Source organism: Burkholderia sp. APQ4-4ca, assembly GCF_057837105.1.
Genome location: NZ_JBYQCG010000227.1, coordinates 20,210 through 74,614 on the forward strand (window position 1 = coordinate 20,210; position 54,405 = coordinate 74,614).

Here is a 54,405-nt window from a genome sequence, read left to right on the forward strand (position 1 = left end):
GGCCGGCGCGACCGACTGCCGCCCGTGCGCGTCCTCGTACATCAGGCAGATCGGCTGCACCGCGCAGCCGGCCGATACCGCGGCCTGGAACAGGTTCGCATGGAACGGCAGCAGATCCTGGCCATCGGACGTCGTCCCTTCCGGAAACACGCACATCACGCCACCGTTGCGCAGGCGCTCGGCCATCTCGTGCATGATCCGCATCGCCTCGGTACGCTTCTCGCGCTGGAGGAACACCGTGTCGAGCTTCTCGGCGAGCCAGCCGACGACAGGCCACTGCCGCACCTCGGCCTTCGACACGAACGGCGTCGGCCGCCACGCATTGACCGCATAGATGTCGAGCCACGACACGTGGTTGCCCACGACGAGCGCGCTCGCGTCGAGCCGCGCGCCGTCGTTGTGGACGACGAGGCGCATCCCGCAGATCCGCAGCATCTTGACCGACCAGCGGCGTATCAGTTCGGCGCGGCGCGCGGGCGTGACGTGCGAAAAGCGCAGCGCGACGATCGCCATGCCGCGCAGCAGGTGAAAGACGAGACGCAGCTTGCGAAGAGCGGTCATGGCGAAGATCCGGCGTGGTTCAGTGGCGCTCGAACGCGACCTGCCCGGCCACGAGCGTCGCGCGCACGGTGGCCGGCAGTTCGTAGCCGAGGAACGGCGAGTTGTGGCCCTGGCTCTTCAGCGCACGCGGCTCGACGCGCCAGTGCGCGCGCGGATCGAACACGCACAGGTCGGCCGCGCCGCCTTCGGCGAGGCGCCCCGCCGGCAGTTGCAGCACGTCGGCCGGCGCGGACGTGATGCGGCGCAGCGCCTGCGCGAGCGGCGTACGCGTCTCGTCCGCCCACTTCAGCGTCAGCGACAGCAGCAGTTCGAGCCCCGTCGCGCCCGGCGTCGCTTCGCCGAACGGCAGCAGCTTCTCGTCGTCATCGACCGGCGTGTGGTCGGAGCAGATCGCATCGATCGTGCCGTCGGCGAGCGCCACGCGGATCGCTTCGCGGTCGCGCTCGCTGCGCAGCGGCGGGTCGAGCCGGAACTGCGAATCGAAGTAGCCGATGTCGACGTCGATCAGGTGGACGTGGTTCACGCCGACGTCGCAGGTCACGGGCAGCCCCTCGGCCTTCGCTTCACGCACGAGTGCCAGCCCGGCCGCCGACGACAGCCGCGCGAGGTGCACGCGCGCGCCCGTCACGCGCATCAGTTCGAAAATCGTGTGCAGTGCGATCGTCTCGGCCGCGACCGGCACGCCGGACAGCCCGAGCCGCGACGCGAGCGCGCCGCTCGCGGCCACGCCGCCGCGGCCGATGAACGCGTCGAGCGGACGCAGCCACGTCGTGTAGCCGTAGGTGCTCGCGTATTGCAGCGCGCGCAGCAACACCTGCGTGTCGCGCACCGGCACGTTCGCATGCGTGAAGCCGACGCAGCCGGATTCGGTCAGCGCGACCATCTCGGTGATCACCTCGCCCTTGAGGCCGACCGTCAGCGCGCCGAGCGGATGCACGTTCGCCTGGTGCAGGTTGCGCGCGCGGAACTTGAGCATCTCGACGAGGCCGGGCTCGTCGAGCACGGGATCGGTGTCGGGCGGGCACACGAGGGTCGTGACGCCGCCCGCGACGGCCGCGGCCATCTCGGACGCGAGCGTCGCCTTGTGTTCGTAGCCGGGCTCGCGCAGCCGCGCGCACAGGTCGACGAGGCCGGGCGCGACGATCAGGCCCGATGCGTCGATCGTCTTGTCCGCGTTGAAACCGGCGGGCGCGCTGCCCAGCGCGGCGATCTTGCCGTCCGCGACGAATACGTCGGCCTGCCGTTCGGTGCCGGCGACCGGGTCGATCAGCGTGCCGCCTTGGATATGAATCTTCATGCGCTGTCTGTGAATGCGTTGAATACGTTGAATGCCTGAACGAGGATGCGCGGAAGCGGGCTCAGTCGCTGTTGCCGGCGACGATGCCCATCACCGCCATCCGCACCGCGATGCCGAACGTGACCTGGTTGAGGATCACCGATTGCGGGCCGTCGGCAACCTGCGAATCGATCTCGACGCCGCGGTTCATCGGGCCCGGGTGCATCACGATCGCGTCGGGCGCGGCGAGCGCGAGGCGCTCGGGCGTCAGGCCCCACGTCTTGAAATACTCCTGCGCGGACGGCAGCAGCGCGCCGCTCATCCGTTCGTTCTGCAGGCGCAGCATGATGATCACGTCGACGCCCTTCAGCCCCTCGTCGAGGTTGTGGAACACCTTCACGCCCATCTGTTCGAGGCCGCCCGGCAGCAGCGTACGCGGGCCGATCGCGCGCACTTCCGGCACGCCGAGCGTGGTCAGCGCGTGGATGTCGGAGCGCGCGACGCGCGAATGCAGGATGTCGCCGACGATCGCCACGCGCAGCTTCGTGAAGTCGCGCTTGTAGTGACGGATCGTGTACATGTCGAGCAGGCCCTGCGTCGGGTGCGCGTGGCGGCCGTCGCCGGCGTTGATCACGTGCACGTGCGGCGCGCAGTGCTCGGCGATCAGGTACGGCGCGCCGCTCGACGCGTGGCGCACGACGAACAGGTCGGCATGCATCGCCGACAGGTTGTTGATCGTGTCGAGCAGCGATTCGCCCTTGCTCGTCGACGACGCATTGATGTTCAGGTTCAGCACGTCGGCCGACAGGCGCGTCGCGGCGATCTCGAAGGTCGTGCGCGTGCGCGTCGAGTTCTCGAAGAACAGGTTGAACACGGACTTGCCGCGCAACAGCGGCACCTTCTTCACTTCACGGTCCGTCACGCTGACGAACTGCTCGGCCGTATCGAGGATGTGATTGACGATCGAGCGCGGCAGGCCCTCGATCGACAGCAGGTGCTTCAGCTCGCCGTTTTTCGTGAGCTGCGGGTTGCCCTTCAGGAAACCGTAGCGAAACCGGTCGGGGCTCGCGGCCGCCGCGGGATTGCCGGTGCGGCCAGTGGTGTCGGTGGTCATGGTGTGCGTGATTCCAACTATGCAAACGGGCCGCGGTGCGAACCAGCGGCCCGGGATACGGTTCGCGTGTCGTTCAGGCGCCGTGCGACTCGCCGTGGGCCTCGATACGCAGCGTGAAGCGCGCATCGTCGCGCGCGAGCACGAGCGTCGCGTCGGCCGGCACGTCGAGCGTGCCGCCCGCGAAGCGCGCGGCGACCGGCAGCTCGCGGCCGCCGCGATCGGCGAGCACCGCGAGCTCGACCGCGGCCGGACGGCCGTAGTCGAACAGCTCGTTGAGCGCCGCGCGCACGGTGCGCCCGGTGTACAGCACGTCGTCGACGAGCACGATGCGCGCGCCGTCGATCTCGAACGGCAGCGAGGTCGGGCTGGCCTGGCTGTGCAGCCCCTTCTTCGCGTAGTCGTCGCGATGCAGCGCGACGTTGACGACGCCGAATGCCGTTGCGCCGAGATCGCGCGCGAGGCGCTCGGCGAGCCACGCGCCGCCGCTGTAAATGCCGGCGAGCCGCGGGCCGCCCGGTTCGGCGAACGCCGTGCCGTACGCGGCGCGGATCTGGTCGAGCAGGACGCGGTAAAGCGCCTCGGCGTCAATGGTGCTCATGGTCGGACAATTGATCGAGATACTGTTGAAGAATGACGCGCGCGGCTTCGGCATCGAGCATGTCGGTGCGGGCGCGGCCGCGCACGTTGCGCTCGCGCAGCCCGGCCTCGGCCTCGACCGACGAATAACGCTCGTCGACCCACGTGACGGGCAGCCCGAAGCGGCCGTTCAACTGGTTGCCGAAGCGCTTCGCCTGCTGCGTCATGTCGTGCGGCGTGCCGTCCGGATGCATCGGCAGGCCCACGACGAGCGCGTCCGGCCGCCATTCGGCCAGCAGGTCGCCGACCGCCTTGAAGCGGTGTTCGCGGTTCAGGTTTTGGATCACGAGGAGCGCACGGGCCGAGCGCGTCAGCGCATTGCCGATCGCGACGCCGATCCGTTTTTCGCCGTAGTCGAACGCCAGGAGCGTCGCATCGCGCGCGCTCGCGCCACTCATGCGTGCCCTGCTTCGCCGGACAGCATCGACGAACTGACGCCGAGCAGGCCGAGCGCGGCTTCGAAGCGCTCTTCGGCCGGCGTGTCGAACACGATGCGCGGATCGGCGGCGACCGTCAGCCAGCCGTTGCGGGAAATTTCTTCCTCGAGCTGGCCGGCGCCCCAGCCGGCATGGCCGAGCGTCAGCAGGAAGCGCTTCGGGCCGGTGCCCGTCGCGACCGCCTCGAGCACGTCCTTCGACGTCGTCATCTCGAGCCCGCCGTCGACGGACATCGACGAGTTGTAGCTCGCGCCCTCGACCGGCTCGTGCAGCACGAAGCCGCGCTCGGTCTGGACGGGGCCGCCGAAGTACACCGGAATGTGCAGCAGCGGCTCGATGTCGAGCTTCAGGTCGATGCGGTTGAACAGCGACTCGAGGTCGATGTCGGTAGGACGGTTGATGACGAGGCCGAGCGCACCGCGCTCGCTGTGATCGCAAAGATAGACCACCGTTCCCGAGAACGTCGGATCGGCCATGTTCGGCATGGCGATCAGGAACTGGTTGGTGAGATTGATGCGATCGGAAGGCTTTGACATGGTTTGAATTTTAGCAAAGACGCCGCGACCTGACCGGGCCGCGATCAACAAGCAACGCCGCGCCGCGCTGGCAACGGCGCGCGCGGATTACACGGCACTCTAACACGCGCGCGGGCGCTGTCGGCAGCGTGTTGCAGGCCCGCGCGACAAGGGCCGCCGTCGCGTGTCCGTCCCCTTGTCCGTCAGGTCCGGCCGAGGGCCGCGCCGAGTGCTTCGGAAGCCGCGGTGAGATCCGGCGGCGCGACGCCGGCCGCGATCTTCAGGAGCGCCGCACGCAGCATGTCGGACGCGTGGCGGTGCGCATCGAGGCCGCCGTCGGCGAGCGGCACGCCGTGCGCCGCACGACGCCATGCCAGGCCAAGCGTGTCGGCCAGTAGCGCCGCGTGGCCGAGCCCGAGCGCGCAGGCGGCCGTGCCGACCCGGTAGGCGGCGGCGGACGCGTGCCATGCGGCGCTGGCGTCGGCCGTGGCCGGGTTGGCGGCAAGGTCGGCCATCGATGCATCGGCGGTCTGCAGGAAATCCTCATAGGCATGCGCGTTGACGGTCACGACGCCGAGCGCACGAGTGGGCGCGGCAGCGACCGCGTCGTGCTCGGCCCGCGCGGCATCGGCCTCCCACAACGCTTCGGATGCGGGCGTGCCGGCGACGTGCCAGTCGACCGTCAACCCGTAGTCATGCAGCACGTCGACGAACGCGACGTCCTCGGCTGCGGCGCCGAACAGCGCGAAATCGCGCCACAGCAGCGCCACCGTCTCGCGCACCAGTTCGGGCGGCGCGCTGCGCCGGCCCTGCGCGTGTTCGCCGAGCAGCAGGTTGATCCGCGCGAGAAAGTGCTTCAGCTCGGGCGCGCCGCTTGCGCGCAGCGCGCGTACGCATGCGGCCGCGAGCCGCCAGAAATCGTAGGGCCCGTCGTCGGTGAGCGCGGCCAGCATCGCGTCGAGTTCGTCGAGCGCCGCGCCCGGCGCGCCGTGTCCGGCCCGCAGCACGCCGAGCAGCGCCTGCTCGTAGCGGGCGCGAATCCGGGCCGCGACTGCATCGGGCAGTGCGCGCAACGTGGCAGGCGGGACCGCACGGCCGGCCAGCGCGAGCGCATCGAGCGGCACGCTCGCGCGCAGGTCGGCGGCGCCTTGCGCGCGCAACGCACGGAAATGCTCGAAGAGAACGGGCGAACACGCGAGCTCGCGCAGGTTGTGGCGCCCGACGGCCGCACGAAAATCGCGCAGCGCCGCCCGCCAGCCCGCCGAAGTCGGCTCGGTGGCGAGGAGCGGCACGTCGGCCGCCAGTTGCCCGGCGAAACGCGCGGCCGGCAGCCAGCCGGCTTCGGCCAGCACGGCCGCGGCCGCCGCAAGCGGCGCCGCGGCGTCGTCGCGCCGCTCGAATGCGTCGGCGGCCGCCGCCAGCCACGCGTCGGCCGCGCGCACGGCCCCGCCGCGCGGGTTGGGCAATGCGTCAGGTTGGGGAACGTTCGCCGGATCGGACGTCATGGACACGCGCGCCTGTCATCGTCAAGTCGCTCGCGCGAACCGCGGTGCGCGAGCACCGGGCCGGGGCGAGGCCTGAGCAGAGTGTCCGTGGGCCAGCGGTCCGATCAGATCTGGACCATCTCGAAGTCTTCCTTGCGGGCGCCGCATTCGGGACACGTCCAGTTGATCGGGACGTCTTCCCAGCGCGTGCCCGGGGCAATGCCCTCTTCCGGCAGCCCGGCTTCTTCGTCGTAAATCCAGCCACAAATCAGGCACATCCAGCTCTTGTATTCCATCTTAAGCCGCGTCGGGGAAAAGTCGGTAAATTCGGGAGCCATGATGGTACCGTGTCGGGGCCGGACTGCCTAGCAATCGCGCTGGAGGACGGCAACTACGTTGCGCTGCGCTAAAAAATCCGTCGTCCCGGCCGGATTCCACCGCATAATGGTCGAAAAGTGCGGCCTGCCGGGCAACACGGGGCCGAACCAGCCCATTCGCCTCGCCGTCCGCATTTCCGTCGCTTGTCCGTTTTTCTCTTGCCCCATTTCTACATGTCCAGCAACGCCCCTCCGATCGTCCTTACCTTCGGCCTGTCCGATCCCACCGGCGGCTCCGGCCTCCAAGCCGATCTGATGACCCTGGCGAGCATGGGCTGTCACGGCGTGTCCGTCCTGACCGGCTATACCGTGCGCGACTCGGCCGCCTGCGAAGAAGTGACCGGCCTCGACCCCGACGTCGTCGCCGCACAGGCGCGCATGCTGCTCGAGGACATGCCGGTTGCCGCGTTCAAGATCGGCGCGGCGACGCGCGCGGAAGTCGTGAGCGCGATCGCCGAAGTCGTCGCCGACTACGACGGCGTGCCGCTCGTGCTCGCGCCGGACTTCACGCTCGACGACGAGCACGTGCTCGCCGCCGACGACCTGCGCGAATCGATCGCCGACCTGCTCGCGCCGCAAACCACGTTGCTGGTGGCCGACCACGCGACGCTGATCGCGCTCGCGCAGCCGGACGGCGACGCCGAGGCGCCGAATCTCGACGCGGCCGTGTCGCATCTGCTGTCGCAGGGCTGCGAATACATCCTGTCGTCGGAAACGGGCTCGCACCGGCTCGTCAATACGCTGTACGGCGAGGAAGGCCAGCTTCGCGAAGACATGTGGGATCGCTCGCCGCACCGGCTGATGGGCATCACCGATACGCTCGGCGCGGCCATCGCGGCGCTGCTCGCGAACGGCCAGGAGCCGCCCGAAGCCGTGCGCGAGGCGCAGGAATACCTGTACCAGGCCGTGCGCGACGCGTTCCGGCCCGGCATGGGCGCGTATCTGCCCGACCGGTTCTTCTGGGCGCGCAGCAACGACGAGTCGGACTCGCCGCCGGCCGTGAAGGCCGACCTGGTGTCGAGGACGTCCCACCGGCATTGAGTCGCGACGCGGCGGGCAGATTCCGCCGCCGTACGCCGCGCCGCCTTGGCGCGTGACGGATCCGGCCGCCCCGCGCACGCATCAAACCGCGCGCATAAAAAAAGACCCGCATCGCTGCGGGTCTTTTCTTTTGGCTGGAGCGCGCATCGCTGCGCGCTCCGGACACCGTCGACCGAAGTCGATTACATGTCCATGCCCATGCCGCCCATGCCGCCCGGCATGCCGCCCGGCATCGGTGCGTCTTCCTTCGGCAGTTCCGCGACGGCTGCGTCCGTCGTCAGCAGCAGGCCTGCGACCGAAGCTGCGTTCTGCAGCGCGGTGCGCGTGACCTTGGTCGGGTCGACGACGCCGGCTTCAACCATGTCGACGTACTCGCCCGTTGCTGCGTTGTAGCCGTAGTTGCCCTGGCCTGCAGCAACCGCCGCCACCACGACGCTGGCTTCTTCGCCGCCGTTCGTGACGATCTGGCGCAGCGGCTCTTCCATTGCGCGCAGCACGATCTTGATGCCGGCGTTCTGGTCGGCGTTCGCGCCGGTCAGGCCTGCGATCGCGGTGCGTGCGCGGATCAGCGCGACGCCGCCACCGGCCACGATGCCTTCTTCCACAGCTGCGCGCGTCGCGTGCAGTGCGTCTTCGACACGTGCCTTCTTTTCCTTCATTTCGACTTCGGTCGCGGCACCGACCTTGATCACTGCAACGCCGCCTGCCAGCTTGGCCACGCGCTCTTGCAGCTTTTCACGGTCGTAGTCCGACGTCGCTTCTTCGATTTGCGCGCGCACTTGCTTCACGCGTGCTTCGATGTTCACGGCTTCGCCTGCGCCGTCGATGATCGTCGTGTTTTCCTTGCCCACTTCGATGCGCTTCGCCTGGCCCAGTTCTGCCAGCGTTGCCTTTTCGAGCGTCAGGCCGGTTTCTTCCGCGACGACTTGACCGCCGGTCAGGATCGCGATGTCTTCCAGCATCGCCTTGCGACGATCGCCGAAGCCCGGCGCCTTGACCGCAACGGTCTTCAGGATGCCGCGGATGTTGTTGACGACCAGCGTGGCCAGTGCCTCGCCTTCGACGTCTTCAGCGATGATCAGCAGCGGACGGCCAGCCTTCGCGACTTGCTCGAGCACCGGCAGCAGATCACGGATGTTCGACACCTTCTTGTCGTGCAGCAGCACGAACGGGTTGTCGAGGACGGCGACTTGCTTGTCCGGGTTGTTGATGAAGTACGGCGACAGGTAGCCGCGGTCGAACTGCATGCCTTCGACGACGTCGAGCTCGTCGGCCAGCGACTTGCCGTCTTCGACGGTGATGACGCCTTCCTTGCCGACCTTGTCCATCGCTTCAGCGATGCGATCGCCGATCGACGAATCGCTGTTCGCCGAGATCGAGCCGACCTGTGCGATTTCCTTGTTGGTCGTGCACGGCTTGCTGATCTTCTTCAGCTCTTCGACAGCCGCTGCGACTGCCTTGTCGATGCCGCGCTTCAGGTCCATCGGGTTCATGCCCGATGCGACGTACTTCATGCCTTCGCGAACGATCGATTGCGCGAGGACGGTTGCCGTCGTCGTGCCGTCGCCTGCGTTGTCGCTGGTCTTGGAAGCGACTTCCTTGACCATTTGCGCGCCCATGTTCTGGAGCTTGTCCTTCAGCTCGATTTCCTTCGCGACCGACACACCGTCCTTGGTGACCGTCGGGCCGCCGAAGCTGCGCTCGAGCACGACGTTGCGGCCCTTCGGACCCAGCGTGACCTTGACTGCGTTGGCGAGAATGTTCACGCCTTCGACCATCTTCGAACGGGCGGAATCGCCGAATACGACGTCTTTAGCTGCCATCTTCTAACTCCTTGAATTCTTGGGAATATGTACCGTCGGAGGACGCTTACTTGGCGTTGACCACGGCCATGATGTCTTCTTCGCGCATGACCAGCAGTTCCTGGCCGTCGACCTTCACGGTCTGACCTGCGTACTTGCCGAACAGGACACGATCGCCGACCTTCACGTCGAGCGCGATCGGGGCGCCCTTGTCGTCGCGCTTGCCCGGGCCGATCGCCAGGACTTCGCCCTGATCCGGCTTTTCAGCAGCGGCGTCGGGGATCACGATGCCCGAGGCGGTCTTGGTTTCCTGATCCAGGCGCTTGACGATCACGCGATCGTGCAAAGGACGAAGGTTCATATTCACTCCTCTCTTGACTGAGATTGAAGAACGCTTAGGGAATCTGCCCGGCTGGGTGCCCGGCAGAGAATTGTTAGCACTCTCGTGCAGCGAGTGCTAATTATATGGACGGGTTTTGACAAATTCAAGAAGGAGAACCGGAGGAATTTTCGGGGAGGCGACGCGGCGGGAAAAACACGCAAAAACAACAAAAACTCCTTTTTAAACAAAGACATGTGGCATTCATCCAACCCGAACGGCGGCGCCGTGCGGCCCGCCGAACCCATCCAGCCCCGTTTGGACACCGGGTAAGCCCGGAGTTCCTGAGACCGGCGACCTCGCATCAAAAAAACCGTGCGGGCGCCGATTTCGTCCGCCACGACGTGCTCGCTCGCCGGCGTGGCCCGGCCGATTTCACGCGTCGGCGCAGTCCGCGCCGGACAGCGGCCGGAAGGTCCGGCCGTCCGTTTCGACGGTCGCGCCCAGCCGGCGCGCGAGCCCCTTCGCGCCTTCGCGCATCACGACGTCGTGATTCCATCGGAACAGCGGCCGCGCGAGCGGCTCCAGCCAGTTCATCCAGCCGTGCGTGCGGATGTGCCAGTCGTAGCGCACGACGGTGCGCGCGCCGTCGGCGGCGAACGACCAGCGGCCGTCGCCCTCGATCGCGCCGCTCGCATGGCCTTCGAGCGCGTGCGGCCGCTCGACGCGCCGCACGCGCATGTCGAAGGTCAGCCGGTACGGCAGCGCGCCCTTCCAGGTATACCGGTGCAATGCGCCGACGCCGCGCGCGTCGCCGGGCTCGAGCTCGACGGTGCGCACGGCGCCCTTCCACCAGTCGGGCCAGCGATCGGCCTGGTAGATCGCGTCCCAGACCGCCGCGAGCGGCGCATCCACCCGCCAGGTCGTCGAAAACCGGTACTCCGCCATGCAGCCTCCGGCATGCGCGTTCAGGAACACGGCGCGCCGTCAGGGCGCGAAGAAACGCTCGGGAAACGCGACGTCGATTTCCACGTCGTCGAGCGTCACGGTTTCGAGCGGCACGTCGTCGTCGCCGGCATAGCTGACGACTTTCAGCGGAAAACCGTCCGCGGCGTCGAGCCACAACCGGTAGCGATGCACGCCGTCGACCGCGTGCGCGGGCGCGCCCGTGACCAGCACGCGTTGCGCGGTCCGGCCGCCGACGGCCTCCTCGCCTTCGGTCACCGTCGCGCCGCCCTGCTGCAGCGCATGGACGTTGCGCAGCAGTTCGCCGACGTCGGAGCGGTCGACCCGGTGGCCGGCGCGGTCGCGCACGAGCGGATTGGACGGCGACAGCGTCAGCGCGGGCGGCGCATGCGTGCCGAACGGGCGCAGCGTGACCTTGCCGTCGCCGGGATCGTATGCGAGCACCGCGCCGCGATGCGGCGACACGAAATCCATCCGGACGAAGCCGGGTTTCAGGTACGCGTAGCGGATTTCGGTGTGCTCGCCGTCGCGCGCCGACGAGCGGATCGTCGCGCGGTACGAGCGGACGTGGTCGAAATGCGCCTGCGCGGCGGTCACGGGATCGGCTGTCATGCTCGCTCCTATCAGGCTCGCGGCCAGCAACGCGGCGATCACGGCGCCGCCTCGACTTCGAGCACGCCTTCCATCCCGCGCTCGCGATGGCTTCTGAAAAACAGCAGCCGGTGCGTGCAATAGTAGGCGAATCGCCCGGGCTGCACCGGCGTGAAACGGAACGTCTTCGGCGTCGTATCGAGTTCGGTGCGTACCGCGATGCCGGCCTGCGGCGCGTCGATTTCGAAACTGTGCGGCACCACGCCGGGCTCGGCCGATACCGTGAGCTCGACCGGCGCGTGCGCGCGGACGATCACATGATTCGGCCGGAAGAAATAGCTGCCGCCGACGATCGTCACGCGCTGCACGCCATCGGCATCAACCGGCACGCGCACGGGCGGGTCGCCGTCCGCGTGCGCAAGCATCGTGCCCGCGAGGCACGCCGTCAGCACGAGCCCCTTCATCATCGCCATCTTCATCGCCTGCTCCCCGCGGGCGCCGCGCGTCACCCCTTCCACGCATCGGTCGGCCCGCCCAGCGCACCGCATGCGTCGATCGCCAGCTCGCGCAGACGCCGTTCGTCGCCACGGCCGGACAGCGCATAACCCATGCCGCGATCCGACCAGAAATACGTGTAGCGGCCGTCGGCCGACAGCGCCTGCGGCGCGAGACGCCGCGCGTCGTATGCGGTCATGTACAGCGTCACGCGCGCGCCGTCCGCGCGCTGGTACATGAGCTGCGCGGCCGGCCCCGCGTCGCCGGGCAGCAACCGGCCGCCCAGCAGCGCGTAGCCGTATTCGTCGAGCGACGGTGCGCGCACCGGCCGACCGACGCGCGCGGACAACCACGCGGCGAGACGCCCGGGATCGGCCGCGCCGACTTCCACCGGATGTTCGCGGTCGGCCGCGTACACCGCGTACGCGACATCGGCGCGCGCGGCGAACGCCGGTTCGCGGCCGAACGCCGCCCAGCCCGCATGCAGCGCGACACCGATCAGCAGCCCGGCCGCCAGCCCCGCGAACGCATGCGCGACGGCGCGCCAGCGCGACGCGCGGCGCTGCACGAACAACGCGGGCGCCGCGCCCGGCAACGGGAACAGCGCCTTCAGCGCATCGCGCTGTGCGCGGTAATGCGCGAATCGTTCGGCTTCCTGCGGATCGGCCTGCAGGCGCGCGAGGACCTCGCGCCGCTCATGCCCGGACAGTTCGCCGTCCAGCAGCGCGGACAGCAGTTGCGCCGACGCATCGTCTTCCTGCTCGTTCGAAGGCTTGCGCGGATCGTCCATCATGGCTTCCCGATCACCCGTAACGTGGCCGCGCCGTGCGTCGACGGCGCGTCCGACAGCAGCGCGCGCATCTGGGCGCGCGCCCGCGCGAGCCGCGACATCACGGTGCCCACCGGCACGCCGAGCACCTGCGCGGCATCGCGATAGCTCAACTCCTCGAGCGCGACCAGCAGCAGCACCTCGCGCTGTTCGACCGGCAGCCGGTACAGCGCGCGCTGCACGTCGCGCAACTCCAGCCCGCCGACCTCGCCGGCCGGCGCGGCCATCGTCTGCCAGGGCGCCGTCGCATCGTCGACCGCGATCTCGTGCCGCGCGCGCAACTGGTCGATGAATCGGTGCCGCAACAGCGTCAGCAGCCATGCGCGCAGGTTGCCGCCGTCGCGCGGCGGCCGGTTCAGCGCACGCTCGAGCGTGTCCTGCACGAGATCGTCGGCCCACGCGCGCTCGCCCGTCAGCGCACGCGCATAACGCGTGAGATGCGGAAGCCACACCAGCAGGTCCGATTCATAGCTCATCGGGGCGCCTCGCGCGTCGCCGCGCAGTCACGGTCACGGCCGCGCGACGTGCCACATGCCGCCGATTCCGTCGCCGCCCGCGTCGCCGGCCTGGTGGTCCATCTTCCAGCGATACAGCGGACGGCCGCGGTATGCCCATTGCTTTTTGCCGTCGTCGCGGGCGACGAGGCTCAGCGCGCCCGACGCCTTGTCGTACGCGTCGGCGAGCGCGGGCGGCCAGTTGGCCGCGCACGTGCCGTCGCACATGCTCTTGCCCGGCGCATCGCGATCGAACACGTACAGCGTCATGTGGGCTTCGTCGACCAGTTTCCCGTCGCCGACCTGGGGCGGTTCCGCGGCCGCCGGCCGCACGATCGCCGCCGTCAACGCGGCAGCGAAGAGCATCCGTTTCATTCCCGTTCTCCTTGGCGTCGTGTCGCGACACGCTGCCGCCGGGCGGGACGATCGGCTTCGTCGCGATCATTATCCCGCCGGGCGGCCGTGCCGGAACTCGGTATGTAAACGGACGGCGGTGGTCGGTTATTCCATGCGGCGGCGCGACGAGCGGCGACGCATCATTCATACGACGCAAGCACGCGGGAAGCCGGAAATGACAAAGCGTCGTGCGGTTGCTGCCGGTTACCTCGGCAATGCGCCGGTCGGCGACCGGAGCAGCGTCGTCACCGGTGCGAGCGGGCTCCCTGCGCCGCCGACGTTGCCAAACGTGCCGGTGACCTGGTTCACGACGTCCTGCGCGTGCCGGCGGCCAAAACCGCATCTGCGCGCCCCAAGTTCAGCCGAAACGTACAGGCCGATACGGATGGGGATCGATATAAGTCGGCGCGCCCGTCATCATTTCGGCGAGCAGGCGGCCGGTGGCGGGCCCAAGCGTGAGCCCGTGATGGCAGTGGCCGAACGCGAACCACAAATGACGGTGGCGCGGCGCCGGCCCGATCACCGGACGCATGTCGGGCGTGCACGGCCGCATCCCGAGCCACGGTTCCGGATCGAGCCGCTCGCCGATGCCGAACGCGTCCCGCGCCAGCGGTTCGGCGCGCGCGAGCTGCACGCCGGTCGGCGGCGCGTCGCGCGGCGCGATCTCGACGCCCGTCGTGAGCCGCAGGCGGCCCCCCTCCATCGGCGCGACGACGAAGCCCGCCTCGGTATCGCACACGGGCACGTTCAGCGGCGCGCGTGTCGGCCGGTAATGCATGTGATAGCCGCGCTTCGCGCGCAGCGGAATCCGGTAGCCGAGCGGCGCGAACACCTGATCGGACCACGGCCCGAGCGCGACCACGGCCGAGCGCGCCGAGATCGGCCCGTGTTCGGACCGGACCTGCCAGCCGTCGTCCACCTGCACGAGCGTCGTCGCGTCGCCGTGCACGAACGTGCCGCCGTCGCGCTCGAACAGCCGCGCATAGGCCTGGGTCAGCCCGCCCGGGCTCGACACGGTCTTCGGATCCTGCCAGTGGAATGCGCCGCAGAATGCGTCGCCGATACCGGGCTCGCGCGCACGCAACGCATGCGCGTCGAGCACGGTCATCCGCAGCCCGTGCGCGGCGGCAACCTGCTGCTGCACGCGCGCTTGCGCGTCGAACAGCGCGGGCGAACGGAACGCCTCGATCCATCCGCCGTCGTGCACGAGCGGCTGCGCGTCGGTGCGCGCGAGCAGCGCATCGTGCTCGACGACGCTCGCCGCGACGAGCGGCAGCAGGTCGCGCGCGGCGGCCGCGAGCCGCTGGGGCGACGATTCGCGCCAGAAGCGCGCGAGCCAGCCCGCATACGCAGGCAGCGCGCGGTAATCCCAATAGAGATCGACCGAACGGTTGCGCGCGTAGCGCAGCAGCGTGCCGAGCCGGCGCGGAAACGCATACGGCACGACCGACGAGCGCTCGATCAGCCCCGCGTTGCCGTGGCTGGTTTCCTCGCCGGGCGCGCGCCGGTCGACGAGCGCGACGCGCAGCCCGCGATCCTGCAGATGCAGCGCCGACGACACGCCGACGATGCCGGCCCCCAGAACGATGACGTCGAAATCCATGGTCCCCCGCACTGCGTCGAGATGGGATGCGCGGTGCGCCGGCCCGCGGCCGGCACGCGGCGGCGCTTACTTCGCGATGATGTCGCGCTTGAAGTACTTCTGCGACAGCGCGCTCAGCGTGCCGTCCTTTTTCAGCGCGTCGAGCGCGCCGACGATCTTCGCCTGCAGCGCCTTGTCGTTCTTGCGCAGCCCGAAGCCGGTGCCTTCGCCGAGGGTCGCCGGATCCTTCAGCGGCTCGCCGACGATCTGGTAGCCGCGACCGGCCGGCTTGTCGAGGAACCCGTCCTGCGCGGTCTGCGCCTCCTGCACGGCCGCGTCGAGACGGCCCGCGACGAGATCGGCGTAGATCTGGTCCTGATCCGGATACGACACGACGGCCACGCCCGCATTCGCCCAGTGCGCCTTCAGGAAATCCTCCTGCGACGAGCCCTGCAGCACGCCGACGTGCTTGCCGCGCAGGCTCGCGACGTCGGGCTTCAGCGGCGAGCCGCGCTTCGCGACCATCACGATCGGCACCACGTAGATCGCCGGCGTGAAGTCGATGCTTTGCTTGCGCTTCGCGGTGATGTTCATCGCCGAATTGATCGCGTCGAACTTGCGCGCCTGCAGCGCCGGGATCAGCCCGTCGAACGCATTCTCGACCCACACGCACTTCATGTTCAGCTTCGCGCATACCGCGTTGCCGACATCGACGTCGAAACCCTGCAGTTGACCGGCCGGCGTCTTGCTCTCGAACGGCGGATAGGCGGCTTCGATCCCGAAGCGCAACGTGGTCTGTTCGGCATGGGCCGTGACGGCCGCGCACGCGAGCGCGAGCGCCGCGGCGGCGCAGAGGGAAAGTTTCCAGTTCATGACGGTCCTTCTGTTCCGGAGTGAGGCGATGAAGATCGGTCGCGCGCCGGGTCGGCATTCGACGCAGGCCGCCGCCGCACGGCGACGTGTCGGGTCCTGCACGCTAAATATAGACTAAAAGTCTACTGTAGACTATAGGGGATACGAGGAGATCACTACGTTGCTCGACGTCGAAATTTCGTTGCCCGCTCGTAAATGTCGTTGATTCCATGGTGTTTTTCATGAGTTCGGCACGGCCACGACGTCTCGAAAAGAAAAATCATCCCGATTTTGTTTGTCTATATTAGACTTTTTGGTCCATAAAATCCGCCGGACACCGTCTTTCGAGACTTTCTGTCCAGCCCGCACCGGAGATGTCCCGATGACGCAAACCGTCCCCACCCTGCCGCTGACCATCGACGAAGCCGCAGTGCGCGCGGCGCTGCCGTCGCTCGACGTGCTCGGCACGCTGCGCCGCATGTTCGCGTCGCTCGCCGCGGCGCGCGCGGTGCAGCCGCCGCAGACGCTCACGCTGTTTCCCGACCAGGCCGGCGACTTCATCACGTATCTCGGCGCGCTCGCCGACGAGCAGGTGTTCGGCGCGAAGCTGTCGCCGTATGTCGTGACGGGCGGTAAACCCGGCGGGAAACCGATCGTCACCGCATGGACCGCCCTGATGTCGATGCAAACCGGCCAGCCGCTGATGTGGTGCGACGCGGGGCTGCTGACCGTCGAACGCACGGCCGGCACGACGGCGCTCGCGGTCGACTGCCTCGCGCCGCGCGACGCGCGCCATCTGGCGATCGTCGGCGCGGGCGCGGTCGGCCTCGCGCACCTGCGGCACACGGCGGCGCTGCGCGACTGGGCCACGATCCGCGTGTACTCGCCCGCGCTGGCCGGCGATGCGGCGCTGCAGGCAAGCCTCGCCGCGCTCGACCCGCGCGCACGCGCGGGGGCGAGCGTCGAGGCGTGCGTGCGCGACGCGGACGTGGTGATGCTGTGCACGTCGTCGGGCACACCGGTGCTCGGCAACGGCATGCTCACGCGCCCCGCGCTCGTCACGTCGATCAGCACGAACGTCGCGCGTGCGCACGAAATCCCGCCCGCATGGCTGCCGGACATGGACGTCTACTGCGACTACCGGCACACGACGCCCGCAAGCGCCGGCGAGATGCGGATCGCGGCGGCCGAACACGGCTGGGATGCCGGCCGGATCGTCGGCGACCTGCCCGCGCTCGTCGCCGGCACCTGTGCGGCGCCGTCGCGCACGCGTCACGCACTGTTCCGCTCGATCGGCCTCGGGCTGGAGGACATCGCGATCGCGCACGCGCTATACATGCACCTGACGCGCGGATGAGCGCCCCGCGCGCGCGGGGCCGATACAATGGCGCAACCGCCGCGGCGGCCGCGCGCGGGCGCACGGGCATGCCGGCCGACGATGCGCCGGCCCGCCGGCCCGACACGCTGCCCGGCTCCCGCCCACCCGAGATCGCGACACCGATGCGCAAGAAGAAATCTCCCGTCAAAGACCTGCTGCTCACCCGCTATGCGCCGATCGCCGACGGTATCGCCGCGCTGTTCTTCCCGTACGCGGAAGTCGTGATCCACGACCTGCACGACCAGACCGTGCTGTATCTGGCGAACAATCTGTCCAAGCGCGAGGTCGGCGACGATTCCGCGCTCGAGGAAATCGATCATTCGGCGCGCGAGCGCGTGATCGGCCCGTACGAGAAGCTGAACTGGGACGGCCGGCGCATGCGCTGCGTGAGCAACGTGTTGTTCGACGACGAAGGCCGCCCGGCGGGGATGATGTGCATCAACTTCAACATCGCGGTGTTCGACGAGGTGCGCGCGACGCTGGACCTGTTCATCAAGGGCGCGGGCGTCGTCGCGCAGCCCGACGAGCTGTTCCGCGACGACTGGCAGGAGCGCATCAACACGTTCCTGCACGGCTGGCTGCGCGAACGGCAGGTCGGGTTGAACGGGCTCACGCGCGAGCACCGGCGCGAACTCGTCGAGGCGCTGTACGCGGAAGGCGCGTTTCGCGGCAAGAGCGCGGCGAACTACGTCGCGAACGTGCTCGGGATGGGGCGCGCAACGGTCTACAAGCATCTGAAGCACCTGAAGGAAACGCAGGGCGACGCCTGAGCGCGATGCGGCGGGCGTCATGACGGCCGGGCCCGGCCGTCGGTGCCGGGCGGTCGTTTCCGCGTCCAGGCTCGCGATACGCGGGCGCGGCTGCATGCCGCTCGGGCCTGCGGACGACGGAGCCTGGAAACCTAAAATGATATAGTCTCGGTTACATTTTTTTGCCGTCCCGAACCGCCCATGACGACCGCTCCCGCCCCGACCGACCGCCCCACCCTCACCGTCGAAATCTGGTCCGACCTGATCTGCCCGTGGTGCTGGATCGGCAAGCGCCGCTTCGACGAAGCGCTGGGCGCGTTCGCGCACGCCGAGCGCGTCGACGTCGCGCTGCGCGCGTACCGGCTGATGCCCGGCCGGCCCGTCGAGCCGGTCGAGGCGATGCTCGCGGGCAAATACCGGATGGCGCCCGCGCAGGTCGACCAGATGCTGCGGCAGGTGACCGAGGCGGCCGCGAGCGTCGGGCTGCGCTACGACCTGCCCGGCACGCTGGTCGGCGACACGCTCGACGGCCACCGGCTCGTGAAGCTCGCGCAAGCGTCGGGCCGCGCGCATGCGCTGACCGAGCGCCTGTATCGCGCGTATTTCTGCGAGCACGGCTCGCTGTTCGATCATGCCGCGCTGACCGCATTCGCGGTCGAAGCCGGGCTCGAGCGCTCGGCCGTCGAAGCGGTGCTGCGCAGCGACGCGTACCGCGACGAAGTCGACGCCGACATCGCGCGCGCCGCACAGATCGGCGGGCGCGGCGTGCCGCTGTTCGTGTTCGGCGGCCGCTACGCGGTATCGGGCGCGCAGCCGGCCGACGCGTTCGCGCAAGCACTCGACCAGGCGTGGCGCGACGGCGTCGTCGCACTGGGCGGCGGCGACGCGGCCGCCTGCGGCCCCGACGGCTGCGACCTGCCGGCGCGCGCGTAACGCGCATCCCGCTTCACGCGCGCCGGGGCCAAATGCGCCACTGCGCGCCACTACGCGACGCTCCTGCCATGAACCGACAGGAAGCCCGCGCCGGCGGCGTCTACAATGCATCCTTCCCTATAACGACGAGAAGGCTGCGCGCCCATGACCCACGGGATTCACGGCGAGAAGCGCTGGTACGCGCTGATCGTGCTCTGCCTCGGCGTGCTGATGATCGTGCTCGACAGCACGATCGTGAACGTTGCGCTGCCGTCGATCAGCACCGACCTCCACTTCACCGAAACCGCCCTCGTGTGGGTCGTCAATGCCTACCTGCTGACGTTCGGCGGCTGCCTGCTGCTCGGCGGCCGGCTCGGCGACCTGTACGGCCAGCGGCGCATGTTCCTCGCGGGCCTCGTCGTGTTCACGCTCGCGTCGCTCGCCTGCGGGCTCGCGCAATCGCAGGCGATGCTGATCGCCGCGCGCGCGGTGCAGGGGCTCGGCGGCGCGGTCGTGTCGGCCGTCTCGCTGTCGCTGATCATGAACCTGTTCACCGAGCCCGGCGAACGCGCGCGCGCGATGGGCGTCTACGGCTTCGTGTGCGCGGGCGGCGGCAGCATCGGCGTGCTGCTCGGCGGGCTGCTGACGAGCTCGCTGTCGTGGCACTGGATCTTCCTCGTCAACCTGCCGATCGGCGTCGCGGTCTACGCGATGTGCGCCGCGCTGCTGCCGCGCGTGCGCGCGCCGGCCGGCGCCGCGCGGCTCGACGTCGCCGGCGCGATCACGGTGACGGCCTCGCTGATGCTGGCCGTCTACGGGATCGTCGGCGGCAACGAGGCAGGCTGGCTGTCGACGCAGACCGTCGCGTTGATCGGCGCGGCCGTCGTGCTGCTCGCGCTGTTCATCGCGATCGAGTCGCGCGCCGCGCATCCGCTGATGCCGCTCACGCTGTTCGCCGCGCGCAACGTCGCGCTCGCGAACGCGATCGCCGTGCTGTGGGCGGCCGCGATGTTCGCGTGGTTCTTCCTGTCCGCGCTGTACATGCAGCGCGTGCTCGGCTACGGGCCGCTGCAGGTCGGCCTCGCGTTCCTGCCGGCGAACCTGATCATGGCCGCGTTCTCGCTCGGGCTGTCGGCGCGGATCGTGATGCGCTTCGGCATCCGCGGCCCGATCGCCGCCGGCCTGCTGATCGCGGCGTGCGGCCTCGCGCTGTTCTCGCGCGCACCGGTCGACGGCGGTTTCGCGTGGCACGTGCTGCCCGGCATGACGCTGCTCGGCATCGGCGCAGGCGTCGCGTTCAATCCGGTGCTGCTCGCCGCGATGAACGACGTCGACCCGGCCGATTCCGGGCTCGCGTCGGGCATCGTCAACACCGCGTTCATGATGGGCGGCGCGCTCGGGCTCGCGGTCCTCGCGAGTCTCGCCGGCGCCCGCACCGACGCGCTCGCGGCGGCACGAGCGACGCCGCTCGACGCGCTGAACGGCGGCTACCACGCGGCCTTCGCGTTCGGCGCGGCGTTTGCGGCCGTGGCGGCGCTGGCCGGTTTGGCGCTGCGCATCCGGCCGCCGCGCGCGGTCGAAGGCGCCGGGCCCGCGATGCACTGACCGTCGACGGGCGGCCCGGGAACCGGCATCGAGCGAGGGCGCGCATTGTCGCGCCCTTTTTTATGCGCGCCGGATACGCGTCATCTGCCCCCGATTCTCCATCGCTTTCAGGTCGATCACCCTCGTCGGCCGCGCTCGTGTTCAAACGCCCGGTTCATGTCCCGCCGGCCGTATGCGGTGCGGATCTCCCGGCGATTTTTAACGCAGTCGTACATTGACGCGCCACTTTTGCGACAATGGCGGACTTTGACGCGCGCAGCGCCGCCGAACGCCATATAACCGCCTGCCTCCGATGTCGCTTCCCCATATCGATCTGCTGTACTCGCTGTCCGGCCTGTTCGTCGGCATTCTCGTCGGCCTGACGGGCGTCGGCGGCGGTTCGTTGATGACGCCGATCCTCGTGCTGCTGTTCGGCGTCCACCCGGCGACGGCGGTGGGCACGGACCTGCTGTACGCGGCCGCGACCAAGGCCACCGGCACGCTCGTCCACGGCCTGAAAGGCTCGGTCGACTGGCGCATCACGGGCCGGCTCGCGGCGGGCAGCGTACCGGCCGCGACGCTCACGCTGTGGTGGCTGCACACGCACGGGATGAACACGCCCGGCACCGCGCGAATGATCCAGCTCGTGCTCGGAGTCGCGCTGCTGCTCACGTCGCTCGCGCTGATCTTTCGCCCTCAGCTCACGGCGTTCGCCGCGCGCAACCCGCTCGCGCCGAGCCCCGCGCGCACGCTGTGGTCGACCGTGCTGACGGGCGCCGTGCTCGGCGTGCTCGTGTCGATGACGTCGGTCGGCGCCGGCGCGATCGGCGTGACCGTGCTCCTGCTGCTGTATCCGCTGCTCGCGACGACCCGCATCGTCGGTTCCGACATCGCGCATGCGGTGCCGCTCACGCTGGTCGCGGGCATGGGCCACTGGCTGCTCGGCTCCGTCGACTGGTCGATGCTGCTGTCGCTGCTGCTCGGTTCGCTGCCCGGCATCGTGATCGGCAGCCTGCTGTCGGCGCGCGCGCCCGAACGGCTGCTGCGCAACCTGCTCGCGTCGACCCTGGTCGCGGTCGGCGTGCGGCTCGTGCTGGCGTAAGCGGGCGCCTCGCGCCTGATGACAAACGCCGCCGCCGGCGCATGCCCATCCTCGATAGAGGGATTTCCATCCCTGTTTTGAGGATTAGGGAAGCCGTCACCTGCGACCTCCGGGGCGACGCCCCCTCCGACACAAAAAAATGCCCCCGGGAGTCCATGACTCTCGAGGGCATCTTGAGGAACGACACCGCCGCCATCGACGCACACGACCCGCAGCGCCGGGACGCATGCGCGAGTGCATTTTTTCGTCGCGGCGGCCGGCGGGCGGCGTGACCGCCCTCGCCGCTTACTGCCCCTGCTGCCGCAGCTTCTGCTGCTTCATCTGCTGCGTGCGCGCCTGCAGCTTCAGCACGCGTTGCAGTGCGGTGCGATTCGCGAGGATGCCGTCGTAGAAGTTGGCGAGATCGCCCTTCAGCGCGGTCCGCGACGCGTCGTTCAGGTAGATCATGTGGCCCGACGGGTAGTTCTTGATCGTCAGGTTCTGCGCCTTCAGCGTCGGATCGAGCGGCATCTGCGCGAGCGTCAGTTCCGTCTGGTGGAATGGCGTGACGGCGTCGAAATAGCCGTTCGCCGACAGCACCTTCAGATCCGGGTTCACGCTCATCGTCGACGCCAGATCGCCGGCCGTGTACAGCGTGTTGCCGCCGCCCTTGTTCGCGCCGGTCGGGTCCGTGTGGCTGAAGTCCCAGTTGTTGAAGACCTGGTCGTTCAGGTCCACGAACGACGACGTCGACGTGTACTTGAGGTCGGTGTTGATGTAGCTGTTCCACAGCACCGTGTACGCGCCGCCGACGTTCGTGATCGACGGATCGTTGCTGCCCGAGTTCGGCAGGATGTACGGCGCGATGCCCTTGCCCGTGAAGTTCGCGCGACCGTCGTACTGGCCGATCTGCGTGCCCGGCACGAGCGTCAGGAAGAACGTGTACGGCGGGTTGTCGTCCGAGGACGGCACGTTGCCGAGCGCGGCCGGGTTGCCGAAGGTCTGGATCAGCGACGTCGGGTCCGTGCCGATGTACGCGCCCATCTGCTGCGCGGTCTGCAGGTTCAGGTTCAGCCGCACGTTCACGAAGCCGCCGTCCTGCGGGTTCGGCTTCTGCGCGAGCGGCGCGAGCGTGTTGTCCGCGTAGTTACGGGCCTGCACCATGTACGCATCGAGATCGGTCGGCGTCGGGTTGAGCGTCGTCTTCTTCCAGTAGAACGCGTCGGCCGCGAGCGTCGGGAACGTGCCCGCCGCGGACAGCGCGTTCGCGTAGTCGAGGATCGACGACTGCAGCGTGATCCCGTTCAGGTCGATGCCGTCCTCGTGCAGCACCCACGACACGACCGCGCTGCGCGCGGTGCCGTACGACTCGCCGTACAGGAACTTCGGCGAATTCCAGCGCGAGTACTTGGTCAGGTAGCGCTGGATGAAGCGGTCGATCGAGCGTGCGTCCTGGTCGGTGCCCCAGAAGTCCTTGTTCTTCGCCGGCGCGATCGCGGTCGAGTAACCGGTGCCGACCGGGTTGATGAACACGAGGTCGGTGCGGTCGAGCAGGCTGTCCGGGTTGTCGAGCAGCTTGTACGGCGCGGGCGGCGTGAAGTTCGGGAACGACGACTGCAGGCGCTTCGGCCCGTACGAGCCGAGCAGCAGGTAGACCGACGACGAGCCCGGGCCGCCGTTGTAGAAGAACGTGACCGGGCGCGGCTTCGACGGGTCGGGATTGTCCTGCGTGTACGCGACGTAGAACATCTTCGCGTTCGGCGCCGACGTGACCGGATCGATCGTCGTCAGGTGGCCGGTGGTGGCCGTGTACTTGATCGTCTTGCCGCCGATCGTGACCTGGCGGTGCACGACCGCCGCGCCTTCCGTCGAATCCGTGACCGCATCGTTCGGCCCGGTGCCGTACACGTCGGTGTCGACGTACGGCTGGTCGGCCGCGGTGGCGGCCGTTGCGTCGGTGCTGGCCGACGTGCTGCCGCTGGACGTCGCGGCCGCGGTGGCGGCCGACGCCGTCGGGCTCGGCCCGTCGTCGCCGCCGCACCCCGTGACGAGCAGCGCCGCGGCCGCCGCGGCGGCGAGCGGTACGCTCAAGGTCGTTCCGAATAGCGCGAAACCGTCTTTCAAGGACTTCCGTGTCGTCATTATTGCCTCTCGAACAGAACGATAAATACCGCCGGTCGCAAAGGATCATTTGCGCCGACGCTCCGCACCGGGAATGCATTCGTTATGCGACGCATTCCGAGTTTTTTACCGGATCGGCGAATACCGATCGGCACGATTTACCCCACCCATGTTTTTTGCAACCGCACAATGGCATCAATTCCATTGCCAACGGCAATTCAACGATCCGCCGCAATACCGATTCATTCCCGCCGATTTGCCGGCACGGCAAAAGCGACGGACAAAAGAACGCCTCGCAAAGCCCGACCGGCAAAGCGCCTTCACTTCGAACAGACGAACGATCCCCGTCGGCGAGATATCGATTAATCGCGAAGCGGCGATCAATCGCGACTCGAGCCGATTGAATAAAATCGAAAGGATCGATTAACTAAACGGAAAGAAATATTCTCGTAATCTGATTTATTAAATTAAGTGAAAATACCGGCGCATAATAAGTTCCGGATTTATCGCCGTAAAGTAAGAATTTGTTACAGCACTCGCCATTCGGATAAAAGGCAGTCCGGGACCGATTCCAGAGACGCGCATAAAAAAGCCGGACGGCTGTCCGGCTCGTGGGAGGCGGGTGACGGCCGTCGTCAGAGCGGCACGTCGATCGTGCCGGCGCCGACGGAAATCGCGTTCGCGCCCGGCGCGCCCGAGATCGGCGGCAGGTTCGCGCTCGTCAGCGCGGGCGCGGCGCCCGGCGTGCCGCCGCGCGGCACCGTGCGGATCACCTGCGACGGCGGCAGCGGCGCGCCGTTCTTCAGGTGCCGCCACATCAGGTTCAGCGCCTGCACGTTGTAGTAGTGAACCGGCACGAAGCGCGTATCGAAGCCCGGAACCGACAGGAACGCGTCGAAGTGCTGGCCGTTCGTCACTTCGTAGAACACCAGCTGGCTGCGCCCGGCTTCGCTGATGCCGTTCTGCGCGACGTACGCGCGCGACGCGTGGTTCACGGGCACGAGCGCGTCGCTGCGGCCCTGCACGATGATCGCCGGCTTGCCGTGCAGGTTCGCGTTCACGCGCACCGCGTCGACGTTCGCGGGCATGCCGAGCATCCCGTTCGTCCACAGCTGGCGCAGGCACAGCGCGCCCGCGAAGCTTGCATCGGGCGTCGCGAGCCGGTGGTCGACGCCCGCGCCGTTGTTGAACACGAGATTGATGCCGGCCGTCGGCGGTACGCCGTTGCCGACGCCGAATACGGCCGGCATCGGCGACGCGGCGGGCGCCGCGACCGCGCCCGCCGCGTTCGTGGTCGCGAAGCTGAAGTTGCACAGGTTGTCGGTGACGCGCGAGCGCGTGTACGCGTTCGCATAGGTGACCGCGATCGCGGGAATCGCCTGCGAATCCCACATCGGCGCCTGCAGCAGGTCGGAATCGGCCAGATAGCCGGCCGCGTGGAGCTGCGCGAGCGCGTCGGCCGCCTGGCTCTGCGTGTCGGCGCCCGCCACCAGCCCGGCCGCGGCGAGCGTCGCACAGCGCTGCGTGCGGATCGACTGCGTGGTCGCGGCCGGCAGCGCGCTCAGGTACGGCGCGCCGGCGAGCGACGCCGACGCGGCCGCGCACGGTTCCAGCAGGTTCGCGAGCGTCGCGTAATCGGCCAGCGGCCGGCCGAACGACGGCGCCGGCTGGCCGCCCGCGCGGACGACCGCATTCGGCGCCATCCGCACGTTGATCTGCGGCTCGCCGACCACGACCGCGGTAATCCACCCGCGGTTGTCCTGCTCGGCCGCCGCGAGCGACGCGCCGCCGCCGTTGCTGACCGACGCGGCGATCGTCGTGATGTCGCCCGCGCGATAGCGCACGCCGTGATGCGTGCCGTCGATCAGCGGGCCGAACTGCTCGTTGAGCGCCCAATACGCGAATTCGACCGCCTGCAGCGTCATGCGCCCCCAGTCCTGCTCGGGATTTTGTTGCGAATGCGCGTGCTTGAACGCATAGCGGTTCGGGAAGCGGCTGTTGAACGCGGCGAGATCGCCGCTCGTCACGTTCGCGGTGAACAGGCTCGCGGCGCCGGCCAGCACCGCGTCGGCGAGCGTGCCGTCGATCAGCGTGACGGTGTCGGAGCCGAGCTCGTGCGCGCCGTTGCCGCCGCCCTTGTCGTTGTAGGCCACCGCGCAGCCGCGCTTGAGCGCCCATTCGCCGGCCGCGGAAATCGCGCCGTACACGCCGCGCGAGCCGGACGACGTTGCCGTGACGATGCACGGCTGCGCGGGATTGAAGCTGGCAGGCACCTGCACGAGCAGCGTCACGTTCTTGCTGCCGCTGCCGTCATCGGAGTACGCAAGATATTCGGTGCCGGGGATCTTGCCTTCGCCGAGCGTGTCGTTGCCGTCGAGATCGACGTTCGGCCCCCAGAAGCGGCCGTAGCCGCCGTTCGCGCTCATGTCGACGAGCGCGCGGTAATTCGACCAGATGGCGAGGCGGCGCAATTCGGCGCTGGTCGGCCGCGACGGATTCGCGAAGCCCGGCGCGCTCGCCGCCGCAAGGCCCGTCTTGCCGAGGCCGGCCGTCAGCAGGTCGTCGCTCGCGCCGTCGTAGGCCGTCGTGCGCACGCTGCCGGACACGAAGCCGGGCAACCGGTTGCGCTCGGCCGACTCGTCGCCGTTGCAGGCGCCGAGCATCGCGACCGCGGCCAGCGCCGCGCCCCCCACCACCCGCCTGCCCCACCCGAACTTCGTCATCGCCGCCCCCTCGATATCGTTATCGGCCCGCCGCCGCGCCGCGCGCGGTTGTCGGCCTCTGAAGCGCAAACGGGCCCCGGCATGCCGGGGCCCGCCTGGAAACGGGCGCGCGCGGCGCTCGCGCGCCGCCGCCCGGCGTTACTGCTGCTGAACCGTCAGCTTGTTCGTGACCGACGTCACGCCCTTCACGCTCTTGGCTGCCTCTTCCGCCTTGTCGATCTGTGCCTGATCGGGCACCGTGCCCTCCAGCGAGATCGCGCCGCCCTTCGAACGCACGGTGATGTTCGCCACGTCGATGCCGCCTGCCTTCGTAATGGCCTTGCGCACCGCGTAGCCGAGCTTGCGGTTCGCCTTCTTCGCGGTTTTCGCGGCGGCCTTCGGCGCGCTCGTCGCGGCCGCCGGCGCTTCCGTTGCCGCTGCGTCGCTCGACTGCGCATATACGCTGCCCGACAGACAGGCCGCCACGGCGGCGACACCCAACGCTCTCAACACGATCGACTTCATGCTATCTCCTTATCACTCCGGAACGGCCGTGCACAGTACGGCCGGATACCCCCAAAAACAGCCGGCCCGCGCGCGAACGGGCGGGACAGCCGGTGTTTTCCACGGCGATACGAGAGAGGCGTCACGGGCCGGCGGCCGGCGCACGCGAAAGCGGGCCGGCCGGGCCGGGCAGCCGCCGGCCGGACGCGCCCGGTCTGATGACGTGCCGGGTCGCGCGCGAATCGGGCGCGGCTGCGTCGCACAATGTAATCCAGCGCCCGCCGAAGCGCAAAGCTTTTGACGCGCCGGCGCCCGCCGCCGTCGCCGCGCCGCCGCGCGAGCCCGCCGGATTCGCGCATGCGCGGCGAAACCGGGTACCATCGCCGCGAGAATCCGCGTCGTCCCGCGACGACCGTCATCGATGCGTCACGCCAGCGCCATCCGCCGATCCCATGAAGCCTGCCCGCCCTCGCCCGCCGCGCCGCATCCTCGCCCGCTTCGTCGCCGTCTCGTGGCGCGACCTCGCGCTGTCGATCGGCCCGACCCTGCTGCTCGCCGGCGCGGCGGTCTGGCTCGCGGTCAAGCTGATCCAGCCGGCCCCGCCGTCCACGCTCGTGATCTCGGCCGGCCCGCCCGGCAGCACGTACTGGAACGCCGCGCAGAAATACAAGACGATCCTCGCGAAAAACGGCGTCACGCTCGACGTTCAATCGTCCGAGGGTTCCGCGCAGAACCTCACGCGGCTGTCGAACCCGAACGCGCCGGTCGACGTCGGCTTCGTGCAGAGCGGCATCGGCCCGAAGGCGCGCGACGAGCATCTGGTATCGCTCGGCAGCATCGGCTACGTGCCGCTCGCGATCATGTACCGCGGCCCGGTCGTCGCGCGCCTGTCCGACTTCAAGGGCAAGCGGCTCGCGCTCGGCGCCGAAGGCAGCGGCGCGCGCGAATTGAGCCTCGCGTTGCTGAAGATGAACGGCATCGTGCCGGGCGGCCCGACCGCGCTCCTGCCGACTGCCGGCGAGGACGCCGCGACCGCGCTGCTCGACGGCAAGATCGACGCCGCCTTCCTGTCCGGCGACTCGACGCAGATCCCGGTGATGGCGAAGCTGTTCCGCGCGCCCGGCGTGCACGTGTATTCGTTCACGCAGGCCGAGGCGTACGCGCGGCGCTTTCCGTACCTGACCGCGATCACGCTGCCGATGGGCGTCTACGATCTCGGCCGCAACCTGCCGCCCGCCGACATCCACACGGTCGCGCCGACGATCGAACTCGTCGCGCGCGACTCGCTGCACCCGGCGCTGTCCGACCTGCTGATCGAGGCCGCGCGCGAAGTGCACGGCCACGCGACGATCCTGCAGCACGCGGGCGAATTCCCGTCGTCCGTCACGCGCGGCTTTCCGCTGTCCGACGACGCCGCGCGCTACTACAAATCCGGCAAGAGCTTCCTGTACCGGCGGCTGCCGTTCTGGGTCGCGAGCCTCGTCGACCGGTTGCTGGTGGTGGTCGTGCCGCTGATCGTCGTACTGATCCCCGGGTTGCGGCTCGTGCCGTCGCTGTACGGCTGGCGCGTGCGCTCGCGCATCTACCGCTGGTACGGCGCGCTGATCGCGCTCGAGCGCAGCGCGCTCGGCGAGCATACGGCCGAGGAGCGCGTGCAGTTGCTCGACCAGCTCGACGACATCGAGGAGGCCGTGAACCGGATGAAGATGCCGCTCGCGTACGCCGGGCAGTTCTACGTGCTGCGCGAGCACATCGGCTTCGTGCGCGAGCGGCTCACGTCGCACGACCCGGATGCGCCGGCGGGCCCGCCCGGCGCCGGCAACCCGCCGGCGCGCGCGGAAACCGGCCCGCCGCCGGCCGGCGACGCCCCCCGGGCGACTCCCGGTTCCGCGTGAGCGAACGATCCGCGATCATTGCTGCATGCGCGCGCTGCCGCGTAACATGGAGGCCGCCGCCAGGCGCCGCACGCCCCACCCTCTGGAGAACGACATGACAACCGGCCTCGATACCGCCCAACCCGCCTGGTTCTTCGACTTCGTGTCGCCGTTCTCGTATCTGCTGCTCGAGCAGCACGACAAATGGCCCGACGTGCCGTTCCAGCCCGTGGCCGTGTCGCTGACCGACCTCCAGCGCCACTGGGGCCAGCGCGCGACCGCCGACGTGCCGGCCAAGCGTGTATTCACGTACCGTCACGCGCTGTTCCGCGCGGAACAGCTCGGCATCCGCTTCAAGATGCCGCCCGCGCACCCGTTCGATTCCGACAAGGTGCTGCGCCTCGCGATCGCGCTGCGCGCCGATATCGCGACGGTGCTGGAAATGTTCCGCTTCATCTGGCGCGAAGGCAACGATCCGTCGACGCCGGAAGGCTTCGCGGCACTGTGCGAACGCGTCGGCGTGAGCCACGGCGACGAGCTGATCGAATTCGAGGAAACCGCCGCGCAGCTGGCGCGCAACACGGCCGACGCGATCGCGCTCGGCGTGTTCGGCGTGCCGACGTTCTGGATGAACCAGCAACTGTTCTGGGGCGAGGACGCGCTGCCGATGGTGCTGTACTGCGCGCGCACGCCGAACTGGCTCGAATCGCGCGAGGTCAAGCGGATCAGCACGCTGCCGAAGGGCCGCGCGTGATGGCGTGCGTGATGGCCGGTATCACGCACGGCAACGCACGGCTGCGGTAAGGTTACGCGTCACTGGAATCACCCCCCATCGATGGAAGACGACGACCGTACCGCCTCGCTCGACATCTGGCTCGTGCGCGTGCTGCGCACGCTGCTGCTCGAGCGCAGCGTCACGCAGGCCGCGCTGCGGCTGAACCAGACCCAGCCCGCGATCAGCACCGCGCTGCGCAAGCTGCGCGAGACGCTGAACGATCCGATCCTCGTGCGCGGCAAATCCGGCATGGTGCCGACCGAATACGGCGCGTCGCTGCTCGAAGCCGCGTCGCGCGCGCTGCGCGAGGTCGACTTCATCGCGACGCCGCACGGCGACTTCGATCCGTCGTCCGCGCGGCGCACGTTCCGCGTCGCCGCGCCCGACTACCTGAACGATTTCTTCATGCCGACGCTGATCGAGCGCTTTCGCGACGCGGCGCCGCATGCGCGTCTGGAAATCGATTCGCTGAATCCCGCGCTCGATCACGCGGGCGCGCTCCAATCGGGCGCGCTCGATCTCGTGATCGGCAACTGGCCGAAGCCCGACCCGCAGTTCGCGCGCCAGGACCTGTTCTCCGACACGATCGTGTGCCTGATGCGCGACGCGCATCCGCTCGCCCGCGAGCCGCTCACGCGCGACGCGTATGCGGCGGCCGCGCACGTCGCGCCGACGCCGTACACCGGCGACAAGCGCAACGCGATCGAGATCGGCCTGGCACGTGCGCGCCTCACGCGGCGCATCGTGACGACGCTGCCGTACTTCGGCATCGTGCCGCAGGTGCTGCTGCAGTCGGACCTGATCTTCACGACGACGCGCCGCTTCGCGACGCACTATGCGCAACTGTTGCCGCTCGTCGTCGTCACGCCGCCCGTGCCGTTCCCGCGCATCAAGAGCTACCTGCTCACCCATCCGCAACCCGATCGGCCGACCGACATCGCGTGGCTGTGCGCGCTGATGCAGAGCGTGTCCGACGAGCTGACGGTCGCCCGCACCCGCAAGCGCTGACGTGCGGCCAAAGCGTCGCGCGACTGGTCAGGCAACGCGGCCGCTCAGGCCGTGCAGAAGGTTTCCTGCAGATGGGCCCAGCGCACGACGCCCGCCGCGTCGCGCGCGAACACGGCGGTCGCGCGACGCGCCGGCAGTTCGCCCGATGTCGCGTGCTGTGCTTCGAGATAGGTGATCACCGCATGCGTCGCGTCGGCCGCGCGCACGCGGATCTCCGACAGCGTGATGCGCAGCCCCGGCTTCGCGCCGGCCAGCTTCGCGAACAGCGCGCGCATGCCGTCACGGTCGACCATGCGGCCGTCGGTCAGGATCATCGTGAAGTCGACGGAAAACGCGGCAAGCAGCGCATCGAGCGCCGCCGGCGCGGTATCGACGCCGGACAGCCAGCGCTCGATGGCGACGACGCTCGCATCGAGCGCGTCGAGATAGACGGAGTGATCGGACATGGGTGCGTGCGCGATGACATGAAGCGCGGCCCGCTGCCGCGCGTTGTCGTGCAGTGTAGGCAAAAACGCGCGGCCGTGCGCCGGCCGCGCGGCATGACCGTTTTGCCGCGGCTTTATCGCACGCAGGACACGTCGTCGCGTGCGCGCCCGGCCGCGGCCGCCTTCGCATCGGCCACCGGCATGCCCGAGCGGGCCTGCAGCAGCTCCGCGCAGACAGCCACCGCGATCGCGCCCGGCGCCTTGTCGACGATGCCCGCGACGCCGATCGGGCACACCATCTCGACGAGCCGCGTCGGATCGACGCCGCGCGCGGCGAGCCGGCGCTCGAACTTCACGCGTTTCGTGCGCGAGCCGATCATCCCGAAGTACGCGTAGTCGCGCCGCCGCATGATCGCCGCGGCGAGCGCGAAATCGAGCGCGTGGTTGTGCGTCATCACGAGAAAGTACGTGCCGGGCGGCGCCGCGTCGACGACGGCCTCCGGCGTGTCGGTCGGCTCCGGCTGCACGTTCGGCGGACACTCGTCCGGGAACAGCTCGTCGCGCGTGTCGACCCACTGCACGACGCACGGCAGCGCGCCGAGCAGCGTGACGAGCGCGTGGCCGACGTGCCCGGCGCCGAACAGCACGACGTGCATCGGCGGCGGAGCCACGGTCGCGCGGTTGCGCTGGCCGGTGCCCGGCGCGAACGGTTGAAGCTGCGACGGCGCGCTGCCGCACGCACCGTCGCATCCGGCGGCGGGCGTGGGCGACGCGGCACGCGGCGAACGAGCGGGGCCGTTCATGCGCGCCTCCACCGGGCCGTCCCGACGACGCTGACCGCCCCGTCAGGGCCGGTGCACGACGCGAGCGTGGAGCGGCGGTTCATCTCAGCCCGCCCGCGCGGCGCTCGCCGCACGCACCGCATTCACCGCGCGCAGGATCGACTCGCCGGTGGCCGGTGCGTCGAGCGGCGGGTTCACCTGATAGTCGCCGACCGCGGCCACCGCGTCACGCACCGCGAAGAACACCGAGAACGGCAGCAGCAGCGGCGGCTCGCCGACGGCCTTCGAACGGTGGATGCTGTCCTCCACGTTGCGGTTCCGGAACAGCCGCACGTTGAACTCCGGCGGCGTGTCGTTCACCGTCGGAATCTTGTACGTGGACGGCGCATGCGTCATCAGCTTGCCGCCCGCGTTCCACCACAGCTCCTCGGTGGTGAGCCAGCCCATCCCCTGGATGAACGCGCCTTCGACCTGGCCGATGTCGAGCGCCGGGTTCAGCGACGCACCCACGTCGTGCAGCGCATCGACGCGCAGCGTACGCATCTCGCCCGTCAGCGTGTCGATCACGACTTCCGACACGGCCGCGCCGTACGAGTAGTAGTAGAACGGCCGGCCCTGCAGCTTCGATTGATCCCAGTGCAGCTTCGGCGTCGCATAGAAGCCGTCGGACCACAGCTGCACCCGCGCGAGATACGCCTTCGCGACCACTTCGCCGAACGGCACGCCATGGCCGCCGACCCACACGACGTCGTTGCCGAACTTCACGTCGGCCGCATCGACCTTGCCGTCGCCGAACTGCTTCGCCGCGAACGCCGCGAGCCGCTCGCGCAACTGGCGCGCCGCATCCTGCGCGGCCTTGCCGTTCAGGTCCGAGCCCGTCGACGCGGCGGTCGCGGACGTGTTCGCGACCTTGCTCGTGTCGGTCGCCGTCACGCGGATCCGGCCGAAACGGATGCCGAGCTCGTGCGCGACGACCTGCGCGACTTTCGTGTTGAGCCCCTGCCCCATCTCCGTGCCGCCGTGGTTCACGAGCACCGAGCCGTCGGTGTAGATGTGCACCAGCGCGCCGGCCTGGTTGAAGTGCGTGACGTTGAACGCGATGCCGAATTTCACCGGCGTGAGCGCAATGCCTTTCTTCAGCACCGTATTGCGTGCGTTGAACGCGCGCACGCCCGCGCGCCGCGCGCGGTAGTCGCTCGTGGTCTCGAGTTCGCCGAGCAGTTCCCGCAGCACGTTGTCCTCGACGGTCTGTCCGTACGGCGTCACGTTGCGTTCGGTCTTGCCGTACAGGTTCGCGTAGCGGACGTCGAGCGGATCGCGGCCGAGCGAACGCGCGATGTCGTCGAGGATGTATTCGATCGCGAATGCGCCCTGTGGGCCGCCGAAGCCGCGGAACGCGGTGTTCGACTGCGTGTTGGTCTTGCCGCAGTAGCCGGCGATGTCGACGTCGCCGAGCCAGTACGCGTTGTCGAAGTGGCACACCGCGCGCGTCATCACCGGGCCCGACAGGTCGGCCGAGAAGCCGCAGCGCGACGTCATGTCGAGCGCGACGCCGTCGATGCGGCCTTCGTCGTCGTAGCCGACGTCGAAGCGGTAATGGAAGTCGTGCCGCTTGCCGGTGATCATCATGTCGTCGTCACGGTCCGGCCGCAGCTTCACCGGGCACAGCAGCTTCCATGCGGCGAGCGCCGCGCAGCACGCGAACAGGCCCGACTGCGATTCCTTGCCGCCGAAGCCGCCGCCCATCCGGCGGCATTCGACCAGCACGTTGTGCGACGCGACGCCGAGCACGTGCGCGACGAGGTGCTGCATCTCGCTCGGGTGCTGCGTCGAGCAGTACACGTGCATCCCGTCGTCGTCCTTCGGCACCGCGTACGCGATCTGCCCTTCCAGGTAGAACTGCTCCTGACCGCCGAGCAGCATCTCGCCCGACTCGCGGTGCGGCGCGACGGCGAGCCGCGCGGCCGCGTCGCCACGCGCGAGCTTCAGCGGCGGGATCACGTAGGTTTCGGCCTTGCGCGCGTCCTGCGCGGTCAGGATCGCGGGCAGTTCCTCGTAGTCGACCTGCGCGCGGCGCGCGGCAAGCCGCGCGGTTTCATGCGACGTCGCGACGACGATGAACATCGGCTGGCCGACGAACTGCACGATGCCTTTGGCCAGGACCGGATCGTCGTGGATGATCGGGCCGCAATCGTTGACGCCGGGAATATCGTCGGCCGTGAACACGGCGACCACGCCCGGCGTCGCGCGCACCGCGTCGAAATTCATCGACACGATCTTCGCGTGCGGCTTCGCCGACAGCCCGAGCGCCGCGTGCAGCGTGCCGGCGACGAGCGGAATGTCGTCGGTGTAGGTGGCGCGGCCGCTCACGTGCAGGTGGGCGGATTCGTGCGCGCGCGACACGTGCACCTGCGCGGCGTCGGCCTGCGGGTCGAGGGTGCTGAGGAACGGTTCTGCTTGCTGGTTCATGTTCGGTGTTCTCCGTCGTCAGACGCGCGCCGCGTCGTCGGCAACTTCGGCGCCTGCTTCGGCGGCCACTTCGCGCACGTTCAGCGCCTGCGGCGGCAGCGGGTCGTGCGCACGCGTCTCCAGCCAGAATCGGAACATCAGGTTCTTCGCGGTATCGAGGCGATACGCGCTGGTTGCGCGCATGTCGGACAGCGGCTGGTAGTCGCGCTCGAGCGCCCGCATCGCGGCCTGCGCGGTGGCTTCGTGCCACTGTGCGCCGTCGAGCACGGCTTCCGTATGGGCAGCGCGCTTCGGCGTCGCGGCCATCCCGCCGAATGCGATGCGCGGCTCGCGGATCGTGTCGCCGTCCGCGATGAACGCGAACGCGGCGCACACGGCCGAGATGTCCGAATCGAACCGCTTCGACAGCTTGTACGTGCGGAATTGCAGTTTTTCGCGCGCGCCGGTGCGGGTCGGCACCTTCACGCCGACGACGAATTCGTGCGGCGCCATGTCCTTTTGCTGATAGCCGGTGTACAGCGCCTCGAGCGGCAGCTCGCGCACCGTGTCGCCGCCGCGCAGCACGACGCGCGCGCCGAGCGCGATCAGGCCCGGCATCGAATCGCCGATCGGGGAGCCGTTCGCGACGTTGCCGCCGAGCGTGCCCGCGTTGCGGATCGGCAGCGACGCGAAGCGCTTCCACATCTCGGTCAGCTCGGGATACGTGCCGGCCAGCGCCGCATAGGCCTTCTCGACCGTCACGCCCGCGCCGATCGCGATCCAGTCGTCGCCGTGCACGACCTGCTGCAGTTCGGCGATCTGGCCGACGTAGATCAGGTCGTCGAGGCGGCGCATCTGCTTGGTGACCCACAGGCCGATGTCGGTGCTGCCCGCAAGGATGCGCGCGTCGGGACGCTCGGCCTTCAGCGCGGCCAGCGCGTCGAGCGTGCGCGGCGCCGCGAAGCGCGCGCCGTTGACCGTCGTGTAGTCGAACGTGTCGTCGCGCTTGAGCGACGCGAGCGTGCGGGCGAGCGCGGCCGTGTCGACCGGCGAGGCCGGGTGCGGCGCGGATTCTCCGGCCGCGCCTTCGCCGGTCGCATCGAACATCCGCACCGCCGCATCGACGATCGGACGATAGCCGGTGCAGCGGCACAGGTTGCCCGTCAGCGCATCGGCGATCTCGGTGCGCGTCGGCACGTCCTTCGCCTTCGCGCACGCGTTGCCGCAGCCTTCGTGGCCGTGCTTCTCGTACAGCGCCCACATCGACATCACGAAACCCGGCGTGCAGAACCCGCATTGCGAACCGTGGCAATCGACCATCGCCTGCTGCACCGGGTGCAGCGAGCCGTCCGGCCGGCGCAGGTCCTCGACCGTGAGCAGCGCCTTGCCGTCGAGCGTCGGCAGGAACTGGATGCATGCGTTGACGGCCTTGAATTCGACCGCGCCGGCGTCGGTCAGCTCGCCGACGACGACCGTGCACGCGCCGCAGTCGCCTTCCGCGCAGCCTTCCTTGGTGCCGGTGCAATGCGCGTCCTCGCGCAGGTATTGCAGCACGGTGCGGGTCACGTCCGCGCCGCTGACTTCGCGGATCGCGTGACGATGGTAGAAGCGGATCGGCTCACTCATGTCTCGGTGTTTCTTCAAATTTGGGGGCAAGGCGGCTGGCGCGGAGCGCTCGACCGACGTTTTTCTGACAGTTTGCACGCTATCACCGTCAAATTCCGCAACCCATAGCCCATCACGCATGCGGCTCATATAACTGCAGCGATATGCGCGCCCGACCGGCCGAGGCCCTTGCGGCACGGGCCGCTCCGTCCGTTCCAGGCCCCGTGACCCATCGATCCGCCTCACGAACGGGGCGCGTTTAACTAAATGGTACCTGCGGGAAAACCGGTTCCATGGGAAAATCCCGATTCCCTTTTCTGCCGTTTTCCGTTCGCTCCGTCATTCGTTCCGACCCCATGTCATCCGATTCCGCCACACCGCCGCGCAGCGGGTTTGCGCTCACGCTGCAAATCGTGTCCGTCGTCTGCTTCACGTTCATCTGCTACCTGACCATCGGCCTGCCGCTCGCAGTGCTGCCGGGCTTCGTCCACGACGACCTCGGCTTTTCCGCGATCGTCGCGGGCGGCGCGATCAGCGTCCAGTATTTCGCGACGCTCGCGTCGCGGCCGCTCGCCGGTCGCCTCGCCGATACGCTCGGGCCGAAGCAGACGGTGCTGCGCGGGCTGGTCGGCTGCGGCGTGTCGGGCGTGCTGCTGCTCGTCGCGCTGCTGCTCGCGCACTGGCCGGTCGCGAGCCTCGTGCTGCTGGTCGCGAGCCGGCTCGTGCTCGGCGTCGGCGAAAGCCTGTGCGGCACCGGCGCGATCCTGTGGGGCATCGGCCGGGTCGGCGTCGCGCACAACGCGAAGGTGATCTCGTGGAACGGCATCGCGACCTACGGCGCGCTCGCGCTCGGCGCGCCGGTCGGCGTCGCGATCGCGCATACGCTGAATCCGGCGCTGATCGGCGTGATTGTGATCGCGCTCGCCGCGCTCGGCTTCTACCTCGCCCGCCTGATCGCGCCGGTGCCGCTCGTGCACGGCGAACGGATGTCGTATGCGAGCGTATTCACGCGCGTGCTGCCGCACGGCCTCGGCCTCGCGCTCGGTTCGGCCGGCTTCGGCTCGATCGCCACGTTCGTCACGCTGTACTACGCGGCGCGCCACTGGCCGAACGCCGCGCTGTCGCTGACCGTGTTCGGCACGCTGTTCATCGGCGCGCGCCTGCTGTTCGCGAACACGATCAAGACCTACGGCGGCTTCCGCGTCGCGATCGTGTCGTTCGCGTTCGAATCCGCGGGCCTTTTGCTGCTGTGGCTCGCGCCGGTGCCGCACGTCGCGCTCGTCGGCGCGGCGCTGACGGGCTTCGGTTTCGCGCTGATTTTCCCGGCGCTCGGCGTCGAGGCCGTCGCGCTCGTGCCGCCGGCAAGCCGCGGCGCGGCGCTCTCCGCGTATTCGGTGTTCCTCGACCTGTCGCTCGGCATCACCGGGCCGCTCGCCGGCTATGTCGCGGGCGCGTTCGGCTATCCGCAGGTGTTCCTGTTCGCGGCGGTGGCCGCCGCCGCGGGCGTCGCGCTGTCGATGGTGCTGTACCAGCGGCAGGCGCGCGTGGCGGGGAGCGGCGCGGCGGCGTGATTCCGCCGGCGCGGTGCCCGGCGGTGGTCGCACCTCTCGCACCGCCGCCGCTCCAAAAGAAAACGCCCGCGCGATGCGGGCGTTTTTTCATCCGCCGACCGGTGCGACGGCAGCGGGAAGCGATCAGGCCGTCCGCAGAAACAACCTTCGCGTGAGATCGAACGCAACGAGATTGCCGGCCACCACGAGCAGCAGCCCGATCACCGCGAGCGGCGACCATTGGTAACCCTCGAACACCGTCGACACGGCCAGTGCGACGATCGGGAACAGCACCGTGCAGTACGCGGCGCGCTCCGGCCCGATCCGGCCGACGAGCGTCAGGTACGCGGTGAAGCCGATCACCGAGCCCGGCACGGCCAGATAGACGAGCGCGCCGAGATAGCGCGGGCTCGTGTCGAGCGTGAACGGCATCCCGGCCACCGCGGCGCCGACGGTCAGGATCGCCGCGCCGATCAGCATCGCCCAGCCGTTGGTCGCGAGCGGGTGCAGCCCCATCGACTGCATCCGGCTCGACAGCAGGTTGCCCGCCGAGAAGCACATCGTGCCGGCCAACGCGATCGCGAGCCCCGTCCACGTCGCGTGGTCGTCGAGATGGCCGGCCATCTGCTGCCAGAACAGGCATGCGATGCCGGTCAGGCCGAGCAGCGCGCCGGCGATCGCCGACGGCCGCAGCGGGCGGCCCATGAACAGCCGGCCGTTGATCGAGTTCAGCAACGGCGCGGTCGAGAAGATCACCGCGACGAGTCCGCTCGGCACGACCTGCTCCGCATAGTAAAAACACAGGAAATTCAGGCAGAACAGCGCGAAGCCCTGCGCGACGAGAAAGCGCCACGCTTCGCGCGGCGGACGCACCGGGCGGCGCATCACGCGCAGCAGCGCGAACAGCACGGCGGCCGCGAGCCAGAAGCGCCATGCGATCGACACGGGCGGCGGCACCGAGCCGAGCTGCCACTTGATCGCGATCCAGGTGGTGCCCCAGATCAGCACGGTGACGAAATAAAGCGACAGGTTCATGGCGGCGTTCCGGACAATCGGGTGAATCGGGATCCCGACTATGCCGGCGCCCCGCGCGTGCCGATTGTCCGGAATTGCGGTCTTTTTCGGGACGCCGCACGCGGCGCCGCGCGCCCGCTTATACTCGGCGCATCATGAGTCTCTCCCTCTGCGCCCCGCCCATCGACCGCGCCGCCGCCCTGGCCGGCGGCGATCTGCCGTTCGGCCTGCAGTCGGTCTGCCGCACGCTCGCCGACGCGAACGCGACGCTCGAGCGCTTCGCGTGGCTCGGCGACCACCTCGCGATCGCCGAGTGGACGCGGATCACCGACGAAAGCGAAACGGTCTACGAGCAGCCCGGCCATCACACGCTGTCGTGCTACCTCGACGGCGGCTACCGGACCGAGCGCCAGCGCGTGCCGCGCTACGGCGCGCCGAGCCTGCTGTGCGCATTGCCGGGCGACCATGAATCGCGCTGGTGGGTACGCGGCGAAATGCATTTCATCCACCTGTATTTCCTGCCCGAGCACTTCACGCAGCGCGCGATCCGCGAGCTCGACCGCGAGCCGCGCGAGCTGAAGCTCGCCGATCGCACCTATTTCGAGGATGCGCGCGTCGCCGCGCTGCTGCGCTCGCTCGCGCTCGACGGCTGGGAAGATGCCGACGAGCGGCTGCGCGTGAACGAGACCGCGCACGACGTGCTGAGCCTGCTGCTGCGCGGGCAGAGCACGACGCGCACCGACACGTCGTTCCGCGGCGGCCTCGCGCCGGCCGTGCGCCGCCGCGTGCGCGACTACATCGACACGTATCTCACGCAGCCGCTGACGCTCGGCGAACTCGCCGAGGTTGCCGCGCTGTCCGAATACCATTTCTCGCGGATGTTCCGGCTGTCGTTCGGCCGCGCGCCGCACGCGTGGGTGGCCGAGCAACGGCTCGCCCGCGCCCGCGAGCTGCTGCGCACGACGATGCTGCCGCTCGCGCAGATCGCGGCCGACTGCGGCTACGCGAACGCCGGCCACTTCAGCCATCGCTTTCGCGACGCGCACGGCACGACGCCGAATACGTACCGGCGCGCGATGCAGGGCCGCTGAGCACGGCCCGTTTCCTGGTCTCCTCGCTTCCTCCCGCTTACGCCCCGCGCCGCGACAGCTCCTGTTCGAGCGCCGCGACGCCGGCCGGCAGGTCGACCGGCACCTTCAGGTCGACCATCGTGCGGCCGAACGCATGCAGCGTGCGGAACAGATTGTGTTCACGGCACTGCTCGCCCATCTGCCCGATCCGCACGATCGGCAAGCCGAACGAGCCCGAGATCTCGACCTGGTACTGCTTCGAGATATGGCCGCAGACCATCCCCGGCGTGAGCCCCTCCGGCGTCTCGATCCCGACCACCGAATTGAGCCGGCAGTCCTTCGGCGCATAGAGCTTGAGCCCCATCGATTCGACGCCCGCCTGCAGCGCCAGCGAGCAGCGCAGGTGGCGCGCGAAGCGGCTTTCGAGCGTCTCCGCGCAAACGAGCCGCAGCGCCTCGTGCAGCGCGAGCACGCCCGACACGGGCGCCGTGTAGTGATAGCCGGCGTTGTGCCAGAAGTTCTCCGCGAGCGCCATGTCGAGGCACCAGTGCGCATTCGGCTCGGGGCGATGCTTCATGCGGTCCCACGCGGCATCGGAGAACGCGATCAGCGACACGCCCGGGATCGACGACAGCCCCTTCTGGCCGCCGGTGATCACCGCGTCGATGCCCCACGCATCCATTTCGAGCGGCATCGTCGACAGCGTGCACACCGCGTCGACGACCACCAGCGCGCCGGCCGCCTTCGCCAGCGCGGCGATGTCGCGCAGGTCGCGGTTCCACACGGTGTTGGACGTCTCGCCCTGCACGATCGTGACGATCTCGGGCCGCTCGCGCGCGATCGCGTCGGCGATCTCGTCGAGGCTCGCGACCGCGCGGTCGGCCACTTCGAGCGTCGCGACGTCGGCGCCGACGCGCGTGGCCATCTCGGCCATCCGCGCGCTGAAGAAGCCGTTGCGGATCGACAGCACGCGCGTGCCGCGCCAGGCGAGGTTCGAGATCGCCATTTCCATCGCGGCCGAGCCGGGGCCCGCGACGCCGAGCACCCACTTCGTGCGGGTCTGGAACACGTAGCGCGCCATCTCCTTCACCTGCTCGATGATCTTCGCCATCGTCGCGCCGAGGTGGTTGATCACGATCGTGTTCGCCTTGGCCACCGCGGCCGGGATCGGCACCGGGCCGGCCCCCATCATCAGCAGCGGTTCTTCGGGCAGGATCGCGTCGAGCGGCACGACGACGGGACAGGGAATCGGCGAATAATCGATGGACATGGCTGGAAAAGGATGGGGAAAGGAAGTGCCCGGACGCCCGCGGCACGGGGCCCACGGCACGGCGCGACCAACTGATCGATCATTCCGTGTTCGGCCGCCTCGCGCAAGAGGCACGCACGTCCGGACAGCGCGACGGTGGCCCGGTCGCCGGACCGGGCCAGCCGGCCGCGCGCCGCGTCCCCGATGGCCGGCCGGATTGAAAAGGGATTGCCCGCGGGCCGCGAAACGGTTCCACTCAGGGTTCCGAACGCGCGATTTTCTCCCCCAATATCAAGATGATTCGTCGGAAACGGCGGTTCAACGTCATTCGCCGGCCGAACGGAATGAACCGGCTACCTGATACAAATCGCGGAACGAATGCGATACACAAAATCCGAACGTGGAAAAAACATCCATTATTGCAGCATGTATTGGGGAGCGACGCCGAAACCGATGCGTCACGGCTTGCTCATATTTCACACAAACCACTGATTAAACAGAGAATTTTTCAATTCTCCGCGCATACCACAATACTCCACCTGTTTTGCCGGCCCGCCCTTGCTGCATTGCAGCGTTAAACGGGTACTGGCGATTTCGATTTTACGCAAGCCGCCCGTTTTCTCAGGTTGACGGATATCCGCTCTGTATTGAACAATCATCTGCGGAATCGAAAATTCTATTTTCGAGACGAGGGATAGCTAGGGCCGCGCAATGCGCTTCGACGTTGCGCGGCGATTAACCACAACCAAAATCAATCAACCGGGCCAGAAATACGCAAGCCATGAACCAGATTCAGACCATGCGTGTATTCGTCTGCGTCGCCGAGCAGCAAAGCTTCCGGCGCGCGGCGCACCATCTCGGCGTGTCCAATGCGCTCGTCACGCGTTCGATCGCGATGCTCGAGGGCCACCTGAACACACGGCTGATCCATCGCACCACGCGCAACCTGTCGCTTACCGAGGCCGGCGTGCGCTACCTCGACGGTTGCCGTGCGCTGCTCGAGGAATTCGACCACCTCGAATCGTCCGTCGCGCATGCCGTGCGCGAACCGGCCGGCACGCTGCGCGTCGTCGCGTCGGGGCTGCTGTCGCCGCTCGCGCTGACGCCGCTCGTCAGCAGCTTCCGGCACCGCTACCCGGAGCTGCGCGTGCAGCTGACCGTCGCCGAAGGGCCGCTCGACGTGCTCGATTCGGGCTACGACGTGGGCATCGTCACGGGCACCCGGCTCGACGGCAACCCGTCGCTGATCGGTCATGCGCTCGCGCCGAACCCGTTCGTCGCGTGCGCGGCGCCGGCCTATCTCGACCGCCGCGGCGAGCCGCGCGTGCCCGACGATCTGCCGGGCCACGACTGGGTCACGCTCGCGGCGCACCAGCACGCGCCGACGTGGCAACTGGTCGGTCACGACGGCGTCGCCCATTCGGTCACGGTGCGCCCGGCCTGCACGGTCAATCAGCTCGCGCTCGTGCAGGCGGCGGCCGTGGCCGGCGCCGGCATCGCGGTGCTGCCCGCGCCGTGCGTGGCCGACGCGCTCAACCACGGCACGCTCGTGCGGCTGATGGCCGGCTACCGGATCGACGATCCCGACGCGCAGTTGTCGCTCGTCTATCCGAACCGCCAGTACGTGCCGGCCCGTACACGCAGCTTCGTCGAGCACGCGCTCGAGCACTTCGGCGCGCCGGCCGCCCGCGGGCAGACGGACTACGACTTCCTGCGGCCGGTGCGCGGCCCCGAACGCTCCGACATCGTCACGGGCCTGCAGTAAACTGCGCGCGTCAGCCCTCGGAGGTGCAGCGTGCGCGTGATCCTGTTCAGCAGCCGGCAGTACGACGACGATTCGTTCACCGCCGCCAACCGGCAGTTCGGCTATCGGCTGCACTTCTAGCCGTCGCACCTCGACGCGGAAACGGCGATCCTCGCGCACGGCTATGACGTCGTCTGCCCGTTCGTCAACGACACCGTCGACGCGGCCGTGCTCGAACGGCTCGCCGACGGCGGCACGCGGCTGATCGCGCTGCGCTCGGCGGGCTTCAACCATGTCGACCTCGCCGCCGCCGAACGGCTCGGCATCACGGTCGTGCGCGTGCCCGCGTATTCGCCGCATGCGGTGGCCGAGCACGCGGTCGCGCTGATCCTCGCGCTCAACCGCCGCCTGCCGCGCGCGGTCGCCCGCACCCGCGAAGGCGATTTCTCGCTGAACGGCCTGCTCGGCTTCGACCTGCACGGCAAGACCGTCGGCGTGATCGGCACCGGCATCATCGGCAGCATGTTCGCGAAGATCATGATGGGCTTCGGGATGCACGTGCTCGCGCACTCGGTGCCGCCGTACGACGACGAGCTGATCGCGTTCGGCGCGCGCTACGTCGAACTCGACGAGCTGCTGCATCACGCCGACATCGTGAGCCTGCATTGCCCGCTGCTGCCGTCGACGCACCACCTGATCAACGAACGCACGCTCGCGCGGATGAAGCACGGCGCGATGCTGATCAACACGGGGCGCGGCGGCCTCGTCGATGCGCAGGCGCTGGTCGACGCGCTCAAGAGCGGCCGGCTCGGCCATCTCGGGCTGGACGTATACGAGGAAGAAAGCGGGCTGTTCTTCGAGGATCATTCCGACCTGCCGCTGCAGGACGACGTGCTCGCGCGCTTGCTGACGTTCCCGAACGTGATCGTCACGTCGCACCAGGCGTTCTTCACGCGCGAGGCGCTGGCCGAGATCGCGCACACCACGCTGCTGAACATCGAGGCGTGGCATGCACGGACGCCGCAGAACGTCGTAATGGCAAATCGCTGAAAAACCGCCCATTCTGGGGCCTGTCGCGCATCCGCAATCGTTTGCCCATGCCTCCCTCCGCGAACCGCAATCACCCTCGTCAACAATTCAGCGCATTGTTTCGATTGAAGTAACGTTTCGAGCGCGCCGTCTGCTATCGTTGCGCCGACGTCCTTCCCTGCCTTTGCCGCTCATGCGTTTCGACGATTCCGACATCGCCGCTGTCTACCGCGCCATCTTCGAACGGCGCGACATGCGCCACTTCACGCCGGCGCCCGTCGATCCGGCCGTGCTCGCGCGCCTGCTGCGTGCAGCGCATCACGCACCGAGCGTGGGCTTCATGCAGCCGTGGCGCTTCATCCGTATTACCGATTCCGCATTGCGCACCGCCATTCACGCGCTGGTCGAGGCCGAGCGCCGCGCGACCGCCGACGCGCTCGGCGAGCGCCAGGACGAATTCATGCGGCTGAAGGTCGAAGGCGTGCGCGAATGCGGCGAGTTGCTGGTCGTCGCGCTCGCCGATGGCCGCGACCGCCACGTGTTCGGCCGCCGCACGCTGCCGGAAATGGATCTGGCATCCGCCGCGTGCGCGATCCAGAACATGTGGCTCGCGGCGCGCGCGGAAGGGCTCGGGATGGGCTGGGTGTCGCTGTTCGACATCGATGCGCTGCGCACGCTGCTGCGGATGCCCGACGGCGCAAAGCCGATCGCCGTGCTGTGCGTCGGGCACGTCGACGCGTTCTATGCGAAGCCGATGCTGGAAGAAGAACGCTGGGCCGCGCGGATGCCGATCGAAGCGTGCCTGTTCGAGAACGGCTGGGACGAGCCGGCGGCAATCGATGGGGCCGGATCGGCGGCGTCGCCAGCAGAGACGGAAACGTCGGGCGCGCTGCTCGGCGGGGCCACGGAACCCGCTGCCTGACCTGGTTCGGCAGCCGCCTCACCCGCTGCCGGATCGCCGTCAATCCCACAGTCTGAGCACCCCGCCCGCCGCCCCGTCGCACGGCGGCAACACCCATTTTGGCGGCAAGCATCAGGGTTTTCACTGAAGTAGAATCGCGGCTGACTCTCGCCTCACCGACCGCCCGCCCCGCGCATCCTGCGCCCGGCTCGAGCGGCCTCCTTTCCGAGCCTACCGCGATGCCCCTGCCTCTTTTCGCCCTTGCCGTCGCCGCATTTGGAATCGGTACCACCGAATTCGTGATCATGGGGCTGCTGCCCAACGTCGCGCGCGACCTCGGCGTGTCGATCCCGGCCGCCGGGATGCTGGTGTCGGGCTACGCGCTCGGCGTGACGATCGGCGCGCCAATTCTCGCGATCGTCACCGCGAAGATGCCGCGCAAGCGTGCGCTGATGGGCCTGATCGGGCTGTTCATCGCCGGCAACCTGTTCTGCGCGATCGCGCCCGGCTACGCGGTGCTGATGGCCGCGCGCGTCGTCACCGCGTTCTGCCACGGGGCGTTCTTCGGCATCGGTTCGGTGGTCGCGAGCAACCTCGTCGCGCCGAACCGCCGCGCGCAGGCGATCGCGCTGATGTTCACCGGCCTCACGCTCGCGAACGTGCTCGGCGTGCCGCTCGGCACCGCGCTCGGCCAGGCGTTCGGCTGGCGCGCGACGTTCTGGGCCGTCACCGGCATCGGCATCGCCGCGGCCGCCGCGCTCGCGGTGTGCCTGCCGAAGAACCTCGCGATGCCCGACACCAGTATCACGCGCGAATTCAGCGTGCTGAAGCACCCGCAGGTGCTGATGGTGCTCGGCATCAGCGTGCTCGCGTCCGCGAGCCTGTTCAGCGTGTTCACGTACATCACGCCGATCCTCGAGGACGTGACGGGCTTCTCGCCGCATCAGGTCACCTACGTGCTGCTGCTGTTCGGCCTCGGCCTGACGGTCGGCGGCACGCTCGGCGGCAGGCTCGCCGACTGGCGCCGGATGCCGTCGCTGATCGCGACGCTCGCGCTGATCGGCATCGTGCTCGCGCTGTTCGCCGGCACGATGCATCTGCCGTTCGCCGCGCTCGCGACGGTTTTCGTGTGGGGCATCCTCGCGTTCGCGATCGTGCCGCCGTTGCAGATCATGATCGTCGATCGCGCGAGCGACGCGCCGAACCTCGCGTCGACGCTGAACCAGGGCGCGTTCAACCTCGGCAACGCGACCGGCGCATGGCTCGGCGGGATGGCGATCGGCTCGGGCGTGTCGCTCGTGAGCCTGCCGTGGGTCGGCGTCGCGATGGCCGTCGCGGCGCTCGCGCTCACGCTGTGGTCGGCGTCGCTCGAACGCCGGCCGGTGGCCGTGCCGACCGAGTACGTGTGACGAGAACCTGCTGCGTTCGTTGCGTACGTAACTCCTATAGGGCCTGTTCACGCTAATAACGCACGTTCCCCTGTTTGAAATGCATTCGTGGGGCCAGCGCAAGCCCGTTATTAGCGTGAACAGGCCCTAGCCTGACGGCCTTCATGGACCTTTCACCGGTCGCGGTGTAGCATCGCGGCCGATGAAAGCCATTCTCAATCGCGATTTCCTCGCGCTGATCCTGAGCGTCGCGGTCGTCGGCCTCGGCACCGGCGCCACACTGCCGCTCACCGCACTTGCACTGACCGAAGCCGGACACGGCACCAACGTCGTCGGCATGCTCACCGCCGCGCAAGCCCTCGGCGGCCTCGCGATCGTCCCGTTCGTCACCGCGCTCGCACGGCATATCGGCGCGCGCCGCGCGATCGTCGTGTCGGTCGTGCTGCTCGCGGCCGCCACCGCGCTGATGCAGTTCACGTCGAACCTGTTCCTGTGGGGCGCGCTGCGCGTGCTGTGCGGCGCCGCGCTGATGCTGCTGTTCACGATCGGCGAGGCGTGGGTCAACCAGCTCGCCGACGATTCGACGCGCGGCCGCGTGGTCGCGATCTACGCGACCAATTTCACGCTGTTCCAGATGGCCGGCCCCGTGCTCGTCAGCCAGATCGCCGGCGCGACGAGCATCCGCTTCGCGCTGTGCGGCGCGCTGTTCCTGCTCGCGTTGCCGACGCTCGCGACGATCCGCCGTGCGCCGCTCGCCGGCGACGACGCGCATCACGAAGCGCATGGCCGCTGGCTCGACGTGCTGCCGCGCATGCCCGCGCTGATCATCGGCACCGGCTTCTTCGCGCTGTTCGACACGCTCGCGCTGTCGTTGCTGCCGCTCTATGCGATGGATCACGGCGTCGCCAGCGCGACCGCCGTGCTGCTCGCGTCGATCATGCTGTTCGGCGATACCGCGATGCAGTTCCCGATCGGCTGGCTCGCGGACAAGCTCGGCCGCGAACGCGTGCACCTCGGCGCGGGCTGGATCGTGCTGGCCGGGCTGCCGCTGCTGCCGTTCGTGATCGCGAATCCGTGGCTGTGCTGGCCGCTGCTGTTCGTGCTCGGCGCGGCGGCCGGCAGCATCTACACGCTGTCGCTCGTCGCGTGCGGCGAGCGTTTCCGCGGCGCGGCGCTCGTCACCGCGAGCTCGCTCGTGTCGGCGTCGTGGAGCGCCGCGAGCTTCGGCGGCCCGCTCGTGGCTGGTGCGTTGATGGAGCAACTGGGCAGCAACGCGCTGGTCGGCGTGCTGATCACCTGCGTCGCCTCGTTCGTCGCGGCTGCGTCGTGGGAACGACGCTCGGCGGTGCAGCGCGCGATCTGATGCAGATGGGCGTTGGCGTTGGCGCGCGGCATCATGCACCGATACGCATCGGCCCGCTCGCGTCCCTCCCGCGGTAAACGAAAACGGCCCGCGCGATGCGGGCCGCCCTGTCCTTCCGGATGACGCGTGGCCTACACGTAACCTACACGCAACGCCCGGCGCCGCGATCCGTCATGCGCCGCGCGCCGGCAAAATCTTGCCCGCACACGTGCCGAAGCCGACGCGATAGCCGTCGCCCTGGCACCAACCGGCGAGCGTGAGCTCGTCGCCGTCCTCGATGAACGTCCTGGCGCCGCCGCCATCCAGCGCGACCGGCTCCTTGCCGTTCCACGTCAGTTCGAGCAGGCTGCCGAACGAATCCTTGGTCGGCCCGCTGATCGTGCCCGAACCCATCAGGTCGCCCACGCGGGTGTTGCAGCCCGCCACCGTGTGATGCGCGAGCTGCTGCGCCATCGTCCAGTACATGTACTTGAAGTTGGTGCGGCAGATCGACATCGCTTCGGCCGCGCCCTCGGCCCGCAGCGTCACTTCCAGCGCGATGTCGAACGCATGCTTGCCCGCATGCCGCAGATACGCGAGCGGCTGCGGCGACTGCTCCGGCTGCGCGACGCGGAACGGTTCGAGCGCGTCGAGCGTGACGATCCACGGCGAGATCGTCGTCGCGAACCCCTTCGAGTTGAACGGGCCGAGCGGCACGTATTCCCACTGCTGGATGTCGCGCGCGCTCCAGTCGTTCAGCAGCACCATCCCGAAGATATGCGCTTCCGCGTCCTCGCACGCGATCGGCTCGCCGAGCGCGTTGCCCTTGCCGACGATGAAGCCCGTTTCCAGTTCGATGTCGAGCTTGCGGCACGCGCCGAACACCGGACGCTCGTGGTCGGGCAGCTTCAGTTGCCCGTTCGGGCGCCGCACCGGCGTGCCGCTCACGACCACCGACGACGCGCGGCCGTTGTAGCCGATCGGCATCTCGGACCAGTTCGGCAGCAGCGCGTTCTTCGGATCGCGGAACATCGAGCCGACGTTGGTCGCATGCTCCTTCGACGAATAGAAATCGGTGTAGCCGGGGATGTCGAGCGGCAGATGCAGCGTCGCGTCGCGCTGCGCGACGAGCACCTGTGCGCGCAGCGCCGCGTCGTCGCGCAGCGTCGCGTTGTCGCGCGAGAACAGCGCCGACAGTTGCACACGCACGCTGCGCCACGCGTCGCGGCCGAGCGCGATGAACGCGTTGAGCGTCGGCGCGGCGAACACATCGGCGCCGGCCGGCAGCGTCACCAGGCCCGCGCGCGCGAGCGCCGCGAGATCGACGATCTGGTCGCCGAGCGCGACGCCCGCACGGCGCGCGCCCTGCTTCGCATCGCTGAAGATCCCGAACGGCAGGTTCTGGATCGGGAAATCGCAGGCGGGATCGTTCGCCGTGTCGACCCAGCTCTTGCGAGCCGGGTCGAGCGTCGCGCGCCAGTCTTGGGTATCGCTCACTTTTGCTCCGGATTGAAGTGTTTCCTGATGCCTTGCCAGCATTCGAAGTAATCGGCCTGCAACTGCGCGGTGTCGAGCGCATAGCGCGTCGGCCGGATCAGCGTGCGGGTTTCGAACATGAACGCCATCGTCGCGTCGACCTTGTGCGGTTTCGTCGTGTCGCTCGCCGACGCCTTCTCGAACGTGTCCGCGTCGGGCCCGTGGCCCGACATGCAGTTGTGCAGGCTCGCGCCGCCCGGCACGAAGCCTTCGGCCTTCGCGTCGTACGCGCCGTGCACGAGGCCCATGAACTCGCTCGCGACGTTGCGGTGGAACCACGGCGGGCGGAACGTATCCTCGGCCGCGAGCCAGCGCGGCGGGAAGATCACGAAGTCGATCGTGTCGACGCCCGGCGTATCGCTCTGCGCCTGCAGCACGAGGAAGATCGACGGATCGGGATGGTCGAAGCTGATCGAGCCGATCGTGTTGAACAGGCGCAGATCGTACTTATACGGTGCGTAGTTGCCGTGCCACGCGACGACGTCGAGCGGCGAATGGCCGATGTCCGCGCGCCACAGGCGCCCGTTCAGCTTCGCGATCAGTTCGAACGCGCCTTCGCGATCCTCGTACGCGGCCTGCGGCGTCAGGAAGTCGCGCGGGTTCGCGAGCCCGTTCGAGCCGATCGGGCCGAGATCCGGCAGGCGCAGCAGTGCGCCGAAGTTCTCGCAGATGTAGCCGCGCGCGTCGCCGTCCGGCAGCGCGACGGCAAAACGCACGCCACGCGGAATCACCGCGATCTCGAACGGCTCGACGTCGAGCCGGCCGAACTCGGTCGCGATGAACAGGCGCCCCTGCTGCGGCACGATCAGCAGCTCGCCGTCCGCGCTGTAGAAGAAGCGGTCCTGCATCGAGCGGTTCGCCGCGTACAGGTGGATCGCGCAGCCGTTCATCGCCGCGGCCGACCCGTTGCCGGCCATCGTCACGAGGCCGTCGACGAAATCGGTCGGCTCGACCGGCATCGGCAGCGGATCCCAGCGCAACTGGTTCGGCGGCGTCGGCGGCACGTCGGCCGAATCGCCGAACTCCGACACGAGCCGCGGCGCTCCCGCGTACGGCTCGAACGGCCGGTGCACGGCGGCCGGGCGAATCCGGTACAGCCACGCGCGGCGGTTGTGGCCGCGCGGCGCGGTGAACGCGGTGCCCGACAGCTGCTCCGCGTATAGCCCGTACGGCGCGCGCTGCGGCGAATTGCGGCCGTGCGGCAGCGCGCCGGGCAGCGCCTCGGTCGCGAATTCGTTCGCGAAACCGCTTAGGTAGCCGGCGGTCGCCGGTTTCGACAGGTCAAGCGTCATCGTTTTCCTTTCTCCATCAATTCAGGGCGGCATTCGACGCCTGCGCGCCGCTGCGCCGCGTGACACCGGCCAAGCCCAGCACGAACAGCGCCGAGCACAGCACGGGCACGGCGGCCGCGTGGAACAGCGCGCCGTTGCTCCAGTTGAGCGCAATCAGTTGCCCGCCGACGAGCGGCCCGAGCACCGAGCCGATCCGGCCGATGCCGAGGCTCCAGCCGATGCCCGTCGAGCGCAGCGACGTCGGGTAATACTGGCCCGCGAGCGCGTTCACGGCCGGCTGTCCGCCGACCACGCAGAACCCGCCCGCGAACACGACCACCAGCAGCCACGGCAGCGCATGCGCGACCGAGCCGATCAGCCCCACCGACACGGCCGCGCACGCGAAGCACGCGAACAGCACGCGCACGAAGCCGTAACGTTCGATGAACCAGCCGAGCGACAGCGTGCCGATCACGCCGCCCGTCTGCAGCACCGTGCCGACGATCACCGCCGTGCCCGGCGAATAGCCGGCCTCACGCATCACGGTCGGCAGCCAGTTCGACAGGAAGTACAGATCGATCAGGTTCATGAAGCTGATCGCCCACAGCAGCAGCGTGACCGGCAGGCGGCCATGGCTGAACAGCTCGGCGACCGGCGCGCCGCTCGCCGCGCGCTCGCGCACGACGAGCCGCGTATTCGCATCGATGCCGGCTTGCGGCGCGAACCGCGCGAGCCAGTCGCGCGCCTGCGCGACGCGCCCTTTCAGCACCAGGAACTGCAGCGACTCCGGCAGCCGCGCGACCATCGCGATCGTCAGCACGAGCGGCACCGCGCCGCCGACGAAGAACACCGCGCGCCAGCCGAGCGCCGGAATCAGCGCGGCGCTGATGAAGCCGCCGAGCGCCGCGCCGAGCGTGAAGCCGCACGACACGATCATCATCCGCTTCACGCGATGCGCGGCCGGGCTGAACTCGCCGACCAGCGCCATCGCGTTCGGCATGATGCAGCCGAGGCCGAGGCCCGTGACGAAGCGCAGCGCCATCAGCACGGGGATCGAGTTCGCGAATGGCGTCGCGAGCATCGTCACCGCGAAGAACAGCGTCGAGCCGATCAACACCGGGCGCCGCCCGATCCGGTCGGCCAGCACCGACAGCCCGAGCGCGCCGAGCAGCATCCCGAACAGGCTCGCGCTGAATACGGGCCCCAGCGCCTGCTTCGGCACGCCCCATTCCGCGATCACGCTCGGCGCGACGTAGCCCATTGCCTGCGCATCGAAACCGTCGATCACGAGGCACAGCCCGCATAGCGCGAGCAGCATCGCGTGAAAACCCGGGCGATGGGTCTCGTCGATCACGCGCTCCACTTCGAGCACACGCGCATCGGCCGCCGCGTTCATTGCGCGACCTCGGCGGCCGGATGCACGGGCGACGTCACGCCCTGGCGCGCGAGCGCCATCGCTTCGCGCAGCACGTCGGCGTCGCCGATCTGATTCGCGAGCAACAGGATCAGCTTCGCGTTCACGAGCTGGCTGTCGGCGTCCGACAGGTCGCGATGCATGTCGATCAGCGCTTCGTAGAACGCGTCGGGGTCGGCCAGGCGCGGGCGGGTATCGAGTGGGGGCATGACGGTGTCTCCGGTGTCTTTATCGTATTCAGCGTGCGCAGCTCGCGCGCGCCAGTGCGTCGGCGATCGCCTGACGGTCGAGCGTGCGCGTGCGTGCGCACACGTGCTGGTCGGGACGCAGCAGGTAGAACGTGCCGGGCTGCGCGTCGTAACGCTGCGCGGCGAGGCCGTCGACGTCCTCCACGACGTCGACGCCGGCCACCGGCTGCGCGTGCCCGGCCGGCACGACGAGCACCGGCCGCACCGGCAGCGCGAGGCCGTCGACGGCCTGCGCGAGCGCGGCCGCATCGCCCGGCAAGCCGAACAGCACGCCGCTGAAGCCGCCGCGCAGATGTTGCAGCAGCCAGCCCGGCGCACCCTGCACGCGCACCGGCGCATCGGCCGCCGCCGCGCCCGGCCGCATCGCGCATGCAAATGTGTCGCCGCCGCGGTCCGGCGTGTTGAGCGGCGAATCGACCAGCACGGCCGGCACCGACAGGCGCCCGCTGTTCACCAGCTTGCGCGCGAATTCGCAGTCGCGCGCAAGCTTCAGCGTCGCATCGCGGAACACGCGCGACACCGCGCTCTTGGGCGTGATGAAGTCGGTCGAGCGCGTCGAGTTGCGGATGTTCTCGTCGGCCGCGAACTCGCGCTCGCTCGCATACGTGTCGAGCAGGCGGTCGTGCGCGCGGCCGTCGAGCACCAGCTTCAGCTTCCACGCGAGGTTGTCCGCATCCTGCACGCCGCTGTTCGCGCCGCGCGCGCCGAATGGCGACACGCCGTGCGCGGAATCGCCCGCGAACAGCACGCGGCCGTGGCGGAACGTATCCATCCGCTGGCAGCGGAACGTGTAGACGCTCACCCACTCGAGCTCGAACTCGACGTCCGGCCCGAGCAGCGCGCGCACGCGCGGGATCACGCGCTCCGGTTGCTTCTCCGCGACCGGATCGGCATCCCAGCCGAGCTGGAAGTCGATGCGCCACACGTTGTCCGGCTGGCGATGCAGCAGCACCGACTGGTTGCGGTGAAACGGCGGATCGAACCAGAACCAGCGCTCGGTCGGAAACTCCGCCTTCATCTTCACGTCGGCGATCAGGAAGCGGTCCTTGAACGTGCGGCCGCGGCTTTCGAGGCCCATCATCGTGCGCATCGGGCTGCGCGAGCCGTCGGCCGCGATCACGTATTGCGCGCGCAGCGTCGCGATGCCGTCCGGCGTCTCGATCGTCAGCACCGCGTGTTCGGCCGACTGGTCGACGCCCGTCACCTTGTGCTTCCAGCGGATGTCGATGTTCGGCAGCTCGAACGCGCGATCGGCCAGATAGCCTTCGACGTAGTACTGCTGCAGGTTGACGAACGCCGGGCGCGCATGCCCTTCCTCGGGCAGCAGGTCGAACGCGTAAAGCTGCTCGTCCTGCAGGAACACCTTGCCGACGTGCCAGCTCACGCCCTTGTCGACGAAGCGCTCGCCGCAGCCGAGCCGGTCGAAGATCTCGAGCGTGCGCTTCGCGAAGCAGATCGCGCGCGAGCCGGTCGAGAGCGTGTCGTCGTCGTCGAGCAGCACGACCGGCACGCCTTGCTGCGCGAGATCGATCGCGGCCGCGAGGCCCACCGGGCCCGCGCCGACGACGATCACCGGGTGGACGGCCGCGTCGTGCGCGCGGGTGCGGTACTCGAATTTCAGCGTCTGGTAATCGATGCTCATGGTCACCATCCGCGCCTCAACGCCGCCGTGCGCGCACCACCGCGCCCGTCGTCCCGTTCGTCTCCTGCCGGCGCGCGTGCCCGCCTGTCCTGTCAACCGCCACGTCTCGCTCCTTGCTCCTGTTGATTCTTGAATGGCGCCGTTTCGCGGCGCCTGCCTGCCGCATTTCTTGATCGGCGACACATCCCTGGATTTACGAATAGTAAAATCAATTACGTATAGTGAAATCAACGTAAACCCTAGTCGTTCGCTCGGGAACGGGATAACCATATGAGTGAAACGCCAAGCCGAGCGCGGCGCGCGCTGCTAATATCAAGTCACGAGGCGGCCCTTTCGGCCGCCATTTTTCCTTCTCACGCCGATGATTCCGCCTACCATCCCCGAGCTGGTGACCCGTGCCGGGCAACTCCCGTATCTGCGGGAGCACCTCGCGCTTGCCGAAGGCGGCACCGCGTGCGCGAATCTGCCCGAGCGCACGCTCGCCAGCGCGTACGAGCCGATCTACGACGTGACGATGCCCGGCTCGCCGCAATCGACGTCGTTCGCCGACGCGATCGAGCGCTACGGCGACGAACTCGGCTTCCAGGCCGTCACGCTGGTCACGGGTGCGCAGCACGATCCGGTCGATGCCGCCGTCGACGACCAGACGCTGGTCGCGATCGACCGCCTGTCGCGCGCGCTGCACGCAATCAATTTCTTCGGCGCGCAGCGCCACGGGCTGTTGTTCCTGCGCGTGCACGAGCGGCTGCTCAAGAGCGTGAAGTACGACCACGGCAAGCATTTCTCGTCGGTGCTGCAGCGCTTCGGGCTGCCGACCGAGCGGATCGTGATCGAGCTGCCGGCGGTCGCGGTCGCCCACAAGACGTTCCTCGGCTACCTGACGCGCAGTTACCAGCATCATGGCTTCAAGGTCGCGGACAAGCTGCCCGACCCCGGCCGCATCCTCGCGGTCGAATCGGACATGGCACGCCCCGACTACATCAAGATGGATGCCGGCATCGCGTTGCGCGACGGGATGGTGAAGGCGCTTGTCGCCTATGCGCAGCGTGTGCGGATTCCGCTGATCTTCGACGGCGTCGTGGACGAGACGCAGTGCGAGCTGCTGCGCCAGCACGACGTGCGGTTCATGCAGGGGCCGGTGTTCGCGAAGGTCGTGACGGTCTGAGCGATCGGCGGGGAAGGCGCGCGGGAGCGGCGCGCCGGAGGGCGGACTCCGGTGTCGTGTCGCTGCAAGGATCGGGGGTTTCAGCACGCAGCGTCGCTCGACGCCGGTCGGTTCCCGGTTCGTTCAC

50 protein-coding genes and 1 pseudogene are annotated in these 54,405 nt (G+C 68.9%); 18 read left to right on the forward strand and 33 right to left on the reverse strand.

Annotated features, from left to right (window positions below; all coding sequences use genetic code 11):
• From AC3IFE_RS26225 to AC3IFE_RS26260, 8 genes are all read right to left on the reverse strand, one after another.
• The coding region (locus tag AC3IFE_RS26225) for a lysophospholipid acyltransferase family protein (RefSeq protein ID WP_489192940.1) at nucleotides 1–561 on the reverse strand (561 nt) is incomplete at its 3' end.
• A 19-nt stretch (nucleotides 562–580) separates the two neighbouring features.
• On the reverse strand, nucleotides 581–1,858 hold the full coding sequence (locus AC3IFE_RS26230; protein WP_050011686.1) for a dihydroorotase: 1,278 nt from the start codon (nucleotides 1,856–1,858) through the stop codon (nucleotides 581–583).
• Between the two features lie 61 nt (nucleotides 1,859–1,919).
• On the reverse strand, nucleotides 1,920–2,951 hold the full coding sequence (locus AC3IFE_RS26235; RefSeq protein ID WP_006476735.1) for an aspartate carbamoyltransferase catalytic subunit: 1,032 nt from the start codon (nucleotides 2,949–2,951) through the stop codon (nucleotides 1,920–1,922).
• Nucleotides 2,952–3,024: 73 nt separating this feature from the next.
• A complete protein-coding gene (gene pyrR / locus AC3IFE_RS26240; RefSeq protein WP_489192943.1) occupies nucleotides 3,025–3,549 on the reverse strand; it encodes a bifunctional pyr operon transcriptional regulator/uracil phosphoribosyltransferase PyrR in 525 nt (174 codons plus the stop codon).
• Nucleotides 3,536–3,985 carry a Holliday junction resolvase RuvX gene (ruvX, locus tag AC3IFE_RS26245; RefSeq protein WP_027783702.1) on the reverse strand — a complete coding sequence of 150 codons (450 nt, stop codon included), beginning with the start codon at nucleotides 3,983–3,985 and terminating at the stop codon, nucleotides 3,536–3,538. Before ruvX ends, pyrR begins: the two co-directional genes overlap by 14 nt.
• On the reverse strand, nucleotides 3,982–4,560 hold the full coding sequence (locus AC3IFE_RS26250; protein WP_006491354.1) for a YqgE/AlgH family protein: 579 nt from the start codon (nucleotides 4,558–4,560) through the stop codon (nucleotides 3,982–3,984). Before AC3IFE_RS26250 ends, ruvX begins: the two co-directional genes overlap by 4 nt.
• Before the next feature lie 182 nt (nucleotides 4,561–4,742).
• The gene (locus tag AC3IFE_RS26255) at nucleotides 4,743–6,044 is read right to left on the reverse strand and encodes a FimL-related protein (RefSeq protein WP_301738081.1); all 1,302 of its coding nucleotides are present in this window, start codon (nucleotides 6,042–6,044) and stop codon (nucleotides 4,743–4,745) included.
• Between the two features lie 104 nt (nucleotides 6,045–6,148).
• Nucleotides 6,149–6,319 (reverse strand): rubredoxin, encoded by a 171-nt coding sequence (locus AC3IFE_RS26260; protein WP_004186709.1) that lies wholly within the window; start codon nucleotides 6,317–6,319, stop codon nucleotides 6,149–6,151.
• A 255-nt stretch (nucleotides 6,320–6,574) separates the two neighbouring features.
• Between AC3IFE_RS26260 and AC3IFE_RS26265 the strand changes: the two genes are divergently transcribed.
• Nucleotides 6,575–7,441, forward strand: coding sequence for a hydroxymethylpyrimidine/phosphomethylpyrimidine kinase (locus AC3IFE_RS26265; protein ID WP_089466798.1), 867 nt, complete (start codon nucleotides 6,575–6,577; stop codon nucleotides 7,439–7,441).
• 182 nt (nucleotides 7,442–7,623) lie between these two features.
• On the opposite strand, the gene groL is transcribed toward AC3IFE_RS26265, so the two are convergent.
• The 10 genes from groL to AC3IFE_RS26315 form a co-directional block, all read right to left on the reverse strand.
• Nucleotides 7,624–9,264, reverse strand: coding sequence for a chaperonin GroEL (groL, locus tag AC3IFE_RS26270; RefSeq protein ID WP_012328020.1), 1,641 nt, complete (start codon nucleotides 9,262–9,264; stop codon nucleotides 7,624–7,626).
• Nucleotides 9,265–9,310: 46 nt separating this feature from the next.
• Nucleotides 9,311–9,604, reverse strand: a complete 294-nt coding sequence (gene groES / locus AC3IFE_RS26275) for a co-chaperone GroES (RefSeq protein ID WP_004186661.1) — start codon at nucleotides 9,602–9,604, stop codon at nucleotides 9,311–9,313.
• A 393-nt stretch (nucleotides 9,605–9,997) separates the two neighbouring features.
• Nucleotides 9,998–10,510 carry an SRPBCC family protein gene (locus AC3IFE_RS26280; RefSeq protein ID WP_089467900.1) on the reverse strand — a complete coding sequence of 171 codons (513 nt, stop codon included), beginning with the start codon at nucleotides 10,508–10,510 and terminating at the stop codon, nucleotides 9,998–10,000.
• Between the two features lie 39 nt (nucleotides 10,511–10,549).
• Nucleotides 10,550–11,182: a LolA family protein gene (locus AC3IFE_RS26285; RefSeq protein ID WP_089466797.1), complete on the reverse strand. Its 633-nt coding sequence runs from the start codon at nucleotides 11,180–11,182 to the stop codon at nucleotides 10,550–10,552.
• Nucleotides 11,179–11,598, reverse strand: coding sequence for a quinol oxidase (locus tag AC3IFE_RS26290; RefSeq protein WP_489192951.1), 420 nt, complete (start codon nucleotides 11,596–11,598; stop codon nucleotides 11,179–11,181). The genes AC3IFE_RS26285 and AC3IFE_RS26290 overlap by 4 nt, the downstream gene beginning before the upstream one ends.
• Before the next feature lie 26 nt (nucleotides 11,599–11,624).
• Nucleotides 11,625–12,407 (reverse strand): anti-sigma factor family protein, encoded by a 783-nt coding sequence (locus tag AC3IFE_RS26295; RefSeq protein WP_301738079.1) that lies wholly within the window; start codon nucleotides 12,405–12,407, stop codon nucleotides 11,625–11,627.
• The gene (locus AC3IFE_RS26300) at nucleotides 12,404–12,919 is read right to left on the reverse strand and encodes a sigma-70 family RNA polymerase sigma factor (RefSeq protein WP_069621210.1); all 516 of its coding nucleotides are present in this window, start codon (nucleotides 12,917–12,919) and stop codon (nucleotides 12,404–12,406) included. Before AC3IFE_RS26300 ends, AC3IFE_RS26295 begins: the two co-directional genes overlap by 4 nt.
• 33 nt (nucleotides 12,920–12,952) lie before the next feature.
• Nucleotides 12,953–13,312, reverse strand: coding sequence for a COG4315 family predicted lipoprotein (locus AC3IFE_RS26305; protein WP_301738077.1), 360 nt, complete (start codon nucleotides 13,310–13,312; stop codon nucleotides 12,953–12,955).
• Between the two features lie 379 nt (nucleotides 13,313–13,691).
• Nucleotides 13,692–14,936, reverse strand: a complete 1,245-nt coding sequence (locus AC3IFE_RS26310; protein ID WP_489192954.1) for an NAD(P)/FAD-dependent oxidoreductase — start codon at nucleotides 14,934–14,936, stop codon at nucleotides 13,692–13,694.
• Nucleotides 14,937–15,002: 66 nt separating this feature from the next.
• A complete protein-coding gene (locus tag AC3IFE_RS26315) occupies nucleotides 15,003–15,788 on the reverse strand; it encodes an ABC transporter substrate-binding protein (protein ID WP_489192956.1) in 786 nt (261 codons plus the stop codon).
• A 361-nt stretch (nucleotides 15,789–16,149) separates the two neighbouring features.
• On the opposite strand from AC3IFE_RS26315, the gene AC3IFE_RS26320 reads away from it, so the two are divergent.
• The 5 genes from AC3IFE_RS26320 to AC3IFE_RS26340 all read left to right on the forward strand — a co-directional run bounded on the left by AC3IFE_RS26320 (nucleotide 16,150) and on the right by AC3IFE_RS26340 (nucleotide 21,492).
• On the forward strand, nucleotides 16,150–17,124 hold the full coding sequence (locus tag AC3IFE_RS26320; RefSeq protein WP_489192958.1) for an ornithine cyclodeaminase family protein: 975 nt from the start codon (nucleotides 16,150–16,152) through the stop codon (nucleotides 17,122–17,124).
• Entirely contained in the window at nucleotides 17,121–17,915 is a 795-nt protein-coding gene (locus AC3IFE_RS26325; RefSeq protein WP_301738074.1) for a helix-turn-helix transcriptional regulator, read from the forward strand. The genes AC3IFE_RS26320 and AC3IFE_RS26325 overlap by 4 nt, the downstream gene beginning before the upstream one ends.
• Before the next feature lie 180 nt (nucleotides 17,916–18,095).
• Entirely contained in the window at nucleotides 18,096–18,827 is a 732-nt protein-coding gene (locus tag AC3IFE_RS26330) for a DsbA family oxidoreductase (protein WP_489192961.1), read from the forward strand.
• Between the two features lie 144 nt (nucleotides 18,828–18,971).
• Entirely contained in the window at nucleotides 18,972–20,411 is a 1,440-nt protein-coding gene (locus AC3IFE_RS26335) for a DHA2 family efflux MFS transporter permease subunit (RefSeq protein WP_489192963.1), read from the forward strand.
• A 292-nt stretch (nucleotides 20,412–20,703) separates the two neighbouring features.
• Nucleotides 20,704–21,492: a sulfite exporter TauE/SafE family protein gene (locus AC3IFE_RS26340; RefSeq protein ID WP_089467897.1), complete on the forward strand. Its 789-nt coding sequence runs from the start codon at nucleotides 20,704–20,706 to the stop codon at nucleotides 21,490–21,492.
• Nucleotides 21,493–21,777: 285 nt separating this feature from the next.
• Here AC3IFE_RS26340 and AC3IFE_RS26345 read toward each other — a convergent pair whose 3' ends face one another.
• The gene (locus tag AC3IFE_RS26345; protein ID WP_489192965.1) at nucleotides 21,778–23,613 is read right to left on the reverse strand and encodes a S10 family peptidase; all 1,836 of its coding nucleotides are present in this window, start codon (nucleotides 23,611–23,613) and stop codon (nucleotides 21,778–21,780) included.
• A gap of 148 nt (nucleotides 23,614–23,761) precedes the next feature.
• Here AC3IFE_RS26345 and AC3IFE_RS26350 point away from each other — a divergent pair, with 148 nt between their 5' ends.
• Nucleotides 23,762–24,019 (forward strand): hypothetical protein, encoded by a 258-nt coding sequence (locus tag AC3IFE_RS26350; protein WP_489192967.1) that lies wholly within the window; start codon nucleotides 23,762–23,764, stop codon nucleotides 24,017–24,019.
• Between the two features lie 208 nt (nucleotides 24,020–24,227).
• Here the strand turns inward: AC3IFE_RS26350 and AC3IFE_RS26355 are convergent, their stop codons facing one another.
• Together AC3IFE_RS26355 and AC3IFE_RS26360 are read right to left on the reverse strand one after the other, a co-directional pair.
• The gene (locus AC3IFE_RS26355; protein ID WP_489192969.1) at nucleotides 24,228–26,315 is read right to left on the reverse strand and encodes a D-(-)-3-hydroxybutyrate oligomer hydrolase; all 2,088 of its coding nucleotides are present in this window, start codon (nucleotides 26,313–26,315) and stop codon (nucleotides 24,228–24,230) included.
• 138 nt (nucleotides 26,316–26,453) lie between these two features.
• Nucleotides 26,454–26,819, reverse strand: coding sequence for a BON domain-containing protein (locus AC3IFE_RS26360; protein ID WP_089466786.1), 366 nt, complete (start codon nucleotides 26,817–26,819; stop codon nucleotides 26,454–26,456).
• Nucleotides 26,820–27,250: 431 nt separating this feature from the next.
• Here AC3IFE_RS26360 and AC3IFE_RS26365 point away from each other — a divergent pair, with 431 nt between their 5' ends.
• From AC3IFE_RS26365 to AC3IFE_RS26375, 3 genes are all read left to right on the forward strand, one after another.
• Nucleotides 27,251–28,693, forward strand: coding sequence for a TAXI family TRAP transporter solute-binding subunit (locus AC3IFE_RS26365; protein WP_489192971.1), 1,443 nt, complete (start codon nucleotides 27,251–27,253; stop codon nucleotides 28,691–28,693).
• 94 nt (nucleotides 28,694–28,787) lie between these two features.
• Entirely contained in the window at nucleotides 28,788–29,426 is a 639-nt protein-coding gene (locus AC3IFE_RS26370; RefSeq protein ID WP_089466784.1) for a DsbA family protein, read from the forward strand.
• An 81-nt stretch (nucleotides 29,427–29,507) separates the two neighbouring features.
• The gene (locus AC3IFE_RS26375; RefSeq protein WP_489192974.1) at nucleotides 29,508–30,455 is read left to right on the forward strand and encodes a LysR family transcriptional regulator; all 948 of its coding nucleotides are present in this window, start codon (nucleotides 29,508–29,510) and stop codon (nucleotides 30,453–30,455) included.
• 44 nt (nucleotides 30,456–30,499) lie between these two features.
• Here the strand turns inward: AC3IFE_RS26375 and AC3IFE_RS26380 are convergent, their stop codons facing one another.
• From AC3IFE_RS26380 to xdhA, 4 genes are all read right to left on the reverse strand, one after another.
• Nucleotides 30,500–30,901 (reverse strand): nuclear transport factor 2 family protein, encoded by a 402-nt coding sequence (locus AC3IFE_RS26380; RefSeq protein WP_489192976.1) that lies wholly within the window; start codon nucleotides 30,899–30,901, stop codon nucleotides 30,500–30,502.
• 113 nt (nucleotides 30,902–31,014) lie between these two features.
• The gene (xdhC, locus tag AC3IFE_RS26385; RefSeq protein WP_489192978.1) at nucleotides 31,015–31,683 is read right to left on the reverse strand and encodes a xanthine dehydrogenase accessory protein XdhC; all 669 of its coding nucleotides are present in this window, start codon (nucleotides 31,681–31,683) and stop codon (nucleotides 31,015–31,017) included.
• A gap of 84 nt (nucleotides 31,684–31,767) precedes the next feature.
• Nucleotides 31,768–34,131: a xanthine dehydrogenase molybdopterin binding subunit gene (gene xdhB / locus AC3IFE_RS26390; RefSeq protein WP_489192980.1), complete on the reverse strand. Its 2,364-nt coding sequence runs from the start codon at nucleotides 34,129–34,131 to the stop codon at nucleotides 31,768–31,770.
• A gap of 18 nt (nucleotides 34,132–34,149) precedes the next feature.
• On the reverse strand, nucleotides 34,150–35,736 hold the full coding sequence (gene xdhA, locus AC3IFE_RS26395; RefSeq protein WP_089466779.1) for a xanthine dehydrogenase small subunit: 1,587 nt from the start codon (nucleotides 35,734–35,736) through the stop codon (nucleotides 34,150–34,152).
• Nucleotides 35,737–36,071: 335 nt separating this feature from the next.
• Between xdhA and AC3IFE_RS26400 the strand changes: the two genes are divergently transcribed.
• Entirely contained in the window at nucleotides 36,072–37,286 is a 1,215-nt protein-coding gene (locus AC3IFE_RS26400) for an MFS transporter (protein ID WP_089466778.1), read from the forward strand.
• A gap of 123 nt (nucleotides 37,287–37,409) precedes the next feature.
• Here AC3IFE_RS26400 and AC3IFE_RS26405 read toward each other — a convergent pair whose 3' ends face one another.
• Entirely contained in the window at nucleotides 37,410–38,300 is an 891-nt protein-coding gene (locus tag AC3IFE_RS26405) for a DMT family transporter (protein WP_489192983.1), read from the reverse strand.
• 134 nt (nucleotides 38,301–38,434) lie between these two features.
• Here AC3IFE_RS26405 and AC3IFE_RS26410 point away from each other — a divergent pair, with 134 nt between their 5' ends.
• The gene (locus AC3IFE_RS26410) at nucleotides 38,435–39,370 is read left to right on the forward strand and encodes a helix-turn-helix domain-containing protein (RefSeq protein ID WP_489192985.1); all 936 of its coding nucleotides are present in this window, start codon (nucleotides 38,435–38,437) and stop codon (nucleotides 39,368–39,370) included.
• 37 nt (nucleotides 39,371–39,407) lie between these two features.
• On the opposite strand, the gene AC3IFE_RS26415 is transcribed toward AC3IFE_RS26410, so the two are convergent.
• Nucleotides 39,408–40,619 carry a pyridoxal-phosphate-dependent aminotransferase family protein gene (locus AC3IFE_RS26415; protein WP_069616643.1) on the reverse strand — a complete coding sequence of 404 codons (1,212 nt, stop codon included), beginning with the start codon at nucleotides 40,617–40,619 and terminating at the stop codon, nucleotides 39,408–39,410.
• A gap of 455 nt (nucleotides 40,620–41,074) precedes the next feature.
• Nucleotides 41,075–41,257: a hypothetical protein gene (locus tag AC3IFE_RS26420; RefSeq protein WP_489192987.1), complete on the reverse strand. Its 183-nt coding sequence runs from the start codon at nucleotides 41,255–41,257 to the stop codon at nucleotides 41,075–41,077.
• A gap of 122 nt (nucleotides 41,258–41,379) precedes the next feature.
• On the opposite strand from AC3IFE_RS26420, the gene AC3IFE_RS26425 reads away from it, so the two are divergent.
• The 5 genes and pseudogenes from AC3IFE_RS26425 to AC3IFE_RS26445 all read left to right on the forward strand — a co-directional run bounded on the left by AC3IFE_RS26425 (nucleotide 41,380) and on the right by AC3IFE_RS26445 (nucleotide 47,023).
• On the forward strand, nucleotides 41,380–42,363 hold the full coding sequence (locus tag AC3IFE_RS26425) for a LysR family transcriptional regulator (protein ID WP_089466772.1): 984 nt from the start codon (nucleotides 41,380–41,382) through the stop codon (nucleotides 42,361–42,363).
• 30 nt (nucleotides 42,364–42,393) lie between these two features.
• Nucleotides 42,394–43,392 (forward strand): annotated as a pseudogene (locus AC3IFE_RS26430) (2-hydroxyacid dehydrogenase).
• Nucleotides 43,393–43,564: 172 nt separating this feature from the next.
• A complete protein-coding gene (bluB, locus tag AC3IFE_RS26435; protein WP_489192989.1) occupies nucleotides 43,565–44,293 on the forward strand; it encodes a 5,6-dimethylbenzimidazole synthase in 729 nt (242 codons plus the stop codon).
• A gap of 218 nt (nucleotides 44,294–44,511) precedes the next feature.
• Entirely contained in the window at nucleotides 44,512–45,681 is a 1,170-nt protein-coding gene (locus AC3IFE_RS26440; RefSeq protein WP_089466769.1) for an MFS transporter, read from the forward strand.
• A 181-nt stretch (nucleotides 45,682–45,862) separates the two neighbouring features.
• Nucleotides 45,863–47,023, forward strand: coding sequence for an MFS transporter (locus AC3IFE_RS26445; protein ID WP_489192992.1), 1,161 nt, complete (start codon nucleotides 45,863–45,865; stop codon nucleotides 47,021–47,023).
• 171 nt (nucleotides 47,024–47,194) lie between these two features.
• Here the strand turns inward: AC3IFE_RS26445 and fahA are convergent, their stop codons facing one another.
• The 5 genes from fahA to AC3IFE_RS26470 are packed head-to-tail and all read right to left on the reverse strand — an operon-like array spanning nucleotide 47,195 to nucleotide 53,113.
• Entirely contained in the window at nucleotides 47,195–48,499 is a 1,305-nt protein-coding gene (gene fahA / locus AC3IFE_RS26450) for a fumarylacetoacetase (RefSeq protein ID WP_489192994.1), read from the reverse strand.
• Nucleotides 48,496–49,830 (reverse strand): homogentisate 1,2-dioxygenase, encoded by a 1,335-nt coding sequence (gene hmgA, locus AC3IFE_RS26455; RefSeq protein WP_489192996.1) that lies wholly within the window; start codon nucleotides 49,828–49,830, stop codon nucleotides 48,496–48,498. The genes fahA and hmgA overlap by 4 nt, the downstream gene beginning before the upstream one ends.
• 16 nt (nucleotides 49,831–49,846) lie before the next feature.
• A complete protein-coding gene (locus AC3IFE_RS26460) occupies nucleotides 49,847–51,205 on the reverse strand; it encodes an MFS transporter (RefSeq protein WP_489192998.1) in 1,359 nt (452 codons plus the stop codon).
• Nucleotides 51,202–51,432: a DUF2783 domain-containing protein gene (locus AC3IFE_RS26465; RefSeq protein ID WP_489193000.1), complete on the reverse strand. Its 231-nt coding sequence runs from the start codon at nucleotides 51,430–51,432 to the stop codon at nucleotides 51,202–51,204. The genes AC3IFE_RS26460 and AC3IFE_RS26465 overlap by 4 nt, the downstream gene beginning before the upstream one ends.
• Nucleotides 51,433–51,460: 28 nt before the next feature.
• Complete coding sequence (locus AC3IFE_RS26470; protein ID WP_489193002.1) at nucleotides 51,461–53,113, reverse strand: FAD-dependent oxidoreductase; 1,653 nt, start codon at nucleotides 53,111–53,113, stop codon at nucleotides 51,461–51,463.
• Nucleotides 53,114–53,474: 361 nt separating this feature from the next.
• On the opposite strand from AC3IFE_RS26470, the gene AC3IFE_RS26475 reads away from it, so the two are divergent.
• Nucleotides 53,475–54,278 (forward strand): EAL domain-containing protein, encoded by an 804-nt coding sequence (locus AC3IFE_RS26475; RefSeq protein ID WP_069616654.1) that lies wholly within the window; start codon nucleotides 53,475–53,477, stop codon nucleotides 54,276–54,278.
• Nucleotides 54,279–54,405 lie beyond the last annotated feature (127 nt).

Excerpts from the sequence above, each read along its gene's own strand:
- AC3IFE_RS26320 (WP_489192958.1), top strand. The coding sequence starts at position 16,150 with ATGACGCAAACCGTCCCCACCCTGCCGCTGACCATCGACGAAGCCGCA.
- ruvX (WP_027783702.1), bottom strand. The coding sequence starts at position 3,985 with ATGAGTGGCGCGAGCGCGCGCGATGCGACGCTCCTGGCGTTCGACTAC.
- AC3IFE_RS26265 (WP_089466798.1), top strand. The coding sequence starts at position 6,575 with ATGTCCAGCAACGCCCCTCCGATCGTCCTTACCTTCGGCCTGTCCGAT.
- AC3IFE_RS26350 (WP_489192967.1), top strand. The coding sequence starts at position 23,762 with ATGTTTTTTGCAACCGCACAATGGCATCAATTCCATTGCCAACGGCAA.
- AC3IFE_RS26300 (WP_069621210.1), bottom strand. The coding sequence starts at position 12,919 with ATGAGCTATGAATCGGACCTGCTGGTGTGGCTTCCGCATCTCACGCGT.
- AC3IFE_RS26375 (WP_489192974.1), top strand. The coding sequence starts at position 29,508 with ATGGAAGACGACGACCGTACCGCCTCGCTCGACATCTGGCTCGTGCGC.
- AC3IFE_RS26310 (WP_489192954.1), bottom strand. The coding sequence starts at position 14,936 with ATGGATTTCGACGTCATCGTTCTGGGGGCCGGCATCGTCGGCGTGTCG.
- AC3IFE_RS26340 (WP_089467897.1), top strand. The coding sequence starts at position 20,704 with ATGTCGCTTCCCCATATCGATCTGCTGTACTCGCTGTCCGGCCTGTTC.
- AC3IFE_RS26380 (WP_489192976.1), bottom strand. The coding sequence starts at position 30,901 with ATGTCCGATCACTCCGTCTATCTCGACGCGCTCGATGCGAGCGTCGTC.
- AC3IFE_RS26230 (WP_050011686.1), bottom strand. The coding sequence starts at position 1,858 with ATGAAGATTCATATCCAAGGCGGCACGCTGATCGACCCGGTCGCCGGC.
- AC3IFE_RS26365 (WP_489192971.1), top strand. The coding sequence starts at position 27,251 with ATGAAGCCTGCCCGCCCTCGCCCGCCGCGCCGCATCCTCGCCCGCTTC.
- AC3IFE_RS26425 (WP_089466772.1), top strand. The coding sequence starts at position 41,380 with ATGAACCAGATTCAGACCATGCGTGTATTCGTCTGCGTCGCCGAGCAG.
- AC3IFE_RS26235 (WP_006476735.1), bottom strand. The coding sequence starts at position 2,951 with ATGACCACCGACACCACTGGCCGCACCGGCAATCCCGCGGCGGCCGCG.
- AC3IFE_RS26315 (WP_489192956.1), bottom strand. The coding sequence starts at position 15,788 with ATGAACTGGAAACTTTCCCTCTGCGCCGCCGCGGCGCTCGCGCTCGCG.
- AC3IFE_RS26415 (WP_069616643.1), bottom strand. The coding sequence starts at position 40,619 with ATGTCCATCGATTATTCGCCGATTCCCTGTCCCGTCGTCGTGCCGCTC.
- AC3IFE_RS26305 (WP_301738077.1), bottom strand. The coding sequence starts at position 13,312 with ATGAAACGGATGCTCTTCGCTGCCGCGTTGACGGCGGCGATCGTGCGG.
- bluB (WP_489192989.1), top strand. The coding sequence starts at position 43,565 with ATGCGTTTCGACGATTCCGACATCGCCGCTGTCTACCGCGCCATCTTC.
- xdhA (WP_089466779.1), bottom strand. The coding sequence starts at position 35,736 with ATGAGTGAGCCGATCCGCTTCTACCATCGTCACGCGATCCGCGAAGTC.
- AC3IFE_RS26330 (WP_489192961.1), top strand. The coding sequence starts at position 18,096 with ATGACGACCGCTCCCGCCCCGACCGACCGCCCCACCCTCACCGTCGAA.
- AC3IFE_RS26355 (WP_489192969.1), bottom strand. The coding sequence starts at position 26,315 with ATGACGAAGTTCGGGTGGGGCAGGCGGGTGGTGGGGGGCGCGGCGCTG.
- AC3IFE_RS26445 (WP_489192992.1), top strand. The coding sequence starts at position 45,863 with ATGAAAGCCATTCTCAATCGCGATTTCCTCGCGCTGATCCTGAGCGTC.
- AC3IFE_RS26420 (WP_489192987.1), bottom strand. The coding sequence starts at position 41,257 with ATGATTGTTCAATACAGAGCGGATATCCGTCAACCTGAGAAAACGGGC.
- AC3IFE_RS26370 (WP_089466784.1), top strand. The coding sequence starts at position 28,788 with ATGACAACCGGCCTCGATACCGCCCAACCCGCCTGGTTCTTCGACTTC.
- groES (WP_004186661.1), bottom strand. The coding sequence starts at position 9,604 with ATGAACCTTCGTCCTTTGCACGATCGCGTGATCGTCAAGCGCCTGGAT.
- pyrR (WP_489192943.1), bottom strand. The coding sequence starts at position 3,549 with ATGAGCACCATTGACGCCGAGGCGCTTTACCGCGTCCTGCTCGACCAG.
- hmgA (WP_489192996.1), bottom strand. The coding sequence starts at position 49,830 with ATGACGCTTGACCTGTCGAAACCGGCGACCGCCGGCTACCTAAGCGGT.
- xdhB (WP_489192980.1), bottom strand. The coding sequence starts at position 34,131 with ATGAACCAGCAAGCAGAACCGTTCCTCAGCACCCTCGACCCGCAGGCC.
- AC3IFE_RS26405 (WP_489192983.1), bottom strand. The coding sequence starts at position 38,300 with ATGAACCTGTCGCTTTATTTCGTCACCGTGCTGATCTGGGGCACCACC.
- AC3IFE_RS26360 (WP_089466786.1), bottom strand. The coding sequence starts at position 26,819 with ATGAAGTCGATCGTGTTGAGAGCGTTGGGTGTCGCCGCCGTGGCGGCC.
- AC3IFE_RS26290 (WP_489192951.1), bottom strand. The coding sequence starts at position 11,598 with ATGAAGATGGCGATGATGAAGGGGCTCGTGCTGACGGCGTGCCTCGCG.
- AC3IFE_RS26295 (WP_301738079.1), bottom strand. The coding sequence starts at position 12,407 with ATGATGGACGATCCGCGCAAGCCTTCGAACGAGCAGGAAGACGATGCG.
- AC3IFE_RS26255 (WP_301738081.1), bottom strand. The coding sequence starts at position 6,044 with ATGACGTCCGATCCGGCGAACGTTCCCCAACCTGACGCATTGCCCAAC.
- AC3IFE_RS26465 (WP_489193000.1), bottom strand. The coding sequence starts at position 51,432 with ATGCCCCCACTCGATACCCGCCCGCGCCTGGCCGACCCCGACGCGTTC.
- AC3IFE_RS26250 (WP_006491354.1), bottom strand. The coding sequence starts at position 4,560 with ATGTCAAAGCCTTCCGATCGCATCAATCTCACCAACCAGTTCCTGATC.
- AC3IFE_RS26400 (WP_089466778.1), top strand. The coding sequence starts at position 36,072 with ATGTCATCCGATTCCGCCACACCGCCGCGCAGCGGGTTTGCGCTCACG.
- AC3IFE_RS26410 (WP_489192985.1), top strand. The coding sequence starts at position 38,435 with ATGAGTCTCTCCCTCTGCGCCCCGCCCATCGACCGCGCCGCCGCCCTG.
- AC3IFE_RS26335 (WP_489192963.1), top strand. The coding sequence starts at position 18,972 with ATGACCCACGGGATTCACGGCGAGAAGCGCTGGTACGCGCTGATCGTG.
- AC3IFE_RS26325 (WP_301738074.1), top strand. The coding sequence starts at position 17,121 with ATGAGCGCCCCGCGCGCGCGGGGCCGATACAATGGCGCAACCGCCGCG.
- AC3IFE_RS26470 (WP_489193002.1), bottom strand. The coding sequence starts at position 53,113 with ATGAGCATCGATTACCAGACGCTGAAATTCGAGTACCGCACCCGCGCG.
- xdhC (WP_489192978.1), bottom strand. The coding sequence starts at position 31,683 with ATGAACGGCCCCGCTCGTTCGCCGCGTGCCGCGTCGCCCACGCCCGCC.
- AC3IFE_RS26475 (WP_069616654.1), top strand. The coding sequence starts at position 53,475 with ATGATTCCGCCTACCATCCCCGAGCTGGTGACCCGTGCCGGGCAACTC.
- groL (WP_012328020.1), bottom strand. The coding sequence starts at position 9,264 with ATGGCAGCTAAAGACGTCGTATTCGGCGATTCCGCCCGTTCGAAGATG.
- AC3IFE_RS26280 (WP_089467900.1), bottom strand. The coding sequence starts at position 10,510 with ATGGCGGAGTACCGGTTTTCGACGACCTGGCGGGTGGATGCGCCGCTC.
- AC3IFE_RS26345 (WP_489192965.1), bottom strand. The coding sequence starts at position 23,613 with ATGACGACACGGAAGTCCTTGAAAGACGGTTTCGCGCTATTCGGAACG.
- AC3IFE_RS26440 (WP_089466769.1), top strand. The coding sequence starts at position 44,512 with ATGCCCCTGCCTCTTTTCGCCCTTGCCGTCGCCGCATTTGGAATCGGT.
- AC3IFE_RS26260 (WP_004186709.1), bottom strand. The coding sequence starts at position 6,319 with ATGGAATACAAGAGCTGGATGTGCCTGATTTGTGGCTGGATTTACGAC.
- AC3IFE_RS26460 (WP_489192998.1), bottom strand. The coding sequence starts at position 51,205 with ATGAACGCGGCGGCCGATGCGCGTGTGCTCGAAGTGGAGCGCGTGATC.